Annotated in this window: 41 protein-coding genes; 26 read left to right on the top strand and 15 right to left on the bottom strand. The window is 63.5% G+C overall.

All coding sequences use genetic code 11. The features are described 5' to 3' along the window. From RBA41_RS31665 to RBA41_RS31650, 4 genes are all read left to right on the top strand, one after another. A partial coding sequence (locus RBA41_RS31665) for a hypothetical protein (RefSeq protein WP_306628335.1) occupies positions 1–375 on the top strand: 375 nt, incomplete at its 5' end. Next, positions 372–1,157: a hypothetical protein gene (locus RBA41_RS31660; RefSeq protein ID WP_306628334.1), complete on the top strand. Its 786-nt coding sequence runs from the start codon at positions 372–374 to the stop codon at positions 1,155–1,157. The genes RBA41_RS31665 and RBA41_RS31660, both read left to right, overlap by 4 nt. A gap of 3 nt (positions 1,158–1,160) precedes the next feature. Then, positions 1,161–1,313 carry a hypothetical protein gene (locus RBA41_RS31655; protein WP_306628333.1) on the top strand — a complete coding sequence of 51 codons (153 nt, stop codon included), beginning with the start codon at positions 1,161–1,163 and terminating at the stop codon, positions 1,311–1,313. An 11-nt stretch (positions 1,314–1,324) separates the two neighbouring features. Continuing rightward, on the top strand, positions 1,325–2,281 hold the full coding sequence (locus RBA41_RS31650) for a TAXI family TRAP transporter solute-binding subunit (RefSeq protein WP_306628332.1): 957 nt from the start codon (positions 1,325–1,327) through the stop codon (positions 2,279–2,281). Positions 2,282–2,408: 127 nt separating this feature from the next. Here the strand turns inward: RBA41_RS31650 and RBA41_RS31645 are convergent, their stop codons facing one another. Together RBA41_RS31645 and RBA41_RS31640 are read right to left on the bottom strand one after the other, a co-directional pair. Next, positions 2,409–3,989 (bottom strand): M20/M25/M40 family metallo-hydrolase, encoded by a 1,581-nt coding sequence (locus RBA41_RS31645; RefSeq protein WP_306628331.1) that lies wholly within the window; start codon positions 3,987–3,989, stop codon positions 2,409–2,411. A 281-nt stretch (positions 3,990–4,270) separates the two neighbouring features. Continuing rightward, positions 4,271–5,488, bottom strand: coding sequence for a M20/M25/M40 family metallo-hydrolase (locus RBA41_RS31640; RefSeq protein WP_306628330.1), 1,218 nt, complete (start codon positions 5,486–5,488; stop codon positions 4,271–4,273). Positions 5,489–5,650: 162 nt separating this feature from the next. Here RBA41_RS31640 and RBA41_RS31635 point away from each other — a divergent pair, with 162 nt between their 5' ends. Then, positions 5,651–7,687: an esterase-like activity of phytase family protein gene (locus RBA41_RS31635; RefSeq protein WP_306628329.1), complete on the top strand. Its 2,037-nt coding sequence runs from the start codon at positions 5,651–5,653 to the stop codon at positions 7,685–7,687. A 59-nt stretch (positions 7,688–7,746) separates the two neighbouring features. On the opposite strand, the gene RBA41_RS31630 is transcribed toward RBA41_RS31635, so the two are convergent. Then, positions 7,747–8,307, bottom strand: a complete 561-nt coding sequence (locus RBA41_RS31630; protein WP_374709630.1) for an acyloxyacyl hydrolase — start codon at positions 8,305–8,307, stop codon at positions 7,747–7,749. Between the two features lie 111 nt (positions 8,308–8,418). Between RBA41_RS31630 and RBA41_RS31625 the strand changes: the two genes are divergently transcribed. After that, positions 8,419–9,453, top strand: a complete 1,035-nt coding sequence (locus tag RBA41_RS31625) for an NAD(P)-dependent oxidoreductase (protein WP_306628327.1) — start codon at positions 8,419–8,421, stop codon at positions 9,451–9,453. Here the strand turns inward: RBA41_RS31625 and RBA41_RS31620 are convergent. Then, positions 9,450–10,643 (bottom strand): M20 aminoacylase family protein, encoded by a 1,194-nt coding sequence (locus RBA41_RS31620; protein WP_306628326.1) that lies wholly within the window; start codon positions 10,641–10,643, stop codon positions 9,450–9,452. The two genes, RBA41_RS31625 and RBA41_RS31620, sit on opposite strands and share 4 nt — an antisense overlap. A gap of 152 nt (positions 10,644–10,795) precedes the next feature. Here RBA41_RS31620 and RBA41_RS31615 point away from each other — a divergent pair, with 152 nt between their 5' ends. The 4 genes from RBA41_RS31615 (at position 10,796) to RBA41_RS31600 (ending at position 17,700) form a co-directional block, all read left to right on the top strand. Continuing rightward, positions 10,796–12,874, top strand: coding sequence for a molybdopterin-containing oxidoreductase family protein (locus tag RBA41_RS31615; protein WP_306628325.1), 2,079 nt, complete (start codon positions 10,796–10,798; stop codon positions 12,872–12,874). A gap of 19 nt (positions 12,875–12,893) precedes the next feature. Further along, positions 12,894–13,952, top strand: a complete 1,059-nt coding sequence (locus RBA41_RS31610; RefSeq protein ID WP_306628324.1) for an aminopeptidase — start codon at positions 12,894–12,896, stop codon at positions 13,950–13,952. A gap of 241 nt (positions 13,953–14,193) precedes the next feature. Continuing rightward, positions 14,194–15,876 carry a long-chain-fatty-acid--CoA ligase gene (locus RBA41_RS31605; RefSeq protein WP_306628323.1) on the top strand — a complete coding sequence of 561 codons (1,683 nt, stop codon included), beginning with the start codon at positions 14,194–14,196 and terminating at the stop codon, positions 15,874–15,876. A gap of 138 nt (positions 15,877–16,014) precedes the next feature. Continuing rightward, the gene (locus tag RBA41_RS31600; protein ID WP_306628322.1) at positions 16,015–17,700 is read left to right on the top strand and encodes a long-chain fatty acid--CoA ligase; all 1,686 of its coding nucleotides are present in this window, start codon (positions 16,015–16,017) and stop codon (positions 17,698–17,700) included. Between the two features lie 3 nt (positions 17,701–17,703). On the opposite strand, the gene RBA41_RS31595 is transcribed toward RBA41_RS31600, so the two are convergent. Then, complete coding sequence (locus tag RBA41_RS31595) at positions 17,704–19,269, bottom strand: alkaline phosphatase D family protein (RefSeq protein WP_306628321.1); 1,566 nt, start codon at positions 19,267–19,269, stop codon at positions 17,704–17,706. Beyond that, complete coding sequence (locus tag RBA41_RS31590) at positions 19,270–19,731, bottom strand: acyl-CoA thioesterase (protein ID WP_306628320.1); 462 nt, start codon at positions 19,729–19,731, stop codon at positions 19,270–19,272. 62 nt (positions 19,732–19,793) lie between these two features. Between RBA41_RS31590 and RBA41_RS31585 the strand changes: the two genes are divergently transcribed. Beyond that, a complete protein-coding gene (locus RBA41_RS31585; RefSeq protein WP_306628319.1) occupies positions 19,794–21,632 on the top strand; it encodes an ABCB family ABC transporter ATP-binding protein/permease in 1,839 nt (612 codons plus the stop codon). A gap of 37 nt (positions 21,633–21,669) precedes the next feature. Here the strand turns inward: RBA41_RS31585 and RBA41_RS31580 are convergent, their stop codons facing one another. From RBA41_RS31580 to RBA41_RS31570, 3 genes are all read right to left on the bottom strand, one after another. Beyond that, a complete protein-coding gene (locus RBA41_RS31580; protein ID WP_306628318.1) occupies positions 21,670–22,755 on the bottom strand; it encodes a type II asparaginase in 1,086 nt (361 codons plus the stop codon). Between the two features lie 20 nt (positions 22,756–22,775). Beyond that, positions 22,776–24,059: a metal-dependent hydrolase family protein gene (locus RBA41_RS31575; RefSeq protein ID WP_306628317.1), complete on the bottom strand. Its 1,284-nt coding sequence runs from the start codon at positions 24,057–24,059 to the stop codon at positions 22,776–22,778. A 126-nt stretch (positions 24,060–24,185) separates the two neighbouring features. After that, positions 24,186–25,445, bottom strand: coding sequence for a dicarboxylate/amino acid:cation symporter (locus RBA41_RS31570; RefSeq protein WP_306628316.1), 1,260 nt, complete (start codon positions 25,443–25,445; stop codon positions 24,186–24,188). Between the two features lie 206 nt (positions 25,446–25,651). Between RBA41_RS31570 and RBA41_RS31565 the strand changes: the two genes are divergently transcribed. Beyond that, positions 25,652–26,377, top strand: coding sequence for an amino acid ABC transporter ATP-binding protein (locus RBA41_RS31565; protein ID WP_306628315.1), 726 nt, complete (start codon positions 25,652–25,654; stop codon positions 26,375–26,377). Positions 26,378–26,420: 43 nt separating this feature from the next. Here the strand turns inward: RBA41_RS31565 and RBA41_RS31560 are convergent, their stop codons facing one another. Further along, positions 26,421–26,693 carry a YlcI/YnfO family protein gene (locus RBA41_RS31560; RefSeq protein ID WP_306628314.1) on the bottom strand — a complete coding sequence of 91 codons (273 nt, stop codon included), beginning with the start codon at positions 26,691–26,693 and terminating at the stop codon, positions 26,421–26,423. 158 nt (positions 26,694–26,851) lie between these two features. On the opposite strand from RBA41_RS31560, the gene pyrC reads away from it, so the two are divergent. From pyrC to RBA41_RS31540, 4 genes are all read left to right on the top strand, one after another. Then, positions 26,852–27,901: a dihydroorotase gene (gene pyrC, locus RBA41_RS31555; RefSeq protein ID WP_306628313.1), complete on the top strand. Its 1,050-nt coding sequence runs from the start codon at positions 26,852–26,854 to the stop codon at positions 27,899–27,901. 3 nt (positions 27,902–27,904) lie between these two features. Further along, positions 27,905–28,696, top strand: a complete 792-nt coding sequence (locus tag RBA41_RS31550; protein ID WP_306628312.1) for a DUF3025 domain-containing protein — start codon at positions 27,905–27,907, stop codon at positions 28,694–28,696. Positions 28,697–28,705: 9 nt separating this feature from the next. Next, entirely contained in the window at positions 28,706–29,689 is a 984-nt protein-coding gene (locus tag RBA41_RS31545; RefSeq protein ID WP_306628311.1) for a Gfo/Idh/MocA family protein, read from the top strand. Between the two features lie 106 nt (positions 29,690–29,795). Then, the gene (locus RBA41_RS31540) at positions 29,796–30,431 is read left to right on the top strand and encodes a LysE family translocator (protein ID WP_306628310.1); all 636 of its coding nucleotides are present in this window, start codon (positions 29,796–29,798) and stop codon (positions 30,429–30,431) included. 22 nt (positions 30,432–30,453) lie between these two features. On the opposite strand, the gene recG is transcribed toward RBA41_RS31540, so the two are convergent. Next, positions 30,454–32,505 carry an ATP-dependent DNA helicase RecG gene (gene recG / locus RBA41_RS31535; protein ID WP_306628309.1) on the bottom strand — a complete coding sequence of 684 codons (2,052 nt, stop codon included), beginning with the start codon at positions 32,503–32,505 and terminating at the stop codon, positions 30,454–30,456. Between the two features lie 104 nt (positions 32,506–32,609). On the opposite strand from recG, the gene queA reads away from it, so the two are divergent. The 9 genes from queA to RBA41_RS31490 all read left to right on the top strand — a co-directional run bounded on the left by queA (position 32,610) and on the right by RBA41_RS31490 (position 43,739). Further along, a complete protein-coding gene (gene queA, locus RBA41_RS31530) occupies positions 32,610–33,632 on the top strand; it encodes a tRNA preQ1(34) S-adenosylmethionine ribosyltransferase-isomerase QueA (RefSeq protein ID WP_306628308.1) in 1,023 nt (340 codons plus the stop codon). 12 nt (positions 33,633–33,644) lie between these two features. Next, a complete protein-coding gene (gene tgt, locus RBA41_RS31525; RefSeq protein WP_306628307.1) occupies positions 33,645–34,784 on the top strand; it encodes a tRNA guanosine(34) transglycosylase Tgt in 1,140 nt (379 codons plus the stop codon). Between the two features lie 228 nt (positions 34,785–35,012). After that, positions 35,013–35,348 (top strand): preprotein translocase subunit YajC, encoded by a 336-nt coding sequence (gene yajC / locus RBA41_RS31520; RefSeq protein ID WP_306628306.1) that lies wholly within the window; start codon positions 35,013–35,015, stop codon positions 35,346–35,348. A 55-nt stretch (positions 35,349–35,403) separates the two neighbouring features. Further along, entirely contained in the window at positions 35,404–37,278 is a 1,875-nt protein-coding gene (secD, locus tag RBA41_RS31515; RefSeq protein WP_306628305.1) for a protein translocase subunit SecD, read from the top strand. A 27-nt stretch (positions 37,279–37,305) separates the two neighbouring features. After that, entirely contained in the window at positions 37,306–38,325 is a 1,020-nt protein-coding gene (secF, locus tag RBA41_RS31510; protein WP_306628304.1) for a protein translocase subunit SecF, read from the top strand. Positions 38,326–38,448: 123 nt separating this feature from the next. Then, entirely contained in the window at positions 38,449–39,141 is a 693-nt protein-coding gene (locus tag RBA41_RS31505) for a helix-turn-helix transcriptional regulator (protein ID WP_306628303.1), read from the top strand. A 62-nt stretch (positions 39,142–39,203) separates the two neighbouring features. After that, entirely contained in the window at positions 39,204–39,818 is a 615-nt protein-coding gene (locus RBA41_RS31500; RefSeq protein WP_306628302.1) for a glutathione S-transferase family protein, read from the top strand. Positions 39,819–39,913: 95 nt separating this feature from the next. Further along, entirely contained in the window at positions 39,914–41,365 is a 1,452-nt protein-coding gene (locus RBA41_RS31495) for an MFS transporter (protein WP_374709629.1), read from the top strand. 22 nt (positions 41,366–41,387) lie between these two features. Beyond that, a complete protein-coding gene (locus RBA41_RS31490; RefSeq protein WP_306628299.1) occupies positions 41,388–43,739 on the top strand; it encodes a GH36-type glycosyl hydrolase domain-containing protein in 2,352 nt (783 codons plus the stop codon). Between the two features lie 28 nt (positions 43,740–43,767). Here the strand turns inward: RBA41_RS31490 and gntR are convergent, their stop codons facing one another. The 4 genes from gntR to RBA41_RS31470 all read right to left on the bottom strand — a co-directional run bounded on the left by gntR (position 43,768) and on the right by RBA41_RS31470 (position 46,785). After that, complete coding sequence (gntR, locus tag RBA41_RS31485; RefSeq protein WP_306628298.1) at positions 43,768–44,796, bottom strand: HTH-type transcriptional regulator GntR; 1,029 nt, start codon at positions 44,794–44,796, stop codon at positions 43,768–43,770. Positions 44,797–45,085: 289 nt separating this feature from the next. Then, on the bottom strand, positions 45,086–45,919 hold the full coding sequence (locus tag RBA41_RS31480; RefSeq protein ID WP_306628297.1) for an HDOD domain-containing protein: 834 nt from the start codon (positions 45,917–45,919) through the stop codon (positions 45,086–45,088). Positions 45,920–46,039: 120 nt separating this feature from the next. Next, positions 46,040–46,321, bottom strand: coding sequence for a hypothetical protein (locus tag RBA41_RS31475; protein ID WP_054265065.1), 282 nt, complete (start codon positions 46,319–46,321; stop codon positions 46,040–46,042). Continuing rightward, a complete protein-coding gene (locus RBA41_RS31470) occupies positions 46,318–46,785 on the bottom strand; it encodes a MarR family winged helix-turn-helix transcriptional regulator (RefSeq protein WP_306628296.1) in 468 nt (155 codons plus the stop codon). The genes RBA41_RS31475 and RBA41_RS31470 overlap by 4 nt, the downstream gene beginning before the upstream one ends. A gap of 258 nt (positions 46,786–47,043) precedes the next feature. Between RBA41_RS31470 and RBA41_RS31465 the strand changes: the two genes are divergently transcribed. After that, the gene (locus RBA41_RS31465; protein WP_306628295.1) at positions 47,044–47,994 is read left to right on the top strand and encodes a GlxA family transcriptional regulator; all 951 of its coding nucleotides are present in this window, start codon (positions 47,044–47,046) and stop codon (positions 47,992–47,994) included. The last annotated feature ends 206 nt before the right edge of the window (positions 47,995–48,200 follow it).

Genomic DNA, 48,200 nt, shown 5'->3' with positions numbered 1-48,200 from the left:
AGCCTCTGCCCCAATCCCCCCATCAGCGGTACAACAATTGATGCCTTCACGCGTCATTTGTCCGGCATGTCATCATCCCGTCATATTTCCATCATATGCTGGGTCCATAAAAACAAGAATATGGCGGTCACAATGAGCAGCAACAGGAACCAGAACACCCACTCCCCCTCCAGGCGAACGCGCCAGACACCGGCCGACATGCAACTGGCGGCGGACACTCCCCCTACTCCGTGCGCGAACGTTACTCGTCCTGCGCAATACGACATTCAAGGCATCCCATCGGATGCCTTTTTTTTCGCCCCTGCCACTCGCCACCTGCCGATCTTGGCGGCCGGCAGGGCCACGCATCGTCAACTCAATCAGGAGACAACATGAAAAATACAGCAAACAACGACACTGGCCCTGTAACCGAACAGCAGCGCATCTGGGCGGTGCGCATCGCTGCGGGAGCGGCAGGGACATCTGTACTCGCTGTTTTGGCCCCCCTTATCTGGGGCGCCGTGAGCGCCGGCCTGGGCCTGATCGCCCTCGCGCTGATTGGCGCGGTCGGTGTGGCGCTGTTCCAGGCCTTGCCGCTGTTGGGGCAAAAGCTGGAAAACCGCTTGCTGGCGGCGCGCAAGGCGGAAGCCCGCGCCAATCCGATTGAACAGCTGCAGAACTTTCTGCTTCAAAAGCGCCAGCGTGTGGTGGCGTTCAAAAAGGCGGTGGTGAGCATCGGTGCGCAAATCAAAAGCATGAGCGACATGATCGAGGAGCGCAAACGCCAAAAGCCCGGCTACGACGCCAGCCGCCAGGAGAATGCGGTCAAGGCCATGAAAGACGCGCACGTGCTGCTGGTCGTGAAGTACAAAAATGCCGAACTGGCGCTGGTGCAGTTGAGCGAGGTGGTTGAAGACAAAAAGTTCGAATGGCGCTTCGGCCAGGCGGGACAGGCCGCGATCCAGAACCTGAACGCCACCAGCGGCCAGGAACTGCTGAACCAGATGCTGGCCGACGAAGCCTTCGACAGCGTGCGCGACAACTTCAACCAGGTGTTCTCCGAACTCGAAATGGAAGCGGAAAAACTAAGCAGCGCAAAGGAGCTGTCGTTCGACGACGGCATGTCGATCGACCTGAGCTCGATCGGGATTGGCAGCACTGAAAAAGTAAGGAGGTAAAAGATGTTCTGGAAATGGTTCCGTCTGGGCGGCACGCTGATGGTGATCCTGCTGGTACTTGCCGCAGCCATCCTGGCCCCGCATAAGGAATACACAGCAACTCCGGTCCAGCCGGTCGACACGCAAGCGCAGCCAAATAAAAACTTCAACTTCTAAAAAAGGCACATATGAAAACCCGCGTAATGATCTCCCTGATGTTCGGACTGACCGTATCGGCAGCGCAGGCGGCCAAACTGGACGGCGCTCCCGCCGCTCCCTGCGAAGGATTGAAAGTGGCCACCGGCCCCGCCGGCAAAGGCTACTCCAAACTGTACGCCGATCTGGTGCGCGTCTCGAAAAATGCCATGCCGCTGTGCGAAGTCAATACCGAAGGCGGCCTGGATAACCTGACCACGCTCTCGATCAAGAAAGCCGATGTCGGCATCGTGCCGATGGACGCACTCAAGAAAATGGCCGAAGGCGACGCCAATATCGCTTCCCTGATGGTGGTGGCGGCACTGAACAGCAACTACCTGCACATCGTCACCTCCGCCAATGGCCTGATCCTGGAAGGACCCAAGAAATACGGCGTGCTCAAAGGCGATACCAAAACGGTGCGCATCACCAGGATGTCGGAATTGCGCGGCGCGCCGGTCGCCCTGGTCGGCTCCGCCCAGCTGATGGTGCGCCAGCTCGATAAGATCCTCGGCTACAACATGCGCTACATCGATGTCGACAGCGACGCCATCGCATTTCAAAAAGTGCTCTCCGGCGAGGCCTACGCCGCATTCTCGGTGGCCGGCTGGCCGCACGGCCAGATCACCCGCCTGGCGCCCAACAGCGGGCTGACCCTGGCCGGCTTCGACGTCCCGGTCAGCAGCCCTTACAGCGTGCGCCCGTACAGCTACAAGAACCTCGGCGTGTACAACGTGCAGGCGCTGGCGGTGCAAAACGTGCTGGTCACGCGTCCGTTCAACGGCGCAAAAATCGGCGATGTCGCCGCACTCCGGAACTTGCTGGACCGCGAACTGCTGGAACTGAAGGATGGCGATTTCGAACCGGGCTGGAACGAGATCAAATCATTCGAGAGCAAGGTCGAGTGGCCTCGCTTTGCCGGGCTGCCGCTGCCGGCCAAAAAGAAGTAAAACAGTCGATCAACGCGCAAGCCCGCTCCGGCGGGTCTTTTTTACGCCCGCATCCCCTCAAAAAGATAAAGCCGCGCGAATCCAGGAAGGAGTCGCGCGGCCCGAACCGCTTACCGTAAACCGGCGATTATTGCGGCTTGTACGTCACAGTCAAGGTATAGCTCGACGACGTATAGCCGTTCAACAGCACATACACATCGCCATTGGCGGTCATGTTAACCGTGCACTTTTCCGTGCTGGTGGCACCATCCGATTTGCAGGTGTAAGTCGAGGTGGTCGGCACCGACGTCTTGCGCACATACAGATCCGCGTCGCCGGTGCCGGTGGTGGAGGAGACCACCGTGCCGATGGCGGCCTTGAACGGGCCGAAGGTTTTCTTCTGGCCCGAGGTCAGGGTGCCGGTAAAGGTTTCGGTCTTGTCGCCGCCGCCCACCACCGCGCCATCGCTACCCAGTTCGATGGCGAACGATGCCGCCAGGCGCGCGAATTTGAGCGAGTGATTGGCCTGGCCGCCGGCATTGGCGAAGGTGTCGTTGACCGTGTGGATATACCGGTTCGACTGCGACATCGCCGTCTCGAACGGCATCGAGGCGTAATAGCCCTGCGCGGTCCATGAGGCGTGGTCCGAGCAGCCATAACCGCACCGGTCGTAACCGATGGTCAGGGTCGGCTGATAAGTGGTGATCAGCTTGGCGACGAAGTCGTTCTGCAGGCTGTCGGTGTAATCGGTATAGATATAAATATCGTTGGCCGAGCCTTTGTAATTGGTCATGTCGAGCTGCATGACGCCGACCACATTCACATTATTGGCCTTGAAGTTCTGGGCAATCGCTTGCGAACCGCGCAGGCCCACTTCTTCGGCGGCGTAACCGATCATCTTGATGGTGCGGCGCGGCTTGTAGCCGTTGGCAATCATCGAGCGCAGCACTTCGGTCATGCTGGCGATACCCGATGCATCGTCATCGGCACCAGGCGCGCGCGAGGTTTCCCCGGTGCCGGAACCGACCGTCGAATCGAGGTGGCCGCCGAGCACAATCACCTCGGACGGATTATCGGTCCCGGTAATGGTCGCGATCACCGACTTCTGGTTGTAGCCGCTGTGCGTGAATTGCGTTACCGAGATATCGGCGCGGCCGGTGGCCATGCCGGCCCATTTTTGCCTGAGCCAGTTGGACGCGTCGGAGCCGCCCGTGGTCGTATAAAAACGGTTCGTGAACGAGGACAGTTCGGTAATCGTCGTACCGATATTACTCGCCTGCATTTGCGACAGGACCGGCGTGACCAGGGCCTGGTTGTCGATCACATAGCTCGGACGGGCCAGCGCCGCCAGGCTGGCGGTGCTGGCGGGCGCCGCCAGCTTGGCCAGTGCGCGCTTGCCTTCGGCTTCGGTCTCGTGATACATGTACCCGCCACAACGCTTGAGCTCGTGGTGGATCGATTCGTTCAGTTTCAGCATTTCTTCTTCGTTCACTTGCACCAGGTGAACTCTTTCCGAAGCGACGATACCAGCCTGGTCATTGGTCCTCACAACCTGACTCTGGCGCGCAATCGCTTGCGGCGCAACTTTCTGCAAATGTGTGTAGGCGGTGTCGCCCACCGTGATCCATCCTTTGCCGGGGGCGGCAGCAGTGGCACTGGTGGTTGCCATCAGCCCGGAAATCAGGACCGCAAGCAGGGCAGGCATCGCACGACGCTGAAATTGGTGCACTTGGTTCTCCATCGGATTTTCCTTTTTTATAGATGGGCGTTGTAGCCCATTTGTCGAGCGATGGCGTGACCGGTGGGTCAGACGGCGCTCATCCAAAATACAATGCAGCCGGAATTGGCCGCATCGGTCGGATGCCTGAACTGCATAAACGATATACATACTTTGAAAAAATATTATCACGAGGAAGCGCCGCACAACGCAGAGTGTCGGATTATGTTCACAGTAAATATATATATAAATCAATGGCTTACGGCAATTTTATATCCTCTAAGCATGAGCCGTTAAGGCACGGAACTGCCGAGCTCGATTGCGAAGGCGGCCGCCAGACGGGCAAACTTGAGCGCGTGCACGGCCTGCCCGCCCGAGTTGGCGAAGGTATCGTTCTTGCTGTGGATATGCGGATTGGCCTGGGCCAGCGAGGACTCGAAAGGCATGGACGCGGGGTAGCCTTCGGCATGCCAGGATGCATGATCGGAGCAGGCATATCCGCACACGTCGCTGCCGACCCGCACCCCCGGTAAATAGGCCGCGATCAATTGTTTGAGGAAATCATTCTGCTCCGCGCTGGTGTAATCGCGCAGCAGATAGATATCGTTGTCCGAACCCTTGTAGTTGATCATGTCCAGCTGCAGCACCCCGGCCACCTGGATGCTTGCCTGCCGGAATGCGCGCGCCAGGTCTTGCGAACCGCGCAGGCCCACTTCCTCCGCCGCGTAAGCGATCAGCTTGATGGTGCGGCGCGGCCGGTACCTGCTCTCGCTCATCGCGCGCAGCAACTCGGTCACGCCTGCCACGCCGGACGCATCGTCATCGGCGCCGGGGGCGTGTGCCGAACCTTGCTCGTCCATGGCCTGCGTGTTGACCGAATCGAGATGGGCGCCGATCACGACAACTTCATCGGCCAGGTCGGTGCCGGCAATCGTTGCGATCACCGATGCCTGCGGATATCCAGCGTGTGCAAACGTCTCGACCAGCACCCCGCCGTGGCGCGCGCCGATGGCGGCCCAGGCCTGGCGCAGCCACTCCGACGCCCGCGCGCCATGGGTGGTGTTGTAGAAACGGTTGGGAAAGGCCGACAAGCCCGCGATCGTGCGCGCGATCTGCTTCGCCTCCATGCGCGCCAGCAACGGCGTGACCCTGGCCTGGTTGGCGATCGCGTAGGCCGGCTGCACCAGGCCGGGCAAGGGCGCCGCCACCCCCTGCGCCAGGCTGCGCTGGGCGCTGGCCTGATCGGCGTGGAACATGAAGCCCCCGCAATGTCCCAGCTTGCCATGCAGCAGGCGCGCCACCCGGCCCAGGTCCTTCGACGGCACCTCGACCAGCACCACCGGCGCGCTACTCGCCGCCGGGGTAGCGGCGGGAGCGTGCAAGCGCATGGCCGGCAGGGCCGGGCGCAGAAGATGGTAAGCCGCTGCATCCACGGTCAGCCAGCTGCTCTCGGCCAGCGCGCGCGGCGCCGCCGCCAGCAGTATCGCCATGATCAGAATGCGCATCGTCATGCCCTCCTTCTGCCGGATGGAAAAAGCTTACTGCGGCTGTTCAGTAAAAGTTCAATTTCAAATGCAGGTAGTTTGATATTCGTCAAAAAGCCATGTCATCTGGCCGTCACGCTCGCTCAGTACACTCTTGCTTTTTTGAACGACATCCTTGATGAGGCTCGCATGAAGTTTCACCCGCAACTTTCCCTGATCGCCGCCGCGGCCGCCATGGCGCTGGCTGGCTGTGGTGGCAGCAGCGACACCGTCCGCACCGCGCCTGCCGCGCAAACGGGCGTGTTTCTCGACGCCGCCGTCGAAGGGCTCGGCTACGTTGCCGGCACCAGCGCGCGCGCCACGACCAATGCCCGCGGCGAGTTCTCCTGTATAGTCGGCGAAACAGTTGCCTTCAGCATTGGCGGGATGGCATTGGGCAGTGCGAGCTGCGGCACACTGTTGACGCCGCTGTCGCTTTCGGGAGGAACCGACGTGACCGATCCCAAGGTAGTGAACCGCTTGCTGGCCCTGCAGCTGCTCGACGAGGATAACGACCCGTCGAACGGCATCAAGCTCGCTGCCGACGCAACAGCGGCGCTGGCCGGCAAGACCCTCGATTTCAGCGCGGCCGCGCCCGCCTTTAACGCCGCGCTGGCGGGCAACCTCGCCGCCGCCGGCAGCGCCTATGGCGGCCGCACGGTCGACGCCGAACGCCGCATGCTGGCGCGCGAACATTTTGAAGACACCCTCGCCTCGACCGTCGGCACGCCGGCCGTCGAACGCTTTACCCAGTCCACGCCACTGGGCAATGTGGCCGCCAGCGTCACGCGCTACCAGGTCAGGGCGGCGGCCGCTTTCCACGTGCCGTACGAAGGCGCCAACGCGGCTGTGAAGGCGGAGTTTCCACAAGGCTTCCTGCCATCCTACGGCTCCGGTCTCGCCTTCAAGGGCAAGAATGCCAACGGCGAGCTGGAGTTCTACGGCCTGACCGACCGCGGCCCCAACGGCGACGGCCCGAACCTGCCCGCGCTCGATGGCAAGGGCAGCATGGGCAGCAAGATTTTTCCTTCGCCCAGCTTCACCCCATCGATCGGCGTGTTCACCATCGGCAAACATGGCGCCAGCCTGAGCGCCAGCCTGCCGATCAAGGCCGCGCCAGGCGTCAACGCTTCCGGCCTGCCGGTACCGGCCGGATCGATCGGCAACTCGGCCGAAATCCCTGTCTTCGACGCCATGAAATTCGATCCCGCAGGCAAGGCGGTCTTCAACGCCGGCGGCATCGACAGCGAGGCCATTGCCCTCGACCTGCGCCGCAACGCCTTGTGGGTGACGGACGAGTACGGCCCCTTCCTGGTGCGGATCGATGCGGCCAGCGGCATCATCCAGGCCAGGTACGCACCGGGCAGCGGCCTGCCGGCCATCCTGGCCAGGCGGCGCGCCAACCGCGGCATGGAAGGCATGGCGCTCGACAGCGCCAGCGACAAGATCCACGCCTTCCTGCAAAGTCCGCTCAGCGACGGCTCGGCCGCCTACGCCGTGACCGGCAAGAACGAGCAGGTCGAACGCTTCGCCCGCTTCACACGCTGGATCGAGTTCGACCCCGCAACCGGCGCGACCACCCGCATGTTCGCCTATCCGCTCGACGGCAAGGAGTACGCCGACGGGCGCACCGGCAACGCCAAGCTGGGCGACATGGTGGCGCTGGGCAATGGCAAATTCATCGTCATCGAGCAGGGCGCCGGTGCCGACGGCAAGGTATTCAACAAGCTGATGCTGGTCCAGATCGGCGACGCCAGCAACATCCTCGCGCCAGGCTACAACCCGGACAGTTCCGACTTGGAAAAAAGCAGCATGAGCGGCAGCGCGGTCAACGGCGCCAGCTGGGCCGGCGTAGTGCCCCTGAAAAAGACCTTGCTGCTGGATCTGAATGCGATCGGCTGGCTGGCCGAAAAGGCGGAAGGGCTGGCGCTGGTCGATGGCACGACCTTGGCATTGACCAACGACAACGACTTCGGCATGGTCACCCGTGTCACCGGTCCCGCTGGCAAGACGGTGGCCGATGCCGACGTCAGCAAATGCAATGTGAACGCCGCCGGCGTCATCGTCACCGGCAGCGCGGCGGGCTGCGCCGAGGCCAACAAGATCCGCGTCGGGCGCGGCGCCGACAAGGAGCGTCCGAGCCGCCTGTGGCTGATCCGGTTCGACAAGGCATTGACGTCCTATTGATCCACCAAAGAAAAACGGCGCCCGATTCGCATCGGGCGCCGTTCACAAAGCATGGTGGGTCAGAACGGAAGCGACGCCTTGACCAGCAGGAAGTTCACGCCGCTGTTGGGTTTTTTGTAGCCACCGTTCGAGAAATGCTGGAGTTTCATCCCCACATCCCAATGATTGGCGAACACATAGCCGACGCCCAGGTGGTCACCGAACTGGAACGCGGTCGACAGCCGGTTTGAATCGTTGTCATAGCGCTTGGACAGCAAGTTCAGGCCGATGCCCGCCTCGCCATACCAGCCAGTCATATCATCGGCCTGGAAGCGGAACACCGGCGTGAAGCCGATATTCGTGATGTTCTGGTGCCGGCCGTCAACGTTCTGATACGCATTGCCACGCCATTGGGCGATCGATGCATCCCAGTAACCGCTTACGTGGGTACCGTTCGACTGGAACCAGCGCCGGCTCCAATCTTTCTGCACGCCGAAACGGACCATCTGGACCTTGGCGCCACCGCCGACTTCCAGCGAGGCATGATCAACCACTTTGTCTGACGCAAACGCGCACGGCGCCGTGGCCATCACCGCAAGCGTTGCCAGCGAGGCGCACAGCTTCATATTTAACAGGGACATAGAAGAGCTTTCGTAGATAGGCACGCTAATTCATAATGATTAGCGTGTTCACTATTGTACTGGCGAAGCACAAAAATCGCCTTGGACCACGTGTGTGCGCAATTTATTAAAATGACACCGCTATCAGCACGATTATTCCCCCTGCAGGAGGCTACTCTGACCACGCTCACCATCGCATTTCTCGGCATCGGCCTGATGGGCCACCCGATGGCCACCCGCCTGGCGCAGGCCGGCTGGACAGTCCATGCCTGGAACCGTTCGCCCGCCAAGGCCGAGGCCCTGCGCAGCGCCGGCGCCCTCCCTTGCAGCGCTCTGGACGACGCCGTGCGCGCGGCCGACATCGTCATTTCCATGCTGGCGTCCGGCGCGGTGGTGGGGGAACTGATCGAAGCGGCCCTGCCCAGCCTGCGCCCGGGCGCCCTCTGGATCGACATGAGTTCCACCCAGCACGGCGAAGCCCTGGCCTTCCATGCGCACCTTGCCTCCGGGCAGGTCCGGTTCCTCGATGCGCCCGTGTCGGGCGGCGTGGCGGGCGCGCAAGCGGGCAGCCTGGCGATCATGGCCGGCGGCGACCCGGATGACTTCGCCAGGGCCGAGCCCATCTTGCGCGTCATGGGGCGGCCAACCCTGGTCGGCCGGGCCGGCAGCGGCCAGGTCGCCAAACTGTGCAATCAATTGATCGTGGGGGGCACCCTCAACATCGTGGCCGAGGCCTTGCTGCTGGCGCAAGCCGCCGGCGCCGATCCGGCCGCCGTGCGCGACGCGATCCGCGGCGGGTTTGCCGAAAGCCGCATCCTCGAGCTGCATGGCCAGCGCATGCTGGATCGCAATTTCATTCCCGGCGGCCAGGTGACAAGCCAGCTCAAGGATTTGCAGAACGTGCTGGTGGCTGCGGCCGATGCCGGCCTGGTGCTGCCGGTCACCGCGCTCGTTACCGAAAACTACCGCAGTATTGCCGCGCAACTGCCGCGTGCCGACCACGCCGCCGCTCTGCTGGCGCTGGAGAAAATGAATCCGGGCCAGCGCCTGGGGACGGCGCCGGACCAGTTGCCGCCGGATCTGACGCCGGACCGGTGTGGAACCTGCACTGCGCAGCCTGAAACCACCGCTCCTGGCCTCAACGGCATTCGCGTCCCGCCGGCTTAACCCGGCGCCAGCCGCATTTCCGCCAGCCGTACCCAGTAGCTGGCGCCGATCGGCAGCAGGTTATCGTTGAAATCGTAGCTGGCATTGTGCAACTGGCATGGACCCAGCCCGTGGCCGCCGGCCCGGTGGTCACCCTCGCCATTGCCGATGAACACATAACAGCCCGGCTTTTCCTGCAGCATGAACGCGAAATCTTCCGCCCCCATGGTCGGCTCCGTATCGGCATTGACCTTATCGGCCCCGACCACCGCGCACATCGCCTCGACCGCATAGCCCGTTTCGCGCGCATGGTTGACCAGCGGCGGATAGTTGCGCTTGAAGTGAAAATCGACCGTGGCGTTGAAGCCAGCCGCGCAATGCTGCGCGATCTCGCCCATGCGCTGCTCGATCAGGTCCAGCACCGGCGTCGTAAACGTGCGCACGGTGCCGATCAGCACCGCCTCGTCGGGAATCACATTGGTGGCGCTGCCCGCATGGATTTGTGTGATCGACAACACTGCCGTATCGAGCGGGTTTTTCTCGCGCGACATGATGGTTTGCCACGCCTGGGCAATCTGCACCGCCACCATGACCGGGTCGATGCCGCGGTGCGGCTGGGCCGCATGGCAACCCTTGCCCTTGACCACGACGCGGAATTCATTACTGGACGCCATCATCGGTCCCGCGACCACGCCGAAGGTGCCCATCGGCATGCCCGGCCAGTTGTGCATGCCGTACACGGCGTCCATCGGAAACTGTTCGAACAGGCCGTCGTCCATCATGCGGCGCGCGCCGCCGCCGCCTTCTTCGGCCGGCTGGAAAATCAGGTACACGGTGCCGTCGAAATTGCGGTGCCTGGCCAGATGATGCGCCGCGCCCAGCAGCATGGCGGTGTGGCCGTCATGGCCGCAGGCGTGCATCTTGCCCGGATGGCGCGAGGCATGGTCGAAGCTGTTGATTTCTTGCATCGGCAAGGCATCCATGTCGGCGCGCAGGCCGATTGCGCGCTTGGAGGTGCCGTTTTGTATGATTCCCACCACGCCGGTCAGGCCCAGGCCGCGCACCACGGGGATGCCCCATTCGGTCAGGCGGGCCGCGACCACATCGGCGGTGCGGACTTCTTCGTAACACAATTCCGGATGCGCATGCAGGTCGCGCCGGATCTGCTGGAGCGCGTTCTGGAAGGCGATGATCGGTTCAACAAGGTTCATGTCATTCTCCACTGATGCTGGAATGTTAACCCATTTGTCGCACTATTGTAGTCCTTCTGGGAATGGGGCAGGCAGACCGGTATCGGTTCTCATCAACAACCCCGGAATCGTATAAAGTAATGGTTTCAACGCCTGTTTCCCTGGATCTTGCAATGACCACCACCCAAGTGAGGGCCGCCTGCCCGCACGACTGTCCCGATACCTGCGCCCTGCTCATCACCGTGGAAGACGGCGTCGCCACCGAAGTCAAAGGCGACCCCGACCATCCGACCACGGCCGGCGTGCTGTGCACCAAGGTATCGCGCTATGCCGAGCGCACCTACCATGCCGACCGCCTGCTGCATCCCATGCGCCGGGTCGGCAACAAGGGCGAGGGCAAGTTCGAGCGCATCAGCTGGGATGAGGCAATCGACACCATTGCCAGCCGGTTAACCGACATCGCCGCGCGCGCTCCGCAAGCCATCCTGCCGTACAGCTACGCCGGCACCATGGGCCTGGTGCAGGGCGACTCGATGTCGGCGCGCTTTTTTCACCACCTCGGCGCGTCCTTGCTCGACCGTACCATCTGCGCCACGGCCGGCTCTACCGGATACAAATACACCATCGGCGCCAGCATCGGCACCGATGTCGAGCAATTCCAGGATGCCAAACTGATCATCATCTGGGGCGGCAACCCGATTGCGTCCAACCTGCATTTCTGGATGCGCGCGCAGGAAGCCAAGCGCAAGGGCGCGCGGCTCATCGCCATCGATCCCTACCGTTCCCTGACAGCCGAAAAGTGCCACCAGCACATTGCCCTGCTACCCGGCACGGATGCCGCGCTGGCGCTGGGCCTCATGCACGTGCTGATTCGCGACAAGCTGGTCGATGAGGACTACATCGCCCGCTACACCCTGGGCTACGAGCAACTGAAGGAACGCGCCGCCGAGTGGCCGCCGCAGCGGGTCGCCGAGACTTGCGGCATTTCGGCCGGGGAAGTGGAGAACCTGGCGCGCGACTATGGCGCCACGGCACGGCGCGGCGAACCGGTGGCCATCCGTACCAATTACGGCGTGCAGCGCGTGCGCGGTGGCGGCATGGCCGTGCGCAACATCGCCTGCCTGCCGGCGCTGGTCGGCGCCTGGCGCCATGCGGCCGGCGGCATGCAGCTGTCGTCCTCGGGCTCGTTCCCGGTCAACAAGCAAAAGCTGCAACGCCCGGACTTGATGAAGAACAGCGTGCGCACCATCAACATGACCACCATCGGCGACGACTTGCTGCGGGGCACATCAACCGACTTCGGCCCGAAAATCGAGGCCGTGATCGTCTACAACGCCAACCCGCTGGCCATCGCTCCCGACTCCGACAAGGTGATGCAGGGCTTCGCCCGCGACGACTTGTTTACCGTCGTGCTCGAACACTTCCAGACCGACAGCGCCGACTATGCCGACATCCTGTTGCCCGCCACCACCCAACTGGAACATGTGGACGCCCACAGCACCTACGGCCACCTGTACATGATGGCCAACAACGCCGCCATCGCACCGCTGGGCGAAGCCAAGCCCAACACGGAAATCTTCCGCCTGCTGGCCGCGCGCATGGGCTTCGACGACCCTTGCTTCAAGGAAACCGACGACCAGCTGGCCGCCCAATCGTTCGACGCCAGCCATCCGCGCGCCATCCATTTCGACTGGGATTCGCTCAAGCGCAAGGGCTGGCAAAAGCTGGCCATGCCGGACGCGCCGTTTGCCGAAGGCGGTTTCCCCACGCCATCGGGCAAGTGCGAATTCTATTCGGCCAGCATGCTCGCAGACGGACTCGACCCGCTGCCGGCGCACATTGCGCCTTACGAATCGGTGGCGAGCAACCCGGAACTGGCGGCCAGATATCCGCTGGCCATGATTTCCCCGCCAGCCCGCAATTTCCTGAACTCGACCTTCGTCAACGTGACCAGCCTGCGCGCGACCGAAGGCGAACCGCACCTCGACATCCATCCCGACGACAGCGCCGCGCGCGGCATCGAGCATGGCCAGATGGTGCGCATCTTCAACGACCGCGGCGCGTTTGTCGCCAGGGCACGGGTCACGCCGAAAGCGCGCGCCGGGCTGGTGGTGGGCCTGTCGGTGTGGTGGAAGAAACTGGCCAGCGACGGCAAGAATGCCAACGAAGTGACCAGCCAGCGCCTGACCGACATGGGCCGCGCGCCGACCTTTTACGACACCTTGGTCCAGGTGGAAAAAGTAGCGGCCTGAAAGCCGAAGGGGGTGCAGGATGAAACTCAGCAGACGGGCCCGGAACGGCCTGATGGCGGGCACGGCAGCGTTGCTGCTGGCCAGTTGCTCCAGTCTGAACTATTACCGCCAGGCGGCCCAGGGCCAGCTGACCCTGCTCTCCGACGCACGCTCCATCGACGACTGGCTTAGCGATGAAGCCACCGACGCCAGGCTGCGCGTGCGCCTGGCCACGGCGCGCCAGATCCGTACCTTCGCCGTCAAGGAACTGGGCCTGCCCGACAACAACAGCTACAAGAATTACGCGGCCCTGACCCGGCCTTTTGTCCTGTGGAACGTGGTGGCCGCGCCGGAACTGTCGCTCAAACCCATCCAGTGGTGCTTCCCGGTAGCCGGCTGCGTCACCTACCGCGGCTATTACAGCAAGGATGATGCACTTGAGTACGCCCGCGTGCTGCGCGCCGAAGGCAACGATGTCCAGGTCGGCGGCGTGCCCGCCTATTCCACCCTGGGCTGGTTCAACGACCCGCTGATCTCGACCTTCATCCACTATCCCGACGCCGAACTGGCGCGCCTGATCTTCCACGAACTGTCGCACCAGGTGGTGTACGTGGCGGGTGACTCGCAATTTAACGAATCGTTCGCCAGCGCGGTGGAAGAGGCCGGCGTCGAGCGCTGGCTCAGCGGTTATGGCAACGAAGTCATGCGCGACAATTACCTCAAGATTGCTGCACGCAAGAAACAGTTCCTGGCATTGTTACTAGGTTGTCGCGATGCGCTGGCGAAAACCTATGCCTCCAAAAGCAGCATTGCGGAAAAGCGCGCCGCCAAGGTCCGCCTGTTCAAGCAGTTGCAGGACGACTACCAGGTGCTCAAGGCCAGCTGGGGCGGCTACGCCGGCTACGACCGCTTCTTCGCCGAACCCTTGTCGAACGCCCATCTGTCATCGATCGCCACCTACAACGACTTCATTCCCGCCTTCCGCGCGCTGCTGGCCCGCGAAAAAACATTCCCCCGATTCTATGCAGCCGCCAAAGCCCTGGCCGAACTCGACCGTGACGAGCGCCACCGCCGTCTGAAAGCGCTGGCCGGAACCTGAACGAATGCCGTCAAATTTTCTTCCATACCAATGGGTGTTGCGGCACCGCACCAAAAGGTGCATGCATCAAGCCTGTCCAAAATAGCAGCAAAAGCGCTTGCATCGAAGCGCATCGCCCGATAGCATCACAGACAGCGTAATAAAGCGCACGCTCGGTTTATTTTCCTGAGCGAAAAAAGATACTGGTCGGCAATGTGCGCCGAATCCACATAACGATAATATTCTGAGACAGAGGCACACGATGGACAAGATTTGGCTGAAATCCTATCCCGGCAACGTCCCTGCGGAGATTGACCCCGACCAGTACGGCTCACTCGTTCAATTACTGGAAGAATCTTTCCAGAAATTTGCAACGCGCAATGCCTACGTCTGCATGGACAAATTCCTCACCTACGCCGAGCTCGACCAGTACTCGAAACGCATGGCGGCCTGGCTCCAGAGCCGTGGCCTCTCCAAGGGGGCGCGCGTGGCGGTCATGATGCCCAACGTGCTGCAATATCCGATCGCCATCGCCGCCATCCTGCGCGCCGGCTTCACCGTGGTCAACGTCAACCCGCTGTACACGCCGCGCGAGCTGGAGCACCAGCTCACCGATTCGGGCAGCGAAGCGATTATCGTCCTGGAAAATTTTGCTCATACGCTGCAACAGGTACTCACCAAAACCCCGGTCAAGCACATCGTCGTGGCCAGCATGGGCGAGATGCTCGGCGGCGCCAAGGGCATGCTCGTCAATTTTGTCGTGCGCAACGTCAAGAAAATGGTGCCGGCGTTTTCGCTGCCCAACACCGTGCGCTTCAAGGAGGTGCTCGCGCAGGGCGAGAAAATGACCTTCACCCCGGTCAAGGCCAGCGCCACCGACGTCGCCTTCCTGCAGTACACGGGCGGCACCACGGGCGTGTCCAAGGGCGCGACCCTGACCCACCGCAATATCATCGCCAACGTGCTGCAAAGCGAAGCATGGTCGCAGCCGGCGCTGATCAAGGCGCCCGTGGTCGAGCAGGTGGTGATTGTCTGCGCGCTGCCGCTGTACCATATCTTCGCGCTCACCGCCTGCGCCATGTGGGGCACGCGCGTCGGCGCCCTCAATATCCTGATTCCCAATCCGCGCGATATCGGCGGCTTTATCAAGGAACTGTGCAAATACAAGATCAACATGCTCCCGGCGGTCAATACCCTGTATAACGCGCTGCTCAACCATCCCGATTTCGCCAAGGTCGATTTCACGGGCCTGAAGATTTCCAACGGCGGCGGCATGGCGGTGCAGCAGATCGTCAACGACAAATGGAAAAAGGCCACCGGCACCTGCATCATCGAAGGCTACGGCCTGTCCGAAACGTCGCCGGTGGCCACCTGCAACCGTGCCGACCTGCTTGACTTCACCGGCACCATCGGCATGCCGGTGCCATCGACCGACATTGCCATCCTCGACGATGACGGCAAGCCGGTGGCCCTGGGCCAGCCCGGCGAAATCGCGATCCGCGGCCCGCAGGTCATGGCCGGCTACTGGAACCGCCCGGACGAAACGGCCAAGGTCATGACGGCCGACGGCTTCTTCAAATCCGGCGATGTCGGCTTCATGAACGAGCACGGCTTCGTAAAAATCGTGGACCGCAAAAAGGATATGATTCTGGTCTCGGGCTTTAATGTGTACCCGAACGAACTCGAAGAAGTCATCGCCAAGCACCCGGGCGTGCTCGAATGCGCCTGTATCGGCGTGCCGGACGAGCATTCCGGCGAGGCGGTGAAAGTCTTCGTGGTGCGTAAGGATCCGACCCTGACGGTCGAACAGTTGATGGTTTACTGCAAGCAGGAATTCACCGGCTATAAAAAGCCGAAGTACATCGAATTCCGCAGCGAGCTCCCCAAAACCAACGTCGGCAAAATCCTGCGCCGCGTGCTGCGCGACGAAAAACCCGCGGCATAAAACGCTGCCCGCGTCGTTTCCGGCCGGTGGCGGAAACGGCGTGCCGCATCAGGTAGCACCCTATTCGCTTATTTAGCGGCACGACCGCCTGCGGGCGGTCTTTTGCATTAACAGTATCAGTAAACAGACGAGGCATAGATGGACAAGTTTTGGCTTAAGTCGTACCAGGAGGGCGTACCCGCGGAGATCGATTACACGCAATACCGCTCGCTGACCCACCTGCTGGAAGAAGCATTCCGCAAGTACGCCGACCGCAAGGCCTACGTTTGCATGGACAAGTCCATCACCTACGGCGAACTCGACCGCATGTCGGTGCAGATGGGCGCCTGGCTGCAAAGCCGCGGCCTGAAACCCGGCGCGCGCGTGGCGATCATGATGCCCAACGTGCTGCAGTATCCGGTGGCCATGGCCGCCGTGCTGCGCGCCGGCTACGTGATCGTCAACGTCAACCCGCTCTACACCCCGCGCGAACTGCAGCACCAGATGATCGACTCGGGCGCCGAAGCCATCATCGTGCTGGAAAACTTCGCCCACACCGTGCAGGAAGTGCTGGCCAGGACCCAGATCAAGCACGTCATCATGGCCACCATGGGCGACCTGCTCGGTCCCCTGAAAGGCATGATCGTCAACCTGGTGGTGCGCAAGGTCAAAAAACTGGTACCGTCCTTTTCGCTGCCGGACGCGATCCCGTTCAACAAGGTGCTCGCCGAAGGCGCGCGCCTCACGCTTACGCCGCCGACCCTCGGCCATGACGACATCGCCTTCCTGCAGTACACCGGCGGCACCACCGGCGTGTCGAAGGGCGCGGTCCTGCTGCACAAGAACGTGATCGCCAACGTGCTGCAAAACGAAGCCTGGCTGCAGCCGACCCTCGACACCCTGCCCAAGAACCAGCAGCTGCAGTTCGTCTGCGCGCTGCCGCTGTACCACATCTATTCGCTCACCGTGTGTTCGCTGATGTCCACGCGCCTGGGCGGCATGAACCTGCTCATTCCGAACCCGCGCGACATGCCGGGCTTCGTCAAGGAACTGAGCAAATACCGCATCAACGTATTCCCGGCCGTCAATACCCTGTACAACGGCCTGCTCAACAACGCCGAATTCGCCAAGCTCGATTTCTCCAGCTACAAGGTGTGTAACGGCGGCGGCATGTCGGTGCAGCAGTCGGTGGCGGACCGCTGGCTCAAGCTGACCGGCACCCCGATCATCGAAGGCTACGGCATGTCCGAAACGTCGCCGGTGGCCACCGCCAACCGCTGCGACATCAAGGAATTCACCGGCATGATCGGCCTGCCGTATCCGTCGACCGACATCGCCATCCTCGACGACGACGGCAACCACGTAGCGCTGGGCGAGCGCGGCGAAATCGGCATCCGCGGCCCGCAGGTCATGGCCGGCTACTGGAAGCGCGACGACGAAACCGCCAAGTCGATGACCGCCGACGGCTTCTTCAAGACTGGCGACATCGGCATCATGGACGACCGCGGCTACACCAGGATCGTCGACCGCAAGAAGGACATGATCCTGGTGTCCGGCTTTAACGTCTATCCGAACGAAATCGAAAGCGTGATCTCGTCGCACCCGGGCGTGCTCGAATGCGCCTGCATCGGCGTGCCGGACCATAATTCGGGCGAAGCGGTCAAGCTGTTCGTGGTGCGCAGGGACCCGAACCTGACCGCCGAAGACCTGCTCGAATTCTGCAAGGAGCAGCTCACGGCCTACAAAAAGCCGAAGTACATCGAGTTCCGCACCGAACTGCCGAAGACCAACGTCGGCAAGATCCTGCGCCGCGAACTGCGCGAGCCGGCGCCGGCCGCGGTCTGACGATCAGACCTGGCGCGCACCCGGCTTGCCGCTGGCGACTTCAAACGTCGCCAGCGTCGCCTTGCCCGACTGCGCGTTACGCACATCATCGAGCCCGACGAAGGTGGTCGTTGTCTTTTCAGGCGTCACCTCCATCAGCATGAAACCGCGCTTGTCGCTGCGGCCATATTTGGTATGCCGGTTCATCTCCAGGTATTGCAGGGTGCGCGCCTGGGGGCGCGAGCTTGAGGATACCGACGTGCCGCAAAACTCGGTCGCGATGACCGGATTGCGCGTCGACGCCGGCCGGTTGAAATCATTCTGCAGGTCCGACGCATAAAACGTGTGCACGTCGCCCGCCAGCACCACCGGATTGGCCGCGCCGCTTTTGCCCAGCGCATCGAACAGGCGCTGGCGCGCCACCGGATACCCATCCCACCCATCATTCCAGAAACGCCCGTCGCCCGGTTTCACGATCGGCACCTGGGTCGACTGCGCCATCGGCGTTTGCTGCGCGATCAGGTTCCAGCGTGCCTTCGAGGTGGTCAAGCCCTCGGTCAGCCAGGCTTCCTGCTCGCTCCCCAGCATCGAGCGGCGCGGGTCGCGCAAGGCCGCGCAGGCGCGCGTGACCGAACTCGAACCGCCCCGTCCCGCCGGTGGGCAGGCATGCGTTGCGCGGTACTGGCGGTCGTCCAGCACATGAAAGCGCGCCAGCCGCCCCCAGTCGTAGCGCTGGTACATGCGCATGCCGGCATAGTCGCCCGGCCGCGCCAGCACCAGGCGCAGCGGCATGTGCTCGTAAAACGCCTGGTAGGCCGCCGCGCGCCGCAGGGCAAACGCCGGATCGAGCCGTTCGTCGCGGTCGGCCGCGTAATCGTTGGCCACCTCGTGGTCGTCCCAGGTGACGATCCAGGGCGCCGCCAGGTGCGCGCCCTGCAGGTCGGCATCGCTCTTGTACTGGGCGTAGCGTGCGCGGTACTCGGCCAGCGAAAACGATTCCGACGTGCGCAGCGCCGACTGCGGATGGCGTAACTGGTAAGGCCCCCACTCATAAATGTAGTCGCCCAGGAACGCCACCAGGTCCGGCGCGGCGGCGGCGATGTGGCGGTGCGCCGCATAGCTGCCGAACTCCCAGTGCTGGCACGAAGCCACCGCCAGTTTCAGCGCGGCCGGCAGGCTGTCCGCCGCCGGCGCGGTACGGGTGCGCCCGGCCGGGCTGACCGCGTCGCCCAGCATGAAGCGGTACCAGTACCAGCGCGCCGGTTCCAGGCCGCGCACATCCACGTGCACGCTGTGCGCCAGTGCCGGCAGCGCGCTGGCGGTGCCTTTGGCCGCGATGCGCGTGAACGCTTCGTCGTGCGCCACTTCCCAGCGCACCGCAAAGGCAAGCGCCGGCGTGGCCGCGGCATTCAAGGGATCGTTCAGGATGCGCGTCCACAGCACCACCGAATCGGGCAGGGGAGAGCCGGAGGCAACGCCCAGGCTGAAAGGATAGCTCGTGCCGGCCGCACGCGCGCAGGCACCCGGCAGGGCGATGCCTCCCGCAGCCAGCGCCGCGTACTGCAAGAAGAGGCGGCGCTGCGCGTCCACTTACCGGTCTTGCGGGAAAATCAGCTCATCGAGCGAGGGCACCTTGCGCGGCTTGCGGTCGTCGCCGGTGGCGACATACGTCAGCGTGGCCTCGGTCACCTTGACGGTGTTGGCCTGAAGGCGGTTACGCTCGGCGTAGACTTCCACGTAGACGGTGATCGAGGTATTCCCGACTTTGGTGATATCGGCGTAAAAAGACAGCAGATCGCCGACGAACACAGGGTTTTTGAAGACGAAGGAATTCACCGCAATGGTGGCGACGCGGCCGTTGGCGCGCCGCGTGGCCGGCAGCGAACCGGCAATGTCGACCTGCGCCATGATCCAGCCGCCGAACACATCGCCGTAGACGTTAGCATCGGACGGCGCGGGCATGACACGCAGCTCGGGCATTTTGCCGGCGGGGAGTCCTCGGGTGGCGGGAGGGGGCGTGGGAGCAGGTACGGCGTTTTCTGGCGTGGTCATCGTGAATTCTCTTGAAAGGCTACAATCGACCGGAATTGAACCACAAATCCCAGAGCTCCGCCATGCGCCGTCATTCTTCGCCCCCGCCCCCCGTCGACCCGAACGCTCCGCGCCGCAGCGACTGGGGCACGCTCAAGACCCTGATTCCCTACCTCTGGGTGTACAAATGGCGCGTGATGGCGGCCCTGGCCTGCCTGATCGCAGCCAAGCTGGCCAACGTCGGCGTGCCGCTGGTGATGAAACAGCTGATCGACCAGCTGACCATCAATCCATCCAGTCCGCAGGCGCTGCTGGTGCTGCCGCTCGGTGCGCTGGTCGCCTACGGCGTGCTGCGCCTGTCGACCACCGTCTTTACCGAGCTGCGCGAATTCTTGTTCGCGCGCGTCACCCAGCGCGCCGTGCGCACCATCGCCCTGCGCGTGTTCCGCCACCTGCACGCGCTGTCGCTGCGCTTCCACCTGAACCGCCAGACCGGCGGCATGACGCGCGATATCGAGCGCGGCACGCGCGGCGTCAGCTCGCTGATCTCGTACACCCTGTTCAATATTCTGCCGACGCTGGTCGAGATCACGCTGGTGCTGGGCTACCTCGTCACCCATTACGACATCTGGTTCAGCGCCATTACCGGCGTGGCGCTGGTGACCTACATCGCCTTTACCGTCATCGTCACCGACTGGCGCACCCACTTCCGGCGCACCATGAACGAGCTCGATTCCAAGGCCAGCACCAAGGCCATCGACTCGCTGATCAACTATGAAACCGTCAAGTACTTCGGCAACGAAGATTACGAAGCGGCGCGCTACGACGAAGGCCTGAAAAACTACGAGAACGCCGGCGTCAAGTCGCAAACCTCACTGTCGGTACTGAACACCGGCCAGTCGCTGATCATCGCCACCGCCGTCACCCTGATCCTGTGGCGCGCCACCGAAGGCGTCATCGCCGGCACCATGACCCTGGGCGACCTGGTACTGGTCAACGCCTTCATGATCCAGCTGTACATTCCGCTCAACTTCCTGGGCGTGATCTACCGCGAAATCAAGCAAAGCCTGGCCGACATGGAGCGCCTGTTCTCGCTGCTCGACCAGAACCGCGAAGTGGCCGACAGCCCCGACGCCAAGGCGCTGGTCACGCACGGCGCCCAGGTCGCGTTCTCGAACGTGAACTTCAGCTATGAAGCGAAGCGCCAGATTCTGTTCGATGTCGATTTCACGATTGCGGCCGGCACCACCACCGCCGTGGTGGGCCACAGCGGCTCGGGAAAGTCGACCCTGTCGCGCCTCCTGTTCCGTTTTTATGACGTCAACAGCGGCGGCATCACCATCGACGGCCAGGACCTGCGCAACGTCACCCAGGCGTCGCTGCGCAGCGCCATCGGCATCGTGCCGCAGGATACGGTGCTGTTCAACGACACCATCGAATACAACATCGCCTACGGTAAACCCGGCGCGAGCAAGGACGACATCGTGGCCGCCGCGCGCGCCGCATCGATCCACGACTTCATCGACACGCTGCCGGACGGTTACGCCACCATGGTGGGCGAACGGGGCTTGAAACTGTCGGGCGGCGAGAAGCAGCGCGTGGCCATTGCGCGCACCCTGCTCAAGGACCCGGCGATCCTGGTCTTCGACGAAGCCACCTCCGCGCTCGACTCCAAGGCCGAACAGGCGATCCAGGCGCAGTTGAAGGAAATCGCGAAGAACCGCACCACCCTGGTAATCGCGCACCGCCTGTCGACGGTGGCCGATGCCGAGCAGATTCTGGTGCTCGATCACGGGCGCATCGTGGAACGGGGAACGCACCAGGCGCTGCTGGCCGAGAACGGCTTGTATGCCCAGATGTGGGAACGGCAGCAGGCCAGGCAGGAAGAAGAGGCGGCGGCGTCGCCGCTCGAAGTGGAGTAAAAACAGTGGGCACATGGCGTGCCCACTTTTGAGCCGGTCAGTACGTGTAGAACATGCGCTGGATTTCCTTGGTGCTGTTCGTTTTGGTCAGCGCCAGCATCAGCAGAATGCGCGCCTTCTGCGGATTAAGCGTATCGGCCGCGACGAAGTCCAGTTCGTCGTCATTGGCTTCGCCGTTGCGCGCCAAGATCCCCTGTCCCACGCGGCTTGCGCGCACGATGACCGCACCCTTGGCGCGCGCCGCCTTCAGCGACGGCACCACTTTGCTGGCCAGGCTGCCGTCACCCACGCCGGCGTGGATGATTCCCTTCGCGCCAGCGGCCACGAAGGCGTCCAGCGCCACCGGATTCATGTTCGCGTAGCCGTACACAATGTCGACCTGCGGCAGCGACTGCAAGGTGCCGATATCGAACTCGGTCTCGGTGGTGTGCTTGCGCAGCGACTGGCGGTAGAAAAATGGCTTGCCGCCCTGGATGTAGCCGAGCAAGCCGAGTTCACTGGTGCGGAAACTGTCCGGGGTCGAGGTATTGACCTTGCTGACATCGCGCGCCGACTGGATCTGGTCGTTCATCGCCACCAGCACGCCCTTGCCGACCGCTTCCGGGCTCGCTGCCAGCATCACCGAGTTATACAGGTTGATCGGGCCGTCGGCCGACAGCGCGGTGGATGGACGCATCGCGCCGACCAGCACCACCGGTTTGCGGCTCTTGACCACCAGGTCGAGGAAGTACGCGGTTTCTTCCAGCGTGTCGGTGCCGTGGGTGATGACGATGCCATCGACGTTGTTCTGCGCCAGCAGCGCGTTGACGCGCTTGGCGAGCGTGAGCCAATGCTCGTTGCTCATGTTCTCGCTGGCGATCTGGAACACCTGCTCGCCCGTGACGTTGGCCACCTTGGCCAGTTCCGGCACGGCCTTGATCAGGTTTTGCACGCCCACCGTGGCGGCGGTATAGCCGACCGTGGTGGTGCTGGTCGCGCCGGTGCCGGCGATGGTGCCGCCGGTCGCCAGGATGGTCACGTTGGCCAGTTTGGCCGCCCTGGTTTCAGCTTGCGCGGCGCCCGTCACCGCCACCAGCAGGGCGAAAAGGGCAATCATCGATTGCGTGGTTTTTTGATACAGCATGGGTTCTCCTTGGGGTGTGGTCATGGTTGTTTGTAGACGACGCCATCCTTCATCACAAAGCGCACCTGCTGCATGAGCGCGATGTCGCGCAACGGGTCGCCCGTGACGGCGATGATGTCGGCCGCGTAGCCCGGTTCCACTGAACCCAAGCGCGTGCCCTGGTCGAGCAGGGCGGCGGCATTCAGGGTGGCCGAGCGGATCGCTTCGAGCGGCGGCATGCCCGCTTCGACCATGTAGGCGAACTCCTTGGCATTGTCACCATGCGGGAACACCCCGGCGTCGGTGCCGAAGGCGATCTTCACGCCGGCCTTGTAGGCGCGCGCAAAGGTGGCCTGGATCTGCGGACCGATGGCGGCCGCTTTCGGGCGCACCAGCGGCGAATAATAATCCGGCTCCCTGGCCTTGTCGGCCACGTAGCGGCCGGCCGAAATGGTGGGCACGAACCAGGCGCCGTGCTTCTTGAACAGGGCAATGGTCTCGTCGTCCATCATGGTGCCATGCTCGATCGAGTCGATCCCGGCGCGCAGCGCGCGCTTGATGCCTTCGGTGCCGTGCGCGTGGGCCGCCACGCGAAAGCCGTAATCCTTGGCGGTGCTGATGATGGCGCGCAGTTCGTCTTCGGTGTACTGCGAATTCTGGCCGCTGCGCGCCTGGCTCAATACGCCGCCGGTGGCGGTGACCTTGATCAGGTCCGCGCCTTCCTTGTAGCGCGCGCGTACCGCTTCGCGCGCGCCTTCGGCGCTATTGACCACGCCTTCGTTGGGGCCGGGCGTGCCGAGGGCATGGGTCAGGCGCTGCGAATAATTATTGGTCGGGTCGGCGTGCCCGCCGGTGGTGGCGATCGATTTCCCCGACGTGAACATGCGCGGGCCGGGAATGCTGCCGGCCGCAATGGCACGCTTGAGCGAGACGTTCAGGCCATCGCTCGCGCCCAGGTCGCGCACCGTGGTGAAACCGGCTTTCAGGGTGCGCTCGGCAAAGATGACGGAGCGGTAGGCATGGTCGGCCGGGTTCAGGCTGATGGCGTCGCGCAGGGCGTCCGCCTGCTTCTGGGTTTCGCCGGTCAGGTGCACGTGCATGTCGATCAGGCCGGGCAGGCAGGAGTGAGCCGACAGGTCGATGTGGCCGGGGCCTGGCGTCATCGGGCCGACCGATTTGATTGAGCCATCCTCGATCACGATGCTCACCTTGTCGCGCCAGGCGCCGCTCTTCACATCGAGCAGGCGCCCGCAATCGACGGTCTGGGTGGCCGCTTGCGCACTGCCGCAAGCGAGCAAAATACCGATGGCGGACAGCTTGTGCATTGCGGTTCTCCCGAGAGGAATAATGGCGAAAGAGGGTACACGAAATCGATCTGCAGAAGTACGGCCCGGCCCAAAGGCAAAGGGCGGAAAAGCTGTGCTTTTCCGCCCCCACAAGCGTGAATGACCTTATTTGAGCGGCGAGATGGCCGGATCGACCGTACCCGGCTCGCTCAATTCGCCCTCCCACTTGGCCACGACCGCGGTGGCGATGGCGTTGCCGATCACGTTGGTGGCCGAACGCGCCATGTCGAGGAAGTGGTCGATGCCGAGCAACAGCAGCAGGCCCGCTTCAGGAATGTTGAACTGCCCGAGCGTGGCGGCGATCACCACCAGCGAGGCGCGCGGCACGCCGGCCATGCCCTTGGACGTGAGCATCAGCACCAGCATCATGGTCAGCTGGGTCGACAGCGACAGCTCGATCCCGTAAGCCTGGGCGATGAAGATGGTAGCGAAGGTACAGTACATCATCGAACCATCGAGGTTGAACGAGTAACCGATCGGCAGCACGAAAGCGGCGATGCGGTTGCGTACACCGAAGCGCTCCAGTCCTTCCAGGGTCTTCGGAAAAGCCGCTTCGGACGAGGCGGTGGAAAACGCCAGGATGGTCGGCTCGCGCACCTCGCGCAGCAGGGCGAACACGCGCGGGCCGAGGAAGATGAAGCCGGCAATCGTCAGCACAATCCACAGCACGATGATGGCGATGTAGAACTCGCCCATGAAAATGCCGTAGGTGGAGAGGATGCCGATCCCGCTCTTGGCGATGATGCCCGAAACGGCTGCCAGCACCGCAATCGGGGCCAGGTTCATCACATAGCCGGTCACCTTGAGCATCACGTGGGCGACGCCGTCGATGGCTTCGATCATCGGGTTGGCGCGTGCGCCGACAGCGGCAGCGGCGGTGCCGAAGAACAGCGAGAAGATCACGATCTGCAGGATTTCGTTCTTGGCCATGCCGTCCACGATGGACGACGGCACCAGGTGGGTGACGAACTCCTTGAGCGTCAGGCTGGAGGTGACGATGCCCGACACGGCGCCGGCCGGCGGCAGGTGGGCCACCATGGCGTCGCCAGGACGGAACAGGTTAACCAGGATCAGGCCGAGCGAGAGCGAGAGGATCGAGGCGATCACGAACCAGCCCAGTGCCTTGGCGCCGATGCGGCCGACTTCCTTGGCGTCGCCCATCTTGGCGATGCCCACCACCAGGGTCGAGAACACCAGTGGCGCGATGATCATTTTAATCAGGCGCAGGAACAGCGTGGTCACCAGCGACATGTATTCGGCGAAGGCGGCCGGGTTGGGCGTGCTGACGTTGATGACATAACCTATCACCACCCCGAGCACGAGTGCCAGCAAGATGTAGAGGGTGAGTCGATTTTTCTGGTTCATGGGCTGTGCGTCCTGTATTTGAGTCGATTCGTCGTCGAAGGGGGCTGCGGAAAGCCGGTCTCCCTGCGTTCTCGGGCAAAATAGCGGTATTTTGTGAGCGAACCAGCCAGTAATGTGATGTTTTTCTTGGCAAGTTCCGCAGTATCCTAGGGGGCGCAGGTGCTGTCAAGCTCGCACTTCCCGTATCAGAACCGACGAAAAACAACATGATCGAACTAAAAAATGTCAGCAAGTGGTATGGCCAGTTCCAGGTACTGGCCGACTGCACGACCCAGGTTGGCAAGGGTGATGTGGTGGTCATTTGCGGCCCGTCCGGCTCCGGCAAATCGACCCTGATCAAGACCGTCAACGGGCTCGAACCGTTCCAGCAGGGCGACGTGCGGGTCGACGCCATCTCGGTGGGCGACAAAAAAACCGACCTGTCGGCTCTGCGCGCGCGCATCGGCATGGTGTTCCAGAACTTCGAGCTGTTCCCGCACCTGTCGGTACGCGAAAATCTGACACTTGGCCAGACCCGGGTGCTTGGCCGCAGCCTGGAAGAAGCCACCGCCAAGGGCTTGCGGTACCTGGACCGGGTGGGCCTGCTGGCGCAGCAGGATAAATACCCGAACCAGCTCTCGGGCGGGCAGCAGCAGCGCGTGGCGATCGCGCGCGCCCTGTCGATGGACCCGATCGCCATGCTGTTCGACGAGCCCACCTCCGCGCTCGACCCCGAAATGATCAACGAAGTGCTCGACGTGATGGTCGGCCTGGCGCAGGAAGGCATGACAATGATGGTCGTCACCCACGAAATGGGCTTTGCGCGCAAGGTGGCCGGGCGCATCCTGTTCATGGACCATGGCCGCATCGTGGAAGACACGCCGACCCAGGAGTTTTTCAGTGCGCCCCGCTCCGAGCGCGCGCGCGAGTTCCTGGCGCGGATTATTCATTAATCGCGGTGGCGCGCCGATCGCCGTCCGCGCGCGCTCGAAACCTTCAATTGGCTGACCGGGCTTCAGCTTGCGCGAGTACTTCATCGAGCTCGCACAGCACATCGTCGGCGCTGTAATACTCGCCGGCTTCCAGTGCCGCGTGGCGTGAGGCCAGACCGCGTTCAATAAAGTCGTGCCGGGCACGGCGTTGCCGAATCTGCAGTGTCACCGATTCGGCGACGAAGCTGGACAGGGATTCGCCGCTTTCCAGTACGCTCTCGGCGGCTTTACGCAATTCGGGGGCGACTGGGAGGGAAGGGGAGTTGGCAGTTTTCACGATGGGACTCCATGCGTTGCATTTGCAACGTAATATCTCAAGCCCCCGAAGCGGATGCAAGCAGCGTGTTCAAACGTGCGTCATGTTTCTTGGAGGAAGCACGAGCGATTGAATGCCTGCGGAGGTTAAAATACCGCATTCGTTCTCCGAAAGCCGCCATGTCCATCATCGATACCCCCCAGAGCCTGACCATCACCCGTCCCGACGACTGGCACCTGCACCTGCGCGACGGCGCCGCGCTGGCCAGTGTGCTGCCGCACAGCGCGCGCCAGTTCGCCCGCGCCATCGTCATGCCGAATTTGAAGCCCCCGGTCACCACCACCGCCATGGCCCAGGCCTACCGCGAGCGCATCCTGGCCGCGCTGCCGGCCGGCATGCGCTTCGAGCCGCTGATGACGCTCTACCTGACCGACAATACCGACCCGGACGAAATCCGGCGCGCGCAGGACAGCGGCTTTGTCCACGCCGTCAAGCTGTACCCGGCCGGCGCCACCACCAATTCCGATGCCGGCGTGACCGACCTGACGCGCTGCTACAAGACGCTCGAAGTGATGCAGGAAGTGGGCATGCCTTTCCTGGTGCACGGCGAAGTGACCGACCAGGATATCGACCTGTTCGACCGTGAGGCGGTCTTCATCGAGCGCGTCATGCGTCCGCTGCGGCGCGATATGCCGGAACTGAAAATCGTCTTCGAGCACATCACCACCAAGGACGCGGCCCAGTACGTGGCCGAAGCCGACGGCCCGATCGCCGCCACCATCACCGCGCACCACCTGCTGTACAACCGCAACGAGATCTTCAAGGGCGGCATTCGGCCCCATTACTACTGCCTGCCCGTCCTCAAGCGCGAAGAACACCGCCTGGCCTTGATGACAGCGGCCACCAGCGGCGACGAGCGCTTCTTCCTCGGCACCGACTCGGCCCCGCACGCGGTGGGCGCCAAGGAAACCTCGTGCGGCTGCGCCGGCTGCTACACCGCGCTGCACGCGATGGAGATGTACACCGAAGCGTTCGAGCGCGCCGGTGCGCTCGACAAGCTCGAAGCCTTCGCCAGCTTCCACGGCCCCGACTTCTACGAACTGCCGCGCAATACCGACCAGGTCACGCTCAAGCGCGAAGCCTGGACCCTGCCGCAAACCGTGCCGATGGCCGATGCCAGCCTGGTGCCGCTCAATGGCGGCGAACAGATTAACTGGAAACTGCTGTAAGCGATGCTGTCGCAGATTGAATGGGCGCGGCCGTGGTACGACGCGGTGCGCCCCGCCTTCGCGCGCCTTCCCATCGACGTAAATTGCGTGGCCGACGCCCTCAATGCGGCTGCCGCGCCGCTGGCGCTGGTCAACCAGCGCGGCCTGCCGCTGCGCTTCGTGCCGCAGGCGCACTTGCCGGAAGGGCGCGCCTACGAAGAATTCATCGGCGCCACCGGCTGCGTGCCCACGCGCGACAACCTGCACGATTTTTTCAATGGCCTGGTGTGGCTGACCTTCCCGCGCATCAAGCAGCAATTGAACGCGCTGCAGGCGGCGCAGATCGCGCTGGCCGGCGTGGGCAAGTCGCGCGGCGCGGCGCGCGACGGCGCCACCATTTTCGACGAAAACTCGGCGCTGCTGGTGGTGCGTGCCGGCCTGCCAGGCGAGCAACTCGTGGCAGCGCTGCGCGCGCACGGCTGGATTGAGGCACTATACGAGCGGCGCTCTGCCTTCGGCGTCGATGCCGAGGTCTGGCTGTTCGGTCACGCGCTGATGGAAAAACTGGTCGCGCCGCGCAAGGCGATCACCGCCCACACACGCGTGGTGGTGGCCGGCGACGATTACTTCGCGCTCGCGCACGACGAGCGGCGCGCCTGGATCGACCGCCAGGTAGCGGCCGAACTGGCGGACGAAGGATTGAGCACCGCCTGCTTCACCCCCTTGCCGGTGCTCGGCGTGCCGGGCTGGTGGGAAGGGCAGGACCACGCGTTTTACGCCGACACGACTGTATTCCGGCCCAAGCGGGCCGTCTGAGGAGATGAGATGACTGAAGCGGTTCGTTGGGGAATTCTGGGCACGGGCAAGATCGCGCGCGCGTTTGCGACGGCGCTGCGCGACACGCCGGGCGCGGTGCTGGCCGGCGTGGCCTCGCGCAGCCTGGAAGGCGCGCAGGCCTTCGGCGCCGAATTCGGCGCGCTCGCTTGCTACGGTTCGTATCAGGCGCTGGCCGATGCTGACGACATCGATGTGGTCTACATCGGCACGCCGCACCCGATGCACGTCGAAAATGCCGTCATGGCGCTGGGTGGCGGCAAGGGCGTGCTGTGCGAGAAACCCTTCACCATGAACCGGCGCGAGGCTGAAGAAATCGTGGCGCTGGCGCGCGAGAAGAAGCTGTTCCTGATGGAGGCGATGTGGACGCGCTTCATGCCGGCGCTGGCCGAAGTGCGGCGCATCATCGCATCCGGCGAAATCGGCACGGCGCATCAGGTGACGGCCGATTTCGGATTCGCGGGCACGCAGGACCCCTTGCACCGACTGAATAATCCGGAACTCGGTGGCGGCGGGCTGCTCGACCTGGGGATTTATCCGCTGTCGATTGCGGCCGCGCTGCTTGGGCCGGTGGCCGATGTCCAGGCCATGGCGCTGATGGGCGAGACCGGGGTCGATATCCAGACCGGCTTCACCATGAAGCACGCAGGTGGCGGCATGTCGGTGTGCAGCTGCTCGCTCAGGGCGCGCACCCCGGCGGAGCTGACCGTGTCAGGCAGCCTGGGGCAGGTGCGCATGAACACCATGTTCCACCGGGCGCAATCGGTGACCGTGACCACGCTTGACGGGGCGCGCACGATTGATACGCCTTATCTCGGCAACGGGTATGTGCACGAGGCGATGGAAGTAGGGCGCTGTTTGAAAGAGGGCTTGCTGGAGAGCCCGGGCATGCCGCTCGATGAGACGCTGCATTTGATGGGGGTACTCGATACGATCCGCGGCCAGATCGGGTTGCGCTACCCGGCCGATGCCTGATCGCCGGACTGGTGCCGGCGGTCCGGCTCGTGTTGAAATATTGTCAAAATTTCCCTCGGAAAACTGCTAGCATTGTCGTTCCATTCAACCTGACCGAGGACTGCTTGTGAACGAATTGACGCTGATCGCCGGCATTGCCGCCGCCCTGGGGCTGGGTGCAATGAGCCCCGGGCCGAGTTTTATCATGGTGGCGCGCACCGCGGTGACCGCGTCGCGCATGGATGGCATCGCCGCCTCGGTCGGCATGGGTATCGGTGGCGTCTTGTTCGCTGCAATCGCCTTGCTCGGACTGCACGTCGTCCTCACCAATGTGCCCTGGCTGTATATGGTGCTCAAGGCGGCTGGCGGCGCTTATCTGATTTATCTCGGCTACCGGATCTGGCGCGGCGCGGCCCAGCCCCTGGCGCTCGGACAGGACGTCGCGCCGCGCCAGCGCCGCCAGCTTGGCAAGTCGTTTTCATTAGGGCTGGTAACGCAGCTGAGCAACCCGAAGACGGCGATTGTGTACGCCAGCGTATTCACCGCGTTTTTGCCGCCGTCATTTTCGCTGATGCTGGCGCTCGTGCTGGCGCTGATGGTCTTCGTCATCGAGGCCGGCTGGTACGTCGTCGTGGCCATTGCGCTGTCGTCGCAGCGTCCGCGTGCCTGGTACCTGCGTTACAAGGCGTGGATCGACCGGGCGGCCGGCGGCGTCATGGCCGCGCTGGGCGGCAAATTGATCTGGTCCGCGCGCTCCTTGTAAGCGCGGGCGTGGCGGGCCGGCTTCAGACCTTCAAGAACTCCTCGCGCCCGCCCAGCCAGCGCGCCAGGTGCGCCTCGACCACATCATCGACCGCCTCATGAATCAGATTGTGCGCCACGTCGCGCGCCTGTTCCACCAGCCACTGGTCGGTTTCCAGGTCCGCAAACCTGAGCATCGCCTGTCCCGACTGGCGCGCCCCTAAAAACTCGCCCGGTCCGCGAATCTCCAGATCCCTGCGCGCGATCTCGAAACCGTCGGTGGTCTCGCGCATCGTCATCAAGCGCTGCTTGGCGATCGGCCCCAGCGGGCTCTGATACAGCAGCAGGCACACGCTGGCCGCCGACCCGCGTCCCACGCGCCCGCGCAGCTGGTGCAGCTGCGACAAGCCAAAGCGCTCCGCGTGCTCGATCACCATCAGCGAGGCATTCGGCACGTCCACCCCCACCTCGATGACGGTGGTGGCCACCAGCACCTGCACCTCGTTCGCCGTAAAAGCATCCATCACCTCCTGCTTCTCGGCCGGCTTTAGACGCCCGTGCACCAGCCCCACCTGCAAATCGGGCAGCGCTTCGGCCAGCATGGCGTGGGTATCGGTCGCGGTCTGCAATTGCAGCGCCTCGGATTCTTCGATCAGCGGACAGACCCAGTAAATCTGGCGTCCCTCCAGCGCCGCCGCGTGCACCCGCTCGATCACTTCATCGCGCCGGTTCTGGTCGATCGCGCGCGTGACGATGGGGCTGCGCCCCGGCGGCAGTTCATCGATGACCGACACTTCCAGGTCGGCGTAATAGGTCATCGCCAGGGTGCGCGGAATCGGCGTGGCCGACATCATCAGCTGGTGCGGCGTTTTGCCGTTGCTGCCCTTGTTGCGCAAGGTGAGGCGCTGGCCGACGCCGAAGCGGTGCTGCTCGTCGACGATCACCAGCCCCAGTTTCGCGAACTGCACCGAGTCCTGGATCAGCGCGTGGGTGCCGATCACCAGCTGCGCCTCGCCCGATTCCACCATCGCCGTGGCGGCCAGCTTGTCCTTCTTTTTCAGGCTGCCGGTAAGCCACGCGACCTTCACGCCGAGCGGCTCCATCCAGCCGGCGATCTTGCGGAAGTGCTGGTCGGCCAGGATTTCGGTGGGCGCCATCAGTGCCGCCTGGTAGCCGCTGTCGATGGCTTGCGCCGCGGCCAGCGCCGACACCACGGTCTTGCCGCTGCCTACATCCCCCTGCAGCAGGCGCTGCATCGGATAGCCATTTTTCAGGTCGGCGCGGATTTCCTTGAGCACGCGCTGCTGCGCGCCGGTCAGCTTGAACGGCAGCTGCCCGAGGAACGCTTCCGACAGGGTGCCGATCGCTTTGAGGACCGGCGCGCCCTTGACCCGGCGCGCCCGCTGCGCGCGTTTGAGCGAGAGCTGCTGCGCCAGCAGTTCGTCGAACTTCATGCGGATCCAGGCCGGGTGCGAGCGCTCCACCAGCGAATGGGCGTCGATTTCCTGCGGCGGATAGTGCAGCAGCCGCACCGACGGCTCGAAGTCGGTCAGGTTCATTTCCTCGCGCAGCGACGGCGGCAAGGTATCGCGCCAGTCGATGCGCTTCATCGCGTCCGCAATCGCGCGCCGCAAAATCGCCTGCGACAAGCCTTCGCCGGACGGATACACGGGCGTGAGCACGGTCGGCAGCGGCGCGCCCTCGTTAATCACCTTGTAGGTCGGGTGCACCATCTCGGCCCCGAAAAAGCCATGCTTGAGTTCCGCCCGGGCGCGCACGCGCGTGCCTTCGGCCAGCTGCTTGACCTGGCTGCCGTAAAAATTCATGAAGCGCAGCAGCAGGTCGCCGCTCTCGTCGGCGATGGTGACGAGCAGCTGGCGCCGCGGGCGGAAGCTGATCTCGTTTTTCGTGACCACCCCTTCGACCTGCGACACATGGCCGCCGCGCAGGCAGGCTTCGCGGATCGACACCACGCAGGTCTCGTCCTCGTAGCGCATGGGCAGGTGCAGCACCAGGTCCATGTCGGTGTGCAGGCCCAGCTTGGCGAGCTTGCTTTCGTTGGTTTTCGGTGGTGTTTTCGGTTTGGTCGGCGGCATATTGAAGCAACTTCAGTGCGTAAGGGGGTAAAATAGAGGGTTGCCCTGCACGCGTGAGCCCTTATTGTACGGCTCTTGACCCTCTTTTTTACAAAATTAGCAGAATGTACTCGCTCTCCGACTTCGATTTCGACCTGCCCGCCGAGCGCATCGCGCAAACGCCGCTGCCCGACCGCAGCGCTTCCCGCCTCTTGCACCTGGACGGGACGCACATCGTCGACCGCCAGTTCGCCGATATTGTCGGCCTGCTCGCGCCCGGCGACCTGCTGGTGATGAACGACACGCGCGTGCTCAAGGCGCGCTTTTTCGGCGTCAAGGAAACCGGCGGCAACGTCGAGGTGCTGGTCGAGCGCATCCTCGACAGCCGCACCGTGCTGGCCCAGGTGCGCGCCTCCAAGTCGCCCAAGCCCGGCAACCGCATCCGCCTGGCCGACGCCTTCGACGTCACCGCGGGCGAGCGCGCCGGCGAATTCTTCACCCTCGTTTTCGATGGCGACGTGTTCGAGCTGATCGAAGCGCACGGGCGCCTGCCGCTGCCGCCCTATATTGAACACGATGCCGACGAATTCGACGAAACGCGCTACCAGACCGTATACTCGCGCGAACCGGGCGCGGTCGCCGCGCCCACGGCCGGCCTGCACTTCGACGAAGCGCTGCTGGCCGCCCTGAAGGCCAGGGGCGTCAACTTCGCCTACGTTACCCTGCACGTCGGCGCCGGCACGTTCCAGCCGGTGCGGGTCGAGGCGCTGGCCGAGCACAAGATGCACACCGAGTGGTACACCGTGCCGCAGGAAACCGTGGACGCGGTACGCGCCGCCAGGGCGGCCGGGCGCGACGTGGTGGCGGTCGGCACCACCAGCCTGCGCGCGCTCGAATCGGCCTCGCAGTCGGGCGAGCTGGTCGCCGGCAGCGCCGACACGGCCTTGTTCATCACGCCCGGCTACACCTTCAAGACGGTGTCGCGCCTGATCACCAACTTCCACCTGCCCAAATCGACCCTGCTGATGCTGGTGTCGGCCTTTGCCGGCTATGATGCCATCCGCGCCGCCTACGCGCACGCCATCGCCAGCCAGTACCGCTTCTTCAGCTATGGCGACGCCATGCTGCTCACGACCGACAATAAGTAGACCAGACAAACTATGCTCGACTTCCAACTTCTCAAGACCGACACCAGCGGCCTGTCGCACGCGCGGCGCGGCCGCCTCACGCTCAATCACGGCGTCATCGAAACCCCGATCTTCATGCCGGTCGGGACCTACGGTTCGGTCAAGGCGATGTCGCCGGTCGAACTGAAGGAGGTCGGCTCGCAGATCATCCTGGGGAACACCTTCCACCTGTGGCTGCGCCCGGGCACCGAGGTGCTCAACAAGTTCGGCGGCCTGCACGGCTTCATGGGCTGGGACAAGCCGATCCTGACCGATTCCGGCGGCTTCCAGGTGTTTTCGCTGGGCGCGATGCGCAAGATCACCGAGGAGGGCGTCAAGTTCTCTTCGCCGATCGACGGCAGCAAGCTGTTTTTGTCGCCCGAGATATCGATGCAGATCCAGCGCGCGCTCAACTCCGACATCGTCATGCAGTTCGACGAATGCACGCCGTATGAAATCGACGGGCGCCCGGCGACGTCGCTGGAAGCGGCGCAATCGATGCGCATGTCGCTGCGCTGGGCCCAGCGCTCGATGAACGAATTCACGCAGGGCGAAAATCCGAACGCGCTGTTCGGCATCGTCCAGGGCGGCATGTTCGAGAACCTGCGCGACGAGTCGCTGGCGGGCCTGGAAGAGATCAACTTCCCGGGCATCGCGATTGGCGGCCTGTCGGTGGGCGAGCCGAAGGAAGACATGATGCGCATGCTGGAACACGTCGGCCCGCGCCTGCCGCCCAACAAGCCGCACTATCTGATGGGTGTGGGCACGCCGGAAGACCTGGTGGCCGGGGTGGCGAACGGCATCGACATGTTCGACTGCGTGATGCCGACCCGGAACGCGCGCAATGGCTGGTTGTTTACCCGCTTTGGCGACGTCAAGATCAAGAATGCGCGCTACAAGGACGACCAGGGGCCGCTCGACGAGAGCTGCGACTGCTACTGCTGCAAGAATTTTTCGCGCGCCTACCTGCACCACCTGCACCGCTCCAAGGAAATCCTGGGCGCGCGCCTGAACACCATCCACAATTTGCACTACTACCTGAAGCTGATGAGCGAAATGCGCGACGCGATCGACGCCGACCGTTTCCACGCCTTCCGCCTCGAATTCAACGCCGGCCGTGCCCGGGGCGTCTGACCCAGTTGCACATTCGGCACTAATTTCCTAACCGGGGTCAGACCCCGGTTAGGAAACATGGGTGAAATCGGTAACGCCGCCCGTGGTTGTTGAAAATTAAATAACTTTCGGCCGCTTGCAAAAATGAAGATGGCAGCCAAATAGGTCGAATTGGTTTGCCCGCAGCCTCCGGTGCTAGAATACAGCGCTGATTTTTTAACGAAACTAACCTCAATATCGGAGTCCCCCGTGTTTATTTCCAACGCCTACGCACAAGCCGCTCCCGCTGCCGCCGATACCAGTTTGATGGGCAATATGTCCACCTTCCTGCCGCTGATTCTGATGTTCGTGGTCATGTATTTCCTGATGATCCGTCCGCAGCAGAAACGCGCGAAAGAACAGAAATCCATGATGGACGCGCTCGCCAAGGGCGACGAAGTCGTCACCGCCGGCGGCATCCTGGGCAAAGTCATCAAGGTCAACGACAGCTACGTGACCATCGAGGTGGCGAGCAATACCCACATCGTCGTCCAAAAGAATTCGATCACCACGATGTTGCCAATCGGCACGATGAAGTCCCTGTAAGCCTGATGGGCGGCCCTGTGCCGCCTGCCTGCTCAACATTGAACGCTGGAACACTATGAATCGCTATCCCGTCTGGAAATACATTCTCATCGTCATTGCGTTGCTGTTCGGCGCCTTGTACACGGCGCCCAACTACTTCGTTGAATCGCCCGCGCTGCAGGTGACGACAGGCAGTTCGACCCTGAAGATCACCCGCAGCACGGCCGACCAGGTCGAAGCCGCCCTCGCGGCAGCGGGCATCAAGTCCGACGGCCTGAGCCTGGACGGGACTGGCAGCACAACGTCCGTGCGTGCGCGTTTCGCCACCACCGACGCGCAGTTCAAGGCCAAGCTGGCGCTGGAGAAGGCGCTTAACCGCGATCCGGCCGAACCGGATTACATCGTCACCGTCAACCTGGTGAAGAACACGCCGCAGTGGATGCAGGCGCTGCGCGCGCTGCCGATGAACCTGGGGCTGGACTTGCGCGGCGGCGTGCACTTCCTGATGCAGGTTGACGTGGCCGCGACCACCGAGACCAAGATCAAGGGCATCCAGTCGAGCGTGCGCAGCCAGCTGCGCGACAAGGACGATGCGCGCCACACCGGCATCGAGCGCGTGGGCCAGACCATCGAAGTGCGCTTTGCCGATGCCGGTAACCGCACCCGCGCGCGCCAGCTGCTGGCAAGCCAGTCGAACGACCTGCTGTTGACCGACGCGTCCGACGCGACCGGCCTGAAACTGGTCGTCGCGCTCAAGCCGGAAGCGCTCCAGAGCACCATCGAAGAAGGCGTCAAGCAGAATATCTCGACCCTGTCCAAGCGCGTCAATGAACTGGGCGTGTCCGAGCCGATCATCCAGCAGCAGGGCCGCGACCGCATCGTGGTGCAGCTGCCCGGCGTGCAGGACGTAGCGCGCGCCAAGGACATCATCGGCCGCACCGCCACGCTGGAAATGCGCATGGTCGACGATACCGTGGTGCCGGGCATGGAATCGGCCTCCACGATTCCGCTCACGTCCGAACTGTTCACCGACGAGACGGGCCGTCCGATCGTGCTGCTCAAGGACGTGAACCTGACCGGCGACTATATTTCGAGCGCCATCGGCACCAATGACCAGAACAACCAGCCGGCCGTGAGCCTGGACCTCAATGGCGATGGCGGACGCAAGATGCGCGAAGCCACGCGCGACCGCGTCGGCAAGCGCATGGCCATCCTGCTCAAGGAAAAAGGCAAGTACACCGTGCTGTCGGCACCGACCATCAACAGTGAACTGGGCAGCCGCTTCCAGATCACCGGCATGGGCACGATGGAAAAGGCCAACGAACTGGCGCTGCTGCTGCGCTCCGGCGCCCTGTCGGCACCGATGGAAATCATCGAAGAACGCGTGATCGGCCCGCAACTGGGCGAAGAAAACGTCAGCAAGGGCTTGTACTCGACCGTGTACGGCTTTGCCGCGATCGCCATTTTCATGATCATCTACTACCACATGTTCGGTATCTTCAGCGTCATCGCGCTGGCCTCGAACCTGCTGTTCCTGCTGGCGCTGCTGTCGTGGTTGCAGGTCACGCTGACGCTGCCGGGCATCGCCGCGATCGCGCTGGCGCTGGGCATGGCGATTGACGCCAACGTGCTCATTAACGAGCGTATCCGCGAGGAGCTGCGTGCCGGCGAGTCGCCGCAAAAGGCGATCGCCACCGGTTTCGAGCGCGCCTGGGCCACCATTCTGGACTCCAACGTGACCACCCTGTTCGTCGGCATCGCCCTGCTGGTGTTCGGTTCCGGTCCGGTGCGCGGCTTCGCCGTGGTCCATTGCCTGGGTATCCTGACCTCGATGTTCTCGTCCGTGTTCGTGTCGCGCGGCGTGGTCAACCTCTGGTACGGCCGCACCAAAAAACTGAACAAAGTCTCGATCGGTACTGTCTGGACTCCTGGCCTGTCGGTCACGAAATAACAAGCACTTACTACAACAGGACTCAAGATGGAATTTTTCCGCATCAAGAAAGATATTCCCTTCATGCGCCATGCGTTGATTTTCAACGTGATTTCGGCGCTGACCTTCGTGGCGGCCGTGTTCTTCCTGGTGACCCGCGGCCTGCACCTGTCGGTCGAATTCAAGGGCGGCACCGTGATGGAGCTGAAGTACCCGAACGCGGCCAACCAGGAAAAGATCCGCACCGACCTGATCAAGCTCGGCTACGAGCAGCCTGAAGTCTCCAGCTTCGGCACCGCGCAGGAAGTCATGCTGCGCCTGCCGATCATCGAGTCAGTGGCCGGTTCGACCGGTTCCCAGGTCGTCTTCGGCGCGCTGTGCAAATCCGAAGGCGGCGCGGTCACCAGGATCGATACCGTGGTCAAGGGCCAGAGCGTGGCCAAGGATGCCTGCCGCTCGCCGGCCGGCGCCGAGCTGCTCAGTCTCCAGAAAGTCGAATTCGTCGGCCCGCAGGTGGGCGACGAACTGGCCCACAACGGCATCAGCGCCCTGATCATGGTGGTGGTGTTCGTGGTGATCTACCTGGCCATCCGCTTCGAGTGGAAGTACGCCGTCTCGGCCATCCTGGCCAACTTGCACGACGTGGTCATCATCCTCGGCTTCTTCGCCTTCTTCCAGTGGGAGTTCTCGCTGGCGGTGCTGGCCGGCGTGCTGGCGGTGCTCGGCTACTCGGTCAACGAATCGGTGGTTATTTTCGACCGGATCCGCGAAAACTTCCGCAAGCAGCGCAAGGCCAGCGTCGAGGAAGTGATCGACAACGCCATCACCAGCACCATCTCGCGTACCATCATCACGCACGGCTCGACCCAGATGATGGTGCTGTCGATGCTGATCTTCGGCGGCGCGACCCTGCACTACTTCGCCATGGCGCTGACCATCGGTATTTTGTTCGGTATCTACTCGTCGGTGTTCGTCGCCGCCGCCATCGCCATGTGGCTGGGCGTGAAACGCGAAGACCTGATCAAGCCGGTCAAGGAAAAGGACGAAACCGACGGCGCCGTCGTTTAAGCGCAGTCCCGCCGCTCCCTGAACAATGCCGCCCGGCTCACGCTGCGCGGCATTTTTCATGGCTGCGCCGTGTCATCCTTCACATCGCCGCCGAACCATGATGTTTTATGTCCGCCCGCCGCCATGAGCCGCACCAACCGCCTGTTCCTGCTGCTCGACGCCCTGCGCGGCCACCGCCGGCCCGTCACGGCCGCCGTGCTGGCCGAGCGCCTCGGGGTCTCCGAACGCACCATCTACCGCGACATCCAGACCTTGTCGGAGCTCGGCGCGCCGGTCGTTGGCGAGGCCGGTGTCGGCTACATGATGCGCGCCGGCCTGTTCCTGCCGCCGCTGATGTTTTCCACCGACGAACTCGAAGCGCTGGTACTGGGCGCGCGCTGGGTGCGGCGCCAGGGCGACGACGCGCTGGCCGAGGCGGCATCGAACGCGCTGGCCAAGATCGCCACGTCCACGCCGAAGGACCTGCGCGACTGCATCGCCGAGACCAGCCTGTGGGTGCCGGTCGGGCCAGGCGCGCCCGAGGCGACCGCCTTCGTGCGCCCCGCGCGCGAAGCGATCCGCGACCAGCACAAGCTGCGCATCGGCTACCGCGACGCCGGCGGCGTGGCGACCGAGCGCACCGTGTGGCCGTTCGCGCTGGCCTTTTTCGAGGGCGCGCGGGTGCTGGCCGCCTGGTGCGAGCTGCGCGGCGCCAACCGCCACTTCCGCATCGACCGCATCGCCAGTGCCGCCTCGGACGGCGAGCGCTATCCCGAACACCGGCACGAGCTCATCAAGCGCTGGCGCGCCGAGATGTGCATGAGCGACGACTCCTGACAGAAACTGACGCGGGTCGCTTCTATCATGGCCGCTCCAACAACTTTTCACGGAGCTGCATCATGCGCCTGTTTCATAATTCCCTGTCATCGAATGCGCGCCGCGTGCTGATGGTCGCCGAGCAGCTTGGCCTGCCGCTGGACATCGTCAATGTCGACCTGATGAGCGAAGGCGACCGTACGCGCCTGCACGAAATCAACCCGAACGGCAAGCTGCCGGTGCTGCAGGATGGCGACTTCCTGCTGTGGGAATCGTGCGCCATCATGCAATACCTGTGCGACATCACGCCGGGCCAGCAGTTGTATCCGCAGGATGCGCGGGTGCGGGCCGACGTCAACCGCTGGCTGTTCTGGGGCAGCCAGCATTTTGCCGAGACGGTCAGCATCCTGTCGTTCGAGAACTTATGGAAGGGCATGATCGGCATGGGCGAGGCCGACCCGGCCGAGGTGGCACGTGCCGAGGGCGAACTGCGCAAGCTCGGCGCCGTGCTCGACGGGCACTTGGCGCAGCATGACTGGCTGGTGGGAGAGGCCCTGAGCCTGGCCGACATCGCCGTCGTCGCGCCGCTGATGTACCTGGAGCAAGCCAAGCTCCCGCTGGGCGACTTCGTCCACCTGATGCGCTGGTTCGACCGCCTGCGCCAGCGCGACCTCTGGAAAAACACCGAAGCCGGATAAAAACTTTCCTAACCGGGGTCAGACCTCCCAATCGAAACTTTTTTGTTTCTAATCGGAGGTCTGACCCCGGTTAGGCAATTTCTTCATTGACACCCATGGGCAGCGTGGGCATACTTGATGTCGTGATGTTAGCGCTAACATCAGATCGGCACCGCACGACGGTCGCCGTCCATCGAGGAGAGCCCCCGTTGAGTGCAACACCGCTGCCGTGGCGTGAAAAGATCAGTTATGGCCTGGCCGATATGGGCTTCAATTTCTATTGGGCCAATATCGCGACCTTCCTGATGATGTTCTACACGGACGTGTACGGGATCTCGGCCGCCGCTGCCGCCTCGATGATGTTCGTCATTAAGATCGTCAACGCGTTCACCGATCCCCTGATCGGCGCCGTGGCCGACCGCACCAGCACCGGCTTCGGCAAGTTCCGCCCTTATCTGGTCTGGATGGCGCTGCCGCTGGCCGGCGCCGGCGTGCTGACCTACACCACGCCCGACCTGGGCGAGAACGGCAAGCTGGCCTGGGCCTACGGCACCTATCTGCTCATGATGGTGTGCTACACCTGCATCAACATCCCCTACAACGCCTTGTCCGGCGTGATGTCGGCCGAGCCGCAGGAGCGCTCCACCATCAACGGCCTGCGTTTCATCTTCGCCTTCGCCGGCAGCATGCTGGTGACGGCCGCCACGCCAGGCATGGTCGGCCTCCTGGGTGCGGGCGAGGGCATGGACGCGACCCGGCGCGGCTGGCAGCTGACCATGCTGGCCTGGGGCGTGCTCGCCTCGCTGCTGTTCGTGGTCACGTTTTTCAATACGCGCGAACGCATCGCGCCGCCGCCCCGGCAAAAAACGCGCGTGCGCGACGATATCCGCGACCTGGCCGGCAACCGCCCGTGGATGGTGCTGTTTTTCCTGGCGCTGATCATCATGGTGTCGATCACCCTGCGCACCACCACCGCCGCCTACTACTTCAAGTATGTGGTGGAGCGCCCCGACCTGCTCAAGTCCTTCCTGCCCGCCTACATGGCCGCCGCCGCCGCCGGCGCCGCCCTCACGCCGCTGATGACGCGCTTCGTCGACAAGAAGACCCTGATGATGGTGCTGATGTCGCTGACCGCGCTGTTCTCCGCGGCGTTCTTCTTCGTCGACGCTACCCAGATCGGCGCGATGTACGCGCTGCAGATTGCCCTTGGCCTGGTGCTGGGGCCGAAGTCCCCGCTGGCGTTTTCGATGTATGCCGACACGGCCGACTATAACGAGTGGCGCAATGGCCGGCGCGCCACCGCGATGACCTTCGCCGCCGCCACGTTCTCGCAAAAACTGGGCACGGCGCTGGCGGTGGGCGTGATCGGCACCGTGTTCACGGCGCTCGGCTACGTGCCCAATGCGGCCCAGTCGAGCGGCTCGCAAGCCGGGATTGTCTGGCTGATGTCCGTCATTCCCGCCTTGTTCGCGCTGCTCGCGGTGGCGGTCATGTTTTTCTATAACCTCGACAGCCACAAACTGCGGCAGATCCAGGCCGACCTGACGGCGCGCAAGGTGCCGCTGTAACGCTTTTTTCCGGAGACGTTTTATGTTACGCCCCACCGACGACGGTGCCCGCTACGAATTGAGCAGCCCGACCGCGATGCCGCACGCCGCCGGCTTCCTGTGGAACCGCAAGATGATGATCCAGGTGACCTGCCGCGGCTACGCGGTGGCCCAGTTCATGCAGCCGGAACCGGCCAGGTACGCGCACGCGCCGAACATGGAAGCGAAGTCCTTCATGCAGCCGGAGCAGGCCTATTTTGCGCACCATCCGGGCCGCTTCTTTTATGTGAAGGACGAAGACACGGGCGAACTGTTTTCCGCCCCCTACGAGCCGGTACGCGCGGCGCTCGACCGCTTCAGCTTTTCGGTCGGCCAGAGCGACCTGGCCTGGCACGTCGAACACCTCGGCATCGGTATCGACCTGCGCCTTTGCCTGGCGCCGGACGCGGTGGTCGAACTGTGGTCGCTGCGGGTCACCAATCTGTCCGGCCGCCCGCGCAGGATCAGCGTGACGCCGTACTTCCCGATCGGGTACATGTCTTGGATGAACCAGTCGGCCGAGTACCGCGCCGACCTGCAGGGCATCGTCGCCAGCAGCGTCACGCCGTATCAGAAGGTGGCGGACTACTTCAAGAACAAGGACTTCAAGGATAAGACCTTCTTCCTGTGCGAGCAGGTGCCCGATTCGTGGGAGGCCAACCAGGCCGCCTTTGAAGGCGAGGGCGGCCTGCATAACCCGTCGGCGCTGCAGGGCGGCGCGCTCGCCAATGGCGACGCGCGCTACGAGACCCCGGCCGCGGTGGTGCGCTACCAGCTGGCGCTGGCCGGCGGCGCGGCCAGCACACAGCGCTTCCTGTTCGGCCCCGCCTTCGACGACGCCGAAATCGCGGCCCTGCGCAGCACCTGGCTGAGCGAAGAGGGCTTTGCCCGTGCCGCCGCGCAGGCGCAGGCTTACGTGGCCGGCGGGCGCGGTTGCGCACGCATCTCCACGCCCGACAAGGAACTGGATAATTTCGTCAACCACTGGCTGCCGCGCCAGGTGTTCTACCACGGCGACGTGAACCGCCTCACCACCGACCCGCAGACGCGCAACTACCTGCAGGACAATATGGGCATGAGCTTTGTGCGTCCGTCCGTGATGCGCGCCGCCTTCCTGCATGCGCTCAGCCAGCAGGAAGCCTCCGGCGCGATGCCCGACGGGATCCTGCTGGCGGCCGGCGCGCAGCTCAAGTACATCAACCAGGTGCCGCACACCGACCATTGCGTGTGGCTGCCCGTGTGTCTGCAGGCTTATCTCGACGAGACGGCCGATTATGCGATGCTCGATGACGCCGTGGTCGATGCGGCCGGGCGCAGCGAGAGCGCGTTTGCGCGCGTGGGGCGCGCCATGGACTGGCTGCTGGCCGAACGCGATCATCGCGGCCTGTCGTTCATCGCGCAGGGCGACTGGTGCGATCCGATGAACATGGTGGGCTACAAGGGCCGCGGCGTGTCCGGCTGGCTGACGGTGGCGGCGGCGTATGCGCTCAAGCTGTGGGCTGGCGTGTGCGAGCAATGCGGCGAGGCCGGCCAGGCGCAGCACTTTCGCGATGGGGCGGCGGCGATGAATGCGGCGGCCAACGCCCATCTGTGGGATGGCGCCTGGTTCGCGCGCGGCATCACCGATGACGACGTGGCGTTCGGCGTGAGCGCGGATGCGGAAGGGCGTATCTACCTCAATCCGCAGGCGTGGTCGATCCTGAGCGGAGCGGCCGATGGCGCGCAGACGGCCAGCATGCTGGCCGAAGTCGAGCGCCAGCTGTATTCGCCCTACGGCGTGACGATGTTCGCGCCGCCGTACAGCGCCATGCGCGACGATGTCGGGCGTGTGACGCAGAAGCATCCGGGGTCGGCGGAAAATGGCGCGGTGTACAACCACGCGGCGGTTTTTTACATTTTCAGCTTGTACCGCATCGGCGAGTCCGAGCGCGCGCACATGCTGCTGCGCCAGATGATTCCGGGGCCGGACGACGCCGATTATCTGCAGCGCGGGCAGCTGCCGGTGTTCATTCCCAATTACTACCGGGGCGCGCACCGCGAGTATCCGCGCACGGCGGGCAGGTCGAGCCAGTTGTTCAATACCGGGACCGTGTCGTGGGTGTACCGCTGCATTGTCGAGGGCTTGTGCGGCCTCAAAGGCGATGCCGACGGGCTGACGATCAATCCGCAAATGCCGGCCGCGTGGCAGCGCATGGATGTGGAGCGCGAGTTTCGCGGGGCGCGCTTTGTCGTGCACGTAGAGCGCGCGGATGTGAAGGGCGTGATGGTCAGGTATGCGGGTAAATTTTTACCTGAGGCGCGCATGACGGGGATCGTGGCGGGGGCGGAGTATCGGCTGGATGTATTTGTGCCTTAGCCTTGGCGCGGGTACGACGGGAAAGCGCCTACGCGCTCTCGCGCGCCATCAGCGTAAACCCCAGATCGATGCGCGTCACCGGCGGCGTCTCGCCCTTGATCGCAGCGCACAGGAGGCTGGCCGCCTCGAACCCGATCTGGTAGCGCGGCGTGTCGATCGTGGTCACCGATGGCGTCATCCATGCCGACGCCGGCAGATCGTTAAACCCGCACACCGCCAGTTGCCCCGGCACCGCGATCCCGCGCCGCTGGCACTGGTAAATCGCGCCATGCGCCAGGTCGTCATTGCAGCAGAAAACCGCGTCGCAGTCGGGCGCCTGGTCCAGCATCCGCCCGAGCAGCTCGGCCCCCAGCGCGATGGTCGACGGATCGCCCACCATCAGCTCCAGGCGCGCATCGAGCAGGCCCGCATCGCTCATGGCCTTGCGGTAGCCGTCGGCGCGGCGCAGGGTGCGTTCGTCGAGCTGGGCGCCGATGAAACCGATGCGGGTGTAGCCCTTCCCGATCAGATAGCGCGCCATCGCGTAGCCCGCGTCGAACTGCGAAAACCCGACCGACAACTGTCCCGGCGCGCTCCCCAGGTCCATCATCGACACCACCGGCACGCCCGAGGCGGCCAGCATCTGCGTCACCCGCGCGCTGTGGCTCAGGCTGGAGAGCAAAATTCCGTCCGGGTTCGATTGCAGATAAATGCCCAGCAGCTTTTCTTCCTCGGCATCGGAATAGCGGGTGTTGCCGATCAACAGCTGGTAGTTGCTGGCCTCCACCGCATCCTGGATGCCTTCCAGCACGGCGGTGAACACGGCATTCGACAACGACGGCACCAGCACCACGATCACGTTCGACTGCGCCGAGGCCAGCGCGCGCGCGGCGCGGTTCGGCACGTAGCCGAGTTCGGCAACAGCCAGCTCGACCCGTTCGCGCACCGCCGCCGACACCAGCGCCGGCTGGTTCAGCGCGCGCGAGGCGGTCATCGCCGACACGCCGGCATGCACGGCCACCGCCGCCAGCGTGGTTTTTCCGCTTGCCCGGCTCTTGCTGCTGCTTGTTTTGCTCATGGGGTCACTGATCGCGTTGGCATTTTGAAAAGTTTTATGGGTTTCCATCCCCTCTGTGCATGCTTTCCGTCAACACAAAGGAAGTTTCCACATGGAATTTTTCAGTTGTGTGTGTTCACGCACAGAAGGGGGGGCATGCCGCAGACTATAGTGGAACTGTCTCTTTCAGGACATCCCTAGTTTTGGACTTCGCCCGCTTTGATACAGCGGGCATTTTTTTGCCCGGACGGAACGCGTCGGAAAACAGGCAAGGGGAAAAGCAGGCGCGGCAGGACGCCGCGCCGCCGGCTTACATCAGGGCCGAGGTCAGGCTGCTCACTTCGGCAGCCGATTCTTCCAGGATGCTGTTGAGCGTGCCATCGCCGATGACAAAGTCGATGGTTGCCGCCGCCTGGCGCGAGGTCGCGCCGGCACGTTCGTACAGGGGCGAGGGGACCGGCGCCAGGTCGTTCGCCAGCAGCAGGGTGTCGCCCAGGGTTTCGGGCGGCAGCGCGCGCATGCCGACCCAGAGCGCCTCGATGGCCGCCATCACCGGCGCCGGCACGCCCAGCCGTTGCAGCACGCAGCGGCCGATGATCTGTTCGCCATGTTCGATCCAGTCGTCCGGCTCGCCTTCAAACAGGCCCGGGAACTCGTCCGCGCGCGAGAGCATGTAAAAGCCGCCCACCTCGTGCACGATGCCGGCGAACATCGCCGTTTCCGGGTCCAGGTTGGCCACCCGCCGCGCGATCACCTGCGACAGCGCCGCCACGTGGGCCGAGTGCTGCCACAGCTGGCTGGCCTTGGCGCGCAGGGAGGGTTCGGTGATTTTGCTGTCGAGCTGGCGCACGATGACCGCCGCGCCCAGCGCGTTGAGGGTACGGAAACCCACCCGCTGCACGGCCGTGCGGACATTCGTCACTTCATTGCCGGAACGGTTATAGGCGACCGAATTGGCGATCGCCACGGTGCGCGCCGCCAGCAGCGGCTCGGCCTGCACCAGGCGGGCCGCCGTATCGGCATGACAGTCGGGATCGTTCAGCGCGCGCTGCAGCTTGAGCGTGGCGTCGACGTTGGTCGGGAAACTCAGTTCCCCCCGGCTTGCTTGAGCAGCGATGCTCTTGTACGCTTCGAGTCTGTCCATGAAAAAATTATACTCCGATAACCCAGCCGTGTTTGTCGTAAAAACGTGCTTTAAAGCATTTATCTACGCGCCGCCCGGACACCCCTGTCACGGGGCTGGCCGGCGGACACGGCCTGGCAATCAGGGCTCGCTGAAGATCGCGTCGCAGCCATCCTGGGTCGCTTCGGTATCCTGCAGCTCATCGACCAGGCCCAGGTCGAACAATTCCTCGACTGCATTCATGAAGCTGTTGAGCTTGGTTGCGCCGATCAGGCGATAGATCTCGCCGGCTTCGTTGCGCACGCCGATCAGCATCTTTTCCTGGCGCACTTCGTCCGGGGTGGCCACGTTGAGCAGCAGGTTGCCGATGATGTGCTTGTCAAAATGGGCGGGCTTTTTGCCTTCGAGCAGAGTCGTTTTCAATCTTCTTCCTTGTGTTGTTGTAATGTGGGGCAAACGGCATGGTCGGCGATCACTTGCTTGAGTTTGCCCAAGCTGGCATCGATGGTATCGAAATCGGCGTCCGAGAACGACGAAAACAATTGCCTGCCTTGCTCGACCACCTTGGGAAACACTTCCTGGAACACCGCCTCGCCCTGCGCGGTCAGGCGCACGTAAAACGAGCGCTTGTCGTCGCAGCTGCGTTCGCGCGCAACCAGGCCCTTCTGTTCCAGGCGGTCGATCACGCCGGTCAGCGTGCCCTTGGTGATCAAGGTTTTCTCGCCCAGTTCCTTGTACGTCATGCCCTGCGTATTGCCGAGCGTGGCGATGATATCGAACTGGGCATGCGTCAAGCCGCACTGGCGCACGGATTCGCCCGAAAAGCGCTCGAAGCTCTGCAGGCACTCGGCCAGCAAGCGCACACTCCTTAAATAACGTTCCCCCATAGGCCGTGATTATAGCTGGCTGCGCCCGGTTTGACGGCGGCGCGCGGGCTTATGCGGGCTGGGCAGCCCCGGTAGCGGTCGCACTGATGCTGATTTGATACAGCGCGCAGCGGGCCGGATGGCATGGCGGCCGCTGGCCGGGCCCGGGCAGGTTCGTTGATCTCCGGTATGATAGTCAGCCGATGGAATTCCGAGGCGCCTTGCCGGCGCTGGTCCCTTTGTTATGACGCACTTTGCAGACGCACCCATGCCCGTCCAATGCCACTAGCCAAACTCGCCCGCCTGGCGCAAGAAACACCGCTGCGCGTGCTCCTCATCAACGCCGGCGAACCCGATGCGCTGACCTGGGCCGGCCTGTTCCAGCCGCTGCGCCTGGCTGCCAAGATCCTCGGCCCCGAGCGCTTGCACGTGGACGTGCGCAGTCCCGACAAGTTTGCCGCCGACGCCCAGCGTCACTGGCATCTGGTGCTGCTCGTGGCGGACGAAGCGCAAGCCTCGCTGAAGCCGGCCAACAGCCGCATCCTGATCGAGCGCTGCCGCGCCGCGCCGTTCTGGGGCGGGGTCGGGGCGGGCGTGCTGTGGCTGGCCGACGCGGGCGTGCTCAACGGCGTGCGCACGGCCCTGCCGTGGGCGCTGTACGCCGAGGTCGACACCGTGGCCGACCGCGCCCTGTTCACCCCGAACCTGTTCGAGATCGACGACAACCGGCTCACCTGCTGCGGCGGCGCGGCCAGCATCGACTTCGCGCTGAACCTGGTCGAGATCATCTTCGGGGCGGGGGTCCAGGCGCGCATCAAGGAAACGCTGTGCATCGACCGCGTGCGCGGCAAGGAAGAGCGGCAGCGGGTGGCCTTGCAGGCGCGTTTCGGCGCCCTGCAGCCCAAGCTGACCGAAGCGGTGACCTTAATGGAAGCGAACATCGAAGAACCGCTGTCGACGGACGACATCGCCAATCTGGTGGGGATATCGCGGCGCCAGCTGGAGCGGCTGTTCAAGCAATACCTGGGCAGCCTGCCGTCGCGCTACTACCTGGAGCTGAGGCTGCAGCGCGCGCGCCAGTTACTGCTCGACACGCATTACTCGATCGTCCAGGTCGGGCTGATGTGCGGTTTCTCGAGCGGATCGCACTTCTCGACCGCCTTCGGCGCCCTGTTCGGCAACACCCCGCGCGAAGAACGCCAGCGCAAACTCGCCGCCCCAGCCACGTAGATTCCTACAACCGGGGTCAGACCTCCAATTCGAAATAATTGCGCATCGTCCACTGATTTTAGCTCTGCAGTAGCACCACCGGGTGCGTATATGTAGACCTGGACTTCTACCGGGGGGCGTCAGGCGCTACTTTATGTAGGATCATCAGCAATTAGTTTCTATTCGGAGGTCTGACCCCGGTTAGGCAATTTAATTCGTTTCTAATC

Source organism: Massilia scottii, from assembly GCF_030846495.1.
In the GTDB taxonomy this organism is placed as follows: domain Bacteria; phylum Pseudomonadota; class Gammaproteobacteria; order Burkholderiales; family Burkholderiaceae_D; genus Telluria_A; species Telluria_A violaceinigra.
Note: the sequence above shows the minus strand (reverse complement) of the source record. Positions and strands in the feature narration are given on the sequence as shown.

What these genes read in the sequence shown, in the direction of transcription:
- RBA41_RS31570 (WP_306628316.1), bottom strand. Translation starts at nt 25,445, where the DNA reads ATGAACCAGAAAAATCGACTCACCCTCTACATCTTGCTGGCACTCGTG.
- RBA41_RS31500 (WP_306628302.1), top strand. Translation starts at nt 39,204, where the DNA reads ATGCGCCTGTTTCATAATTCCCTGTCATCGAATGCGCGCCGCGTGCTG.
- secD (WP_306628305.1), top strand. Translation starts at nt 35,404, where the DNA reads ATGAATCGCTATCCCGTCTGGAAATACATTCTCATCGTCATTGCGTTG.
- RBA41_RS31550 (WP_306628312.1), top strand. Translation starts at nt 27,905, where the DNA reads ATGCTGTCGCAGATTGAATGGGCGCGGCCGTGGTACGACGCGGTGCGC.
- RBA41_RS31635 (WP_306628329.1), top strand. Translation starts at nt 5,651, where the DNA reads ATGAAGTTTCACCCGCAACTTTCCCTGATCGCCGCCGCGGCCGCCATG.
- RBA41_RS31490 (WP_306628299.1), top strand. Translation starts at nt 41,388, where the DNA reads ATGTTACGCCCCACCGACGACGGTGCCCGCTACGAATTGAGCAGCCCG.
- RBA41_RS31620 (WP_306628326.1), bottom strand. Translation starts at nt 10,643, where the DNA reads ATGAACCTTGTTGAACCGATCATCGCCTTCCAGAACGCGCTCCAGCAG.
- RBA41_RS31605 (WP_306628323.1), top strand. Translation starts at nt 14,194, where the DNA reads ATGGACAAGATTTGGCTGAAATCCTATCCCGGCAACGTCCCTGCGGAG.
- secF (WP_306628304.1), top strand. Translation starts at nt 37,306, where the DNA reads ATGGAATTTTTCCGCATCAAGAAAGATATTCCCTTCATGCGCCATGCG.
- RBA41_RS31585 (WP_306628319.1), top strand. Translation starts at nt 19,794, where the DNA reads ATGCGCCGTCATTCTTCGCCCCCGCCCCCCGTCGACCCGAACGCTCCG.
- RBA41_RS31660 (WP_306628334.1), top strand. Translation starts at nt 372, where the DNA reads ATGAAAAATACAGCAAACAACGACACTGGCCCTGTAACCGAACAGCAG.
- RBA41_RS31650 (WP_306628332.1), top strand. Translation starts at nt 1,325, where the DNA reads ATGAAAACCCGCGTAATGATCTCCCTGATGTTCGGACTGACCGTATCG.
- RBA41_RS31565 (WP_306628315.1), top strand. Translation starts at nt 25,652, where the DNA reads ATGATCGAACTAAAAAATGTCAGCAAGTGGTATGGCCAGTTCCAGGTA.
- RBA41_RS31465 (WP_306628295.1), top strand. Translation starts at nt 47,044, where the DNA reads ATGCCACTAGCCAAACTCGCCCGCCTGGCGCAAGAAACACCGCTGCGC.
- RBA41_RS31640 (WP_306628330.1), bottom strand. Translation starts at nt 5,488, where the DNA reads ATGACGATGCGCATTCTGATCATGGCGATACTGCTGGCGGCGGCGCCG.
- RBA41_RS31545 (WP_306628311.1), top strand. Translation starts at nt 28,706, where the DNA reads ATGACTGAAGCGGTTCGTTGGGGAATTCTGGGCACGGGCAAGATCGCG.
- RBA41_RS31600 (WP_306628322.1), top strand. Translation starts at nt 16,015, where the DNA reads ATGGACAAGTTTTGGCTTAAGTCGTACCAGGAGGGCGTACCCGCGGAG.
- RBA41_RS31470 (WP_306628296.1), bottom strand. Translation starts at nt 46,785, where the DNA reads ATGGGGGAACGTTATTTAAGGAGTGTGCGCTTGCTGGCCGAGTGCCTG.
- queA (WP_306628308.1), top strand. Translation starts at nt 32,610, where the DNA reads ATGTACTCGCTCTCCGACTTCGATTTCGACCTGCCCGCCGAGCGCATC.
- RBA41_RS31580 (WP_306628318.1), bottom strand. Translation starts at nt 22,755, where the DNA reads ATGCTGTATCAAAAAACCACGCAATCGATGATTGCCCTTTTCGCCCTG.
- pyrC (WP_306628313.1), top strand. Translation starts at nt 26,852, where the DNA reads ATGTCCATCATCGATACCCCCCAGAGCCTGACCATCACCCGTCCCGAC.
- RBA41_RS31625 (WP_306628327.1), top strand. Translation starts at nt 8,419, where the DNA reads ATGACACCGCTATCAGCACGATTATTCCCCCTGCAGGAGGCTACTCTG.
- RBA41_RS31615 (WP_306628325.1), top strand. Translation starts at nt 10,796, where the DNA reads ATGACCACCACCCAAGTGAGGGCCGCCTGCCCGCACGACTGTCCCGAT.
- RBA41_RS31590 (WP_306628320.1), bottom strand. Translation starts at nt 19,731, where the DNA reads ATGACCACGCCAGAAAACGCCGTACCTGCTCCCACGCCCCCTCCCGCC.
- RBA41_RS31505 (WP_306628303.1), top strand. Translation starts at nt 38,449, where the DNA reads ATGAGCCGCACCAACCGCCTGTTCCTGCTGCTCGACGCCCTGCGCGGC.
- RBA41_RS31495 (WP_374709629.1), top strand. Translation starts at nt 39,914, where the DNA reads ATGGGCAGCGTGGGCATACTTGATGTCGTGATGTTAGCGCTAACATCA.
- tgt (WP_306628307.1), top strand. Translation starts at nt 33,645, where the DNA reads ATGCTCGACTTCCAACTTCTCAAGACCGACACCAGCGGCCTGTCGCAC.
- RBA41_RS31480 (WP_306628297.1), bottom strand. Translation starts at nt 45,919, where the DNA reads ATGGACAGACTCGAAGCGTACAAGAGCATCGCTGCTCAAGCAAGCCGG.
- RBA41_RS31630 (WP_374709630.1), bottom strand. Translation starts at nt 8,307, where the DNA reads ATGTCCCTGTTAAATATGAAGCTGTGCGCCTCGCTGGCAACGCTTGCG.
- RBA41_RS31575 (WP_306628317.1), bottom strand. Translation starts at nt 24,059, where the DNA reads ATGCACAAGCTGTCCGCCATCGGTATTTTGCTCGCTTGCGGCAGTGCG.
- RBA41_RS31655 (WP_306628333.1), top strand. Translation starts at nt 1,161, where the DNA reads ATGTTCTGGAAATGGTTCCGTCTGGGCGGCACGCTGATGGTGATCCTG.
- gntR (WP_306628298.1), bottom strand. Translation starts at nt 44,796, where the DNA reads ATGAGCAAAACAAGCAGCAGCAAGAGCCGGGCAAGCGGAAAAACCACG.
- recG (WP_306628309.1), bottom strand. Translation starts at nt 32,505, where the DNA reads ATGCCGCCGACCAAACCGAAAACACCACCGAAAACCAACGAAAGCAAG.
- RBA41_RS31610 (WP_306628324.1), top strand. Translation starts at nt 12,894, where the DNA reads ATGAAACTCAGCAGACGGGCCCGGAACGGCCTGATGGCGGGCACGGCA.